The organism is Sphingobacterium sp. (assembly GCF_039596235.1).
Classification (GTDB): Bacteria; Bacteroidota; Bacteroidia; order Sphingobacteriales; family Sphingobacteriaceae; genus Sphingobacterium.
The window spans coordinates 173,015-230,685 of the sequence record NZ_JBCNKE010000011.1 but is presented as its reverse complement, the minus strand read 5'-3'; the positions used below and the strand labels follow the sequence as shown (position 1 = coordinate 230,685).

Below are 57,671 nucleotides of genomic sequence, written 5' to 3'. Positions count from 1 at the left end.
ATCTCATCTCTGCTCAATGGCGTAAACATAATAACTTCGTCGATACGATTCAGAAACTCTGGACGTATAGACTGTTTGAGCAGGTCAAATACTTCAGTACGGGTCCTTGCAATGATCTCCTCTTTATTATCATCATCCAAACGGCTAAAATTCTCCTGAATAATATGCGATCCCGTATTGGAGGTCATGATAATGATGGTGTTCTTAAAGTTGACTGTACGTCCTTTGTTGTCGGTAAGGTGACCATCATCCAGTACCTGTAGCAAAATATTAAATACATCGGGATGCGCTTTTTCGATTTCATCCAGTAATACAACCGAATATGGATGTCTGCGTACAGCTTCTGTAAGCTGCCCCCCTTCGTCATAACCCACATATCCTGGAGGCGCGCCGATCAAACGGGATACGGCATGTCTTTCCTGATATTCGGACATATCAATACGCACCATGGACTGTTCGTCATCGAATAAAAATTCAGCCAGGGCTTTTGCGAGCTCAGTTTTTCCAACACCGGTTGTACCAAGGAAAATGAAGGAACCTATTGGGCGTTTTGCATCATTCAATCCAGCCCTTGAACGCCGAATTGCATCAGAGATCGCTTCAATGGCCTCATTTTGACCCGCCACCCGTTTGTGAAGTTCTTCTTCCAGGTTCAACAGTTTTTCCCGTTCAGACTGAATCATCTTGCTCACTGGTATTCCTGTCCATTTGGCAACAACATCAGCGATATCTTCGGATGTGACCTCTTCCTTGAGCATACGTTTGCTGTCTTGTTTTTCTGCTAGTTCAGCTTTGAGCTTTTCTACTTTTTCCTGTGCTTCTTTGATTCGTCCGTAACGCAATTCGGCTACTTTGCCATAATCACCGGAGCGTTCGGCCTGTTCGGCTTCAAGCTTATAGTTTTCAATATTTTCAATTTCTTGGTTTACATTGTCCACTAAACTTTTTTCCGCTTGCCAGGAAGCTCTTAAGTTGTCGCGTTCTGCGGATAAGTTGGCAATGCTTTCTGAAAGTTCCTGTACCTTTTTGTCATCATTTTCACGTTTCAGTGCCTCGCGTTCAATCTCCAATTGCATAATACGACGTTCCAATTCATCTACGGCTTCTGGAACAGAATCCATCTCCAGCCGTAATTTGGATGCAGCTTCGTCAATTAAGTCAATAGCTTTATCCGGTAGAAAACGGTCGGCGATATAACGTTGCGATAATTCCACCGCTGCGATGATAGACTCATCTAGGATACGTACTTTATGATGTGTTTCATATCGTTCTTTCAGTCCCCGCAGAATGGAAATTGCATCCTGTGTGTCTGGTTCTTCGACCATTACCTTTTGGAATCTGCGTTCCAGCGCTTTGTCTTTTTCAAAGTATTTTTGGTATTCATTGAGTGTGGTCGCACCGATGGCACGTAGTTCACCTCTTGCAAGGGCAGGTTTCAGGATATTTGCGGCATCCATGGCGCCTTCACCGCCTCCAGCACCAACTAAGGTGTGGATCTCATCAATAAAGAGGATAATCTCACCATTGGAATCTGTGACTTCCTTGACAACAGCTTTCAAACGTTCCTCAAATTCACCTTTATATTTAGCTCCAGCAACCAGGGCTCCCATGTCCAGTGAAAATACAATCTTGGTTTTGAGGTTTTCGGGCGCATCACCTTTGATAATCCGATAGGCAATTCCCTCCGCAATAGCAGTCTTACCAACACCCGGTTCACCCACAAGTATGGGGTTGTTTTTGGTACGGCGTGAGAGAATCTGCATGACGCGCCTGATCTCCTCATCACGACCGATTACAGGGTCTAATTTACCAGATTCTGCATATTCATTTAAGTTACGCGCATATTTTCCAAGCGCGTTGTAAGTTGCTTCCGCATTTTGGTCGGTGACACGGCTATTGCCCCGTAATTCTTTAATGGCTGTCTTTAGATCTTTTTCCGTTACCCCTTGTGACTTTAATAAGGAGGATGTTTTGTCTGATGTTGCCAATATTCCCAATAGGAGATGCTCGACAGATACAAATTCGTCGTTAAATTCTTTGAGATATCCCTGTGCTTTTTGCAAGGCGTTATTTGCATCGCTGCTCAGATAGATGTTACTTCCGCTTACTTTGGGGAAGCTTTCGATTTGTTTGTCAAGCTCTGTACCAAGGTAGGAGATGTTGACGTTCAATTTCTTTAATAGGTGACTGACAACATTTTCATCTACAGTAAGTAATGCTTTTAGTATATGTGCTGTTTCGATGGCCTGTTGCTGATTTCCAGCGGCTATCTCCGAAGCTTTTTGTATTGCCTCTTGGGCCTTGATTGTGTAATTGTTAAAGTTCATTCTGTATCGCTTAATTAAAGTTTTGTTGATATGTATGGATATAACAATTGAAATGCCATTCGGGTTTTGTGCGGTATTTCGGAAAAAATGGCATTAATATTTATTGAATCATGACAAATTTTCATTATTTAAAAATAATACGGTTGATTTTTAAATAATTGGCCTAAAAGCAGGTAAAAATTATTGTGCGGGGCTTGCATTTTTGATTTAGGCTTTCGATATTTGCAGCATCTTAAAACGGAGGTCGTTTGAAGATTGAAAAGAAGTAAAAGCCTCTTTAGCTCAGCTGGTAGAGCAACTGACTTGTAATCAGTAGGTCATTGGTTCGATCCCGATAAGAGGCTCTTTATTGAGCGATACTCATTAAACTTCTTTAAAAAGCCTCTTTAGCTCAGCTGGTAGAGCAACTGACTTGTAATCAGTAGGTCATTGGTTCGATCCCGATAAGAGGCTCTTTTGAGCGATACTCATTAAAATTCATTTAGAAAGCCTCTTTAGCTCAGCTGGTAGAGCAACTGACTTGTAATCAGTAGGTCATTGGTTCGATCCCGATAAGAGGCTCAAAAAAATCCCCAGGAATTTCCTGGGGATTTTTTGTTTTTAGTCTAAGTTTAGCTTTGCGGCTTGTGCTATTTTCTTTGGTATATCGGTATTATCCATTTTCTGATTGAACAACTCAGCACCAGCACCAATGGCGTAAACAGGAGCATAGGCAGCTGAATGGTTGTTGGAAGCCCAGGCAATAGAGCCCATACGGTTCAGTATAGCGATAGTTAAAGCAGCGATTTTATCATCACTCGCATACAAACTTTTTGCGGTCTCATTCTGATGATCGACGAAACTCCTTTGGTAGGCTTCTTTTAGCGATTTGTCATCCGCCGCATTGACTTTTACCTGATCATATAAACCTGTGTTTGTCGAAAGCAGGTTTTTCAGGTCATCCCAAGAGGCGTTTGCTTTGTTTTTGCGGAGGTTGCCGATTTCATTTGAAAGCGCTGCATGTGATAATTTTTGGTTGGCCAGCAACTTTGTTCTTAAAGTAGAACTGCCATTACCGATGCCCAGTCCGCCAGTTTCATGATCTGCAGTGACGACAATGAGGGTTTCTTTGGGGTGTTTCTTATAGAATTCATAGACAAGTTCTGCGGCTGAATTAAAGTCCAATACTTCCTGAATTGTTGTGGCCGCATCGTTAGCATGGCAGGCCCAATCTATTTTTCCGCCTTCAATCATCAAAAAAAAGCCGTTTTTATTGTTTTGTCCCAGAGATTGGATCGCTGCAGCGGTAATATCTGCGAGTTTCAGATCGGATGGTTTTTGGTCTATGGCATATTTTAATGCATCCGTAGCAGTTCCATCTGTATTCATCAGGATAATTTTGTCAGATTTACCAGAATGTTGCGTATAGGCTTCTTTTCCCTTTATAATTTTATAGCCTGCTTTTTCAAATAGTGGAAAAAGGGAAGGCGCTGGTTGTTTATCGAAAGTTGTTTCGGGTTTTAGGAAATTGGATCCGCCAAAGAAGTCAAAATTGGAGCTGATGATTTCTTTTCCGATTTCGTAGTACATGTCGCGGTCAGGCTGATGGGCATAAAACGATGCGGGGGTAGCATGATCTATGCTCACACTTGTGATGATACCGACTTTCTTTCCTTTTTCTTTGGCTGCATAAGCGATACTTTTGTGCGGTACGGTTCCGGTGCTGTCCATTCCGATAACACCATTCTTTGTCTTTTTGCCTACGGCAAGTGCTGTACCGCCGGCGCCAGAATCGGTGACACCGTTAGATTGGGAGTTGGTGGAGGCAAAACCTACGTAGGGAAATTGCGTGAAAACCAAAGGTACTGTGCTGTTTTTTTGTTGGAGTTCCGCACGGTGTATTTCGGTCAGATTGACTTGATTAAGTCCCATTCCGTCACCGATCAGATAAAAGATGTACTTCGCTTGTTGGCTAAAAGCTGGAAATACGTAAATAAAAGCAAAGAGGAAAAGGAATAAAAAGCGTTTTTTCATTAGTGTGATAAATAAAATAAATGACGGCAAATTAATAAGCCCGGATTAGTTTATTGTTAATTCAGTGTTATGAATACTTTTCATGTTACTGTTGGTCGGCAGTTTCTGAAAGCTGTTTGATATCTTCTACTGAAATGATATTAATGCGTTCTTTGCGGGTATGAATGGACTGTATCATCGCCTTGGCGACCGTAGTAACAGGAAGTGCTTCATAGGTCTTAAAAAGACCGATACGATTAAAAGCGCGTAATGCGTTTATACCGATCTTTTCACCCAAGCGATCCGTATGGGGACGGATCAAGCCTCCTGGCTGTACAATAATAAGTTGCCCGAAATCTAGCGCTTTAACATGTTGCTCCAGGCTTCCTTTCATTCGATTGTAGAAGATCTTCGATTCAACATTTGCGTTGACTGCTGAAAGTAATACAAAACAAGGGATTTCATTTTTCTTAGCAAACGCTGCAAATTGCAGATTGAGGTCATGATCCACTTTCCATTGGGCATCTTTACTACCGGCATCTTTACGTGTAGTACCCAGGCAAGAAAAAGCAACCTCGCCGCGAATTTCCTGTTCGAATTCCTGTAATCTGTCGAAGTCTACAATGATCTGCTTTAATTTGGGATGTTCCTCAAACGCCTTTCGGCGCAAGAGGAGAACGACCTCGGTGAAATCGGATGATTTTAATAACTCCTGAACAAGTACTTTTCCAGTTGCACCAGAACCACCTATTAAAACTGCTCTCATGTCATTTATTTTTTTGTTTACAGCAAAAACCTATGGCGCATCCCTGATAATCAGGATGGCAATAGGGGATTGATAAATAGAGTTTTTACCTTAGTGTCTCTAATCTTTGTAATTTGGTTTTCCGGGAGTAAAACGTACAATAGACTGATCCAGGCGTAGGGTCTCTGCCACGGTAATTAGATCTTCCTCGACAATGAAATTTTGATCAATGGAGGTTTTTATTGTTGTAAAATCTTCCTGATCGGCGTCCTGAAAATAGAGTAAGGATTGGATGGTCGATACAGCCACAAGTTCAAGTAATTCATCTTCGCCTTCATAACCCACATAGAAGAAATCTGCCATAATTATATAATTTGGTTTTATACGAATATACTTTATTTAATCCTAAAATCAGTGATTTCAACGTGAAAACTTATCAGGGAAAGGTTGTTTTTCTATAAAATGTTGAATTTAAATTTTCTTATGCGGACACTTATTTCCCTCGTAAAAATGCCTTATATTTGAGGGAATCGTTATTAAATAAGTATTAACAATAAGATCATATAAAGATGGATAAAGAGCAGATACAAAATTGGTTGGATAGTGGGTACGATATATTGCACCATGGTAGGCCGGTTAAAGTTGAGGGCAATCTATGGGATTATATCGATGGATTGGGAAGCTATGAAAACGTGTTTGTATTGCGGGAACTGATTTATTGGACCGAGGAGGAGCTGGCAAATATCGGAAAACAATAGCGCGATCGTGAATCCCCTGTTGCCTATTGGAGATTCAAGACCGATCGTATTTGCTATTGCGTTGTTAAAGAATAATATTGCGTTTAAAGGCACATCCCAACTCGATCAGTGAATCGGTCTTTGCAATGCCTGGAATGCTATCGATTTTTTCATAGAGCAACTGGCGCATATGTTCGTGGTTCCGGGCAATAATTTTGACATATAAGGTGTAGTTCCCAGTGATGTAATAACATTCGGTGACTTCAGGGATCTTTTTCAATTCCGAAATGATGCGACTTGAATCATGATCTTTTTCCAGACTCAGGCCCGTAAAAGCCCCCCAATCATAACCTAATCTTTTTTCATCCAATACAGGTTTTATACCTGTTAATATCCCTTGCTCCATGAGACGATTGATACGTTGATGGATCATGGTATTGGATACGCCTAATGCCGTTGCGATAGCAGAATATGCCATTCGGCCATCCGCATCCAGGTATTTTAAAATTTTAAGGTCAAATTCGTCTATGCCGTTCATTGTTATGTAGGTTTAAAAGTTAATTTTAATATTTTAATGCTAATTTAGTGTTAAATTCCATTATTTTATCTTAAAAATAGTAAAAATTGTATATTTGTTATTATTTGAAATAAAATCCAAATTATGAGTATGGTATCTAAACAAGGAAACGGAGCGGCATTTATTGCCAAGGAAGAGAAATATGGAGCACACAATTATCATCCCTTGCCAGTCGTGTTGGAGCGGGCAGAAGGAGTGATGGTATGGGATGTTGATGGTAAATCTTATTTTGATTTCCTTTCAGCATATTCAGCAGTCAATCAGGGACATTGTCACCCACGTATTATTGCTGCCTTGACCGATCAAGCTCAAAAGTTGACGTTGACTTCGCGTGCTTTCTATAATAACAAACTTGGTGACTTTGAGGAAATGATCTGCAAGCTATTCGGCTTCGATAAGGCTTTGGTTATGAATTCAGGAGTAGAAGCTGTTGAAACAGCAATGAAGATTTGCCGTAAATGGGCCTATCAAGTCAAAGGTATTGCAGCGAATCAAGCTAAAATAGTTTTTGCCAAAGATAATTTTCATGGACGTACCATTTCGGTGATATCCGCTTCAAATGATACAACAGCAACCAACGATTTCGGCCCTTTTGTGGATGGAATTGCATTGGTACCCTACAATGATATCGAAGCATTGGAACGTTTGTTCAAACAGGATAAAAATATCGGCGGTTTTATTGTTGAGCCGATTCAGGGGGAAGCGGGAATTGTTGTCCCGGATGCAGACTATTTGAAACGTGTACGTCAGTTGTGTACAGCCTATAATGTGCTCTTTATTGCAGATGAAATTCAGACAGGTATCGCAAGAACCGGAAGCATGTTGGCTTCTTATGCCATTGATGATGTGAACAGTGCAAGTAAACCGGATGTATTGATATTGGGTAAGGCGCTATCCGGTGGTGTTTTACCTGTCTCAGCGGTATTGGCAGACGATGCTATTATGTTATGTATCAAACCGGGGGAGCATGGCTCTACCTACGGTGGTAATCCACTGGCTTGTGCAGTAGCAATGGAGGCGCTACAGGTTATACTGGATGAAGATCTGATCAATAATGCCCGTAAAATGGGGGATCTATTTTTGGAGGGACTGCGAAAGATAGCGGCTAAATCGGATATGATCACCGAAGTCAGGGGGAAAGGTTTATTGACTGCCATTGTGATCAATGCTAGTGAAGAAAGTGATTTGGCTTGGAATATTTGCTTGAGATTTAAAGAAAATGGTCTTTTGGCCAAACCTACTCATGGCAACAAGATTCGCTTAGCGCCACCTTTGGTCATTACAGAAAGTCAGATTGACAGTTGTCTGGAGATAATCGAACGATCGTTGACTAATATGATTGAATCATGAAGAAAATGATTGAATTGATCAAAAACAGATCCGATATTGGTGCCGGTACAAGAGGTTCCGACTTAGGCATAGATGCGATCGAGATTGCTGCGATTAACAAAGGAAGCCAGTATTTCATTAATTATCCCTTTGTGGATGTGCCTACACGAAATAGCTCCATTTATCAAAATGACAACCATCCTTTTGGTAAACATATCCAACAGATCTACGAACAATGTAAGCAGGTGGCCTCCACTGTGGAGGATAGCCTTTCGGCGGGTAATTTTCCTTTGGTATTTTCTGGCGATCATTCCTCAGCGATGGGAACGATCAGTGGCATAAAATCGGCTTATCCGGATAAAAAACTGGGTGTGATTTGGGTTGATGCACATGCAGATATTCATTCACCCTATACGACACCTTCGGGCAATATGCATGGTATGCCTTTGGCAGCTATGTTGAATGAAGATAATCTGACTTGTAAAATTAATGAAATCGATCAGTCCACGCTGGAATTTTGGAATAAACTGAAGCGCATTGCTGGTCCGGCCGAAAAAATACAACCAACGAGTTTAATTTATTTTGGAGTTAGAGATACCGAGAAACCTGAGGATCTTTTGATTGAGCGTTTGGGAATAAAAAATTATCGGGTCGAAGAAATTCGCCAACGGGGCATTGGGGACTGTGTAACCGAAGCATTGCTCGGTTTGCAGAACTGTGATATGATTTATATCTCTTTTGACGTGGATAGCATGGATAGCGAATTGATTTCAGATGGTACCGGAACGCCTGTTCCCAAGGGCTTTATGCCAAAGGAAATCGTCCTTATATTGGAAGAAATTATACGATCTGGAAAAGTAAGCTGTTTGGAAATCGTCGAAGTAAACCCTTTGTTGGACAATAAAGGAAATAAGATGGCGGAAGTTGCGTTTGATATTTTGGAACGCATAACACCACTGATCGAACTCAAATCTGCTGGTAATCTGTAGCACTATTTTGATTTATTTAGTGACTGATTGTTTGTAATTTCTTTGGCTTAAACCAGCTTTTTCTGAATAGATTGACGACATTTTAAATACAAGAAAAAGAAACGCAGCTGCATACTTTGTATTAAATATGCTAAATCAATAGACACTGAGGGGTGTCCGATATGAGGATCGGATACCCCTTAATTTTTTGCTTTTTGGGATAAAATCTCTTATAACTTATTTTCAATAGCTCAATTTTCAATCAGTATGCTTTTTTGGATAGTTTTTTCGTACATGGTAGGGGCTTCATTGAACCAACATGCCCCCAACAAGGCATATTGAAGGCTAATTGTTTGGTTTTTCGTTGGTGATTCTTTGCTTAAATAGCAAACAAATAGCAAACAAATAGCAAACAAATAGCAAACAAATAGCAAACAAATAGCAAAGAAAGGGCACGCAAACGGCAAACAAACACCAAAGAAACGGCAAAGAAATAGCAATGAATAAGCAAAGAAAAGATGCTTTAACTCAATGCGAGTTCCTAATCTTATATTAAGTTTCATCTGATTTAATATTCTCTTAACATGTTAACTCTTAATTTTACACAGCGATTATTTACTGCAAATGAGGATTTCTTACACGACTATATTTTTGATCAGCTTTTTGGCATTATTGTTTTTTCCACAGCTGACTGTTGCACAAGCCGATTCATTTAAAGAGATCCGGATATTAAGTCAAAATTATCCGGATTCAGCGATCGTCCAGGTAAAAAAACGGTATGCAAAGGCTGTCAATGACCATGATCTGCTGCTACAGGGAAATTGTCTACAGGCCATCGGTTGGTTATGTGTAAATCAAGGACATTACGCTCAAGCACAGGACTATTATTTCCAGGCAGATCGAATTTATACGCAGCTTGAGGCAAAACAAGCACTGGGATCCAACTGGAGCGATATTGGCGAACTCAATATTTTCAACAAGCAACATCAATTGGCGAAGGAATACTTTAACAAGGCTCTACACACATTCAAAGCTGAAAATAATCGTAATGGTGAAGCATCTGTGCTAGGGAATATAGGCCATCTTTTTGAAAAAGAGGGGCACTATGATTCGGCATTTGTTTATCAAAATCAGGCTTTAATGATCTATCGCGAACAGGCAAACCATAACGGTGAAGCTAAGATCCATGAAAATTTGGGTAGCATCTATGAAGATCTGGGGAAATATGATAGTGCGTATGCTCATTTTGCAAAAGCCAAGGATTTATATCAGGAAACACAGGATAACTATGGAAAGATCGTGGTGATCAATAATATGGGGGATATTTTTAGGAAAACTAATAAATATCCTGAAAGTATCCAATTGACCCAACTGGCTTTTCGCTTGGCGGAAAGTCTTGGGGATATCTATCAAATGGCGTCAACAACAAAAGATCTCAGTAAAACATATGCGCTATATGGACAGCTGGATAGCGCGTATTTCTATGCTGAGCGAAGTCGCAAACTGGTACTGGAGCTTTACAGTGTAGATGGGGCACGGCACACGGCTTTCTTTCAGGCGCTATATGATATGAACCAAAAAACAGAGGAAATAGAAAAATTACAGACAAACAAACGGATAAATTCAATTTTGCTATTCGGAACGATTGTGGTACTGATCCTGTTGAGTGTACTTTCATACGTACTTTATAGTCGGCAGAAAATAAGGATCAAAACCCAGATTGCCGAATCGCGAAAGCAGGAAGTGGAGCGTGAACTAGCCGAAATAGCACTCAAAAATCAGTTGTTGGAAGATAAGCAGCTCAAACAGGAGTTAACGCTGAAGGAAAGAGAACTCACATCCCATACACTCAACCTTATCCGCAGTAATCAATTTCTGGAAGAACTTCGAGACGAATTGAAAGTCCTGGTCAAAGACGATCGACGGGATCAAAAGAAGCCTATGCAACGGCTGGTACAACAGATCAGTGAACATATCACGCAAGGCATCCATTGGAAAGAGTTTATGGGGACATTTGAACGCGTACATCATAGTTTCTTTGAAAAACTGATCAAGCTATTTCCTGATCTGACCGCCGCCGACATGCGCCTGATCGCATTGCTAAAAATTAATCTCAACAATATAGACATCGCGATCCTGTTGGGGATATCACAAGATAGCCTTCGGGTGGCCCGGCATCGGTTAAGGAAAAAACTAAAATTGGAACAGGGCGAGGATCTCGCAGGATATTTGATACGTATTTCATAATTTTTTAACACAAGGGTAACCTAACTTTAATGGCGTTTATTTCATTGTTAATAAGCTTTCTTTCAGTTGGTTGTGGTTTTGTGTTTCCCTTGTGTATAGTACAGGTTTTGGCTTGTTTCTTTCTTGTAACGCCAAATATTTTGTGAATCTGCCAGTGGTTTTCATATTTGCGGCAACAATCAGAGATTCATAATAATCTATTAAAAATGAAAAACGTTTTAACGGTATTGCTTGCTTCCAGTATTTCGATCAGCGCCGCTTATGCGACCAAGATCAAGGGAAAAGTACTGGACGCACAAACAGGGGAAGCCATTGTCGGTGCTACCGTCTTGCTCGAACAAAGTGGCTTGTCGACAAAGACACAATTGGATGGTTCATTCGAATTCAAGGGACTGGCTGCAGGTACAGCTAAAATTCATATTCGCCATGTGGCCTATGGCGAATTGATCAGCGAAATTGAAATTGAAAAAGAAAATACGCCTCATTTTACTTTTCAGCTTACTTCGAGTGAACAGACCCTAATGGAGGTGACTGTCAAAGGCAGACGTAATGGCGGTGATGATGATCCAAGTGCCCGGCGATTAGAAAAGAATGCCTCACAAATTATGAATGTGGTATCGGCAAGGTCGATTGAGGTCTCTCCAGATATTACAGTAGCAAATGTTGTGCAACGTGTGTCGGGTGTTTCAATAGAACGTAATTCAAATGGCGAAGGACAGTACGCTATTTTAAGGGGAATGGACAAACGTTATAATACGACATTGGTTAATGGAGTGAAAGTTCCCAGCCCAGACAATAAATACCGCTATGTGCCCTTGGATCTATTTCCTTCGGATATGTTGGAACGATTGGAAATATACAAATCCTTGACGCCAAATATGGAGGCTGATGCCATTGGTGGTATTGTGAATATGGTAATGAAATCCGCGCCACGTAAATTATTATTTCAGGCAAACTTCGCTTCGGGATATAGTCAACGGTATTTTAATCGGGATTTTGGTAGTTTCTCTTCGGCGGGGACTCCGTCAAAATCTCCTTATGAACTGTATGGAAAAAATTATAACGCGACTTCTGCTGATTTTGATAAAGGGACATTGGATTATACATCTAAAAAGCCAACACCAGATTTTATTGGCAATATTACGATCGGCAATCGGTATTTAGATGATAAGTTGGGTTTTGTCGTAGGAGCGAGCTATCAAAATCTGCATCGGGGCAGCCATTCTATTTTTTACAAATCTGCTGTCGTAGATATCAATCCCAATGCCGTCATTACTGAACAGAGTGATCGGCAATATGACGAACAACAACAACGCTTGGGATTACATAATAAAATTGATTATCGATTCAACCCAAACCATCGGTTGAGTTTTTATCAAATGTATGTGAATTTAAATAACCTCCAATTGCGTGATGCAGTCAATACCATTTACAATGGACAATACGATCCCAGCATTGGTAAGTCAGAGCTGACTTATGTGACCCGTAGCAGAAAAACACAACAACAGATCTACAATGGCAATCTTCAGGGCGATCATCAATTTTTGGATAAGCGGTTGAATTTTCGTTGGTCGGGTGTGTTTTCCTCCGCCCTTAATGAATTGCCACAAAATACAACGATTAGCTTAGATGGAGTAGAAGAAAATTTTATACGCAGACGCACTTCTCTGGTAAACAAATCACCTGTGACCTATCGTTGGGAACGTAATACTGATGAAGATCGGGCAGGTTATTGGGATCTTGCTTACAAAGTTCCGATGTCAGAAAACAAACTGGAGATTTCCACAGGTGGTTTATATCGAGATAAGCAACGGAGCAGTTTCTACAACAATTATAATCTTTCGCCTATTTCTGATGAGGCGAAGTATAAATATGGAGTTGATTTTCAGAAATATACGGATCTAAAGTTGACCGTCAGTAATGCAACAGGTGCAGTGGCCAATGCATTGACGTACAATGCTGATGAAAAAACGACGGCAGTGTATGGTATGTTCAATTATGAGAACGATAAATTTCAAATGATCGGTGGTATACGTATGGAGCATACGAATCAGGGATATACATTACTGTTTCCTGCTGGCGAGAAAAGGCCGGAAGGATCCCAGATATATACCGAATGGTTGCCGAGTTTAACAATTAAATACCATTTGGACAAAAAGCAACAACTTCATGCAGCTTATTATCGAGCTTTAAATCGTCCCGGTTTTTATGAACTTGTTCCATCGAGTGTCGTAAATGAGGAGTTTATGGAGAAAGGGAATCCCGATTTAAAGCATGCATTGGCGGATAATTTTGACCTACGCTACGAATTATTCCCCGAAGCTTCTTCACAATTTCTGGTGGGTATGTTTTATAAAAAGATAAAAAATCCGATTGAATACACGTTTCAACCTGATGAGGTCCGCAGACAGGATGTATATTACATGCCCGGTAATTTTGGTACAGCTAAAAACTTCGGTTTAGAGGTTGATTACATCAAGTATATTCAAAAATTTGGTGTTAAAGCAAATTATACTTACACACATTCGCGCATCACCACAACGAAGATGTCCCGTAAGACCAACGAAGTTACCCAGGATCCTGATCCGATCTTCTTAGATCAAACCCGTCCTCTTTATGGGCAGGCAGCCCATATAGCCAATTTATCCCTACTGTATAAAGACACTAATAAGGGATGGGAAGGACAGCTTGCAGGATCTTATACGGGATCTCGCATCAACACAGTTTCCCAGTTTTTGAATAATGATTTATGGCAAAAGGGATTTATCCAGCTTGATGCTTCTGTGGAAAAGAAATTCAACGGGGGATGGGCAATCTTCGCCAAAGCGAATAATATCTTAAATACACCAATGGAACTCTATGTGAAGGGGACGAATCCTGAAAATGATAAGATTATGGAGAAATTGGCGCAAGGCGGCAATACACTTATTCGTAAGGACGTATATGGTCAGAATTATGTGCTGGGTCTACGCTATAGTCTGAATAAATAAGTTAGTGAGCATAAATTAAACAAATCGAGCGCATGCTCATCATAAAATATACTGATGAAAAATAACATTATTTTATTGTTGATATCACTTTCTGTTGCATTGTTTGGCAGCTGTGAAAAGGCGAATATTGATGTGGATACTTCTGATGCCAATGGTACTGCCATCGGTGAAGTTTCCGGCGTTTGGAGTAAGGGGAGTATCCAGCATATTAAAGGCGATATTATTATTCCCGAAGGAAAATCACTGACTATTGAAGAGGGAGTGACTGTACTAATGGACTCTGTTGGTAAAGCTGAAATTGTGGTATTGGGCAATCTCTACTCTTTAGGTACAGCTGAAAATCCCGTGAAATTTACCGTAGAAGATAAATACAAATCCAATACCAATGAATTTGGAAAACTTTGGGGCGGTATTTTAGCGGCACCTAGTTGTCAGGAGTTAGTTTTGGACCATACCATTATCGAATATGGGGGAGCGGTAACTTCAGATGCATCAATGTCTGTAAAAATGGGATTGTATAAAAAGGCGGCGGGTGAAGCACTACCAGCATTATGGTTTTCCAATATCGATGGGAAGTTGATCGTTCAAAATAGTACAATCAGCCATTTTCATGAAGATTGTACCTATATCGAAGGCGGCAGGATTATCTTTGCCAATAATCGTTTCTTCTCGAATGGTGTGACAGGAGGGGAAGCCATGAACTTTAAATCAGGTTGCCTCGCTGATGTCGCCTACAATCTGGTCTACAGTGTTAATACCAATGCCTTAAAGCTGTCCAATTCAGGAGACCGGATACCACAGGCCCATATCATCGTTTATAACAATACCATGCTGAATACGGGCTGGCGCCGGCCGACTGCAAAAGGTGGTTCGGTTTGGTTAGAGGCCTCTGTGAAAGCGGAAGTTTACAATAATCTGTTCGCCAATACGCGATTTGGCGTAAAACGCGATCCCAAAAAGCCAGAAGATAAGCGCTCGTTGTCAAGCAACAATTGGTATTATGGCTATGACCAATTGACAGTGGATCAATTTCAGGTAGGAAAGAATGATATCGTTGAAGGTACTAATGATATCAGGGGCAAATTGGCAGGAGAGAACAACCCCAAATTTGTGAACTATCCATTAGAAACTCCCGGTGATAACTATGCGTTTAATGCAGTTTGGGATTTCCACCTACAAGGGAATTCTCCCGCTTTGAAAGCTGGTACGTTAGCATTCAAACCACATTTTATAGACGGATTGACACTATCCAATGGATTATCCTACAGTTCTCCGAAACCCGCCATGTATGTCGGTGCTTTTGGTGCCAAATTTTAACAAACCCAACATGAAAAAAACTTTAAAAACAATACTATTTTTTGGCTTGACAGCATCGACATTACTGCAAGTCTCGTGTAATAACCCAAAAACAAATACGCTTTCAACGGACTCTGTTAAACCTGTTTTTGTCACCGAATCGGTGCGTTATGATTCCGATGATCCGGCGATTTGGATCAATAAAACTGAGCCAGGAAAGAGTCTAGTTATTGCAACAGATAAAGATGCGGATGGTGCTTTATTTGTATACGATTTGCAAGGTAAAATCATCAAAGACAAGGTGGTTCCAAACTTAAAGCGGCCCAATAATGTGGATGTCGCTTACGGTTTAATCCTTGGCGGAAAGCCAGTCGATATTGCGGTGACAACAGAGCGGATGACGCATAAGTTGCGCGTATTCTCGCTGCCAGATATGAAACCCATCGATCAGGGGGGACTGGATATGTTTGAAGGGGAGAGCCAACCCGAATTCAGAGATCTGATGGGAATAGCACTTTATACCTCACCGAAAGGGGAAATTTATGCCATTGTAGGACGTAAAAATGGACCCAAAGAGGGTTACTTGGGCCAATATCTTTTGACGGATAACGGTACCGGTGCTGTGAATGCTACTTTGGTCCGTAAGTTTGGGTCATTTAGTGGAAAGAAAGAAATTGAAGCTATCGCGGTAGACAATGAACTTGGTTATATCTACTATTCGGATGAACAGGTGGGCGTGAAGCAGTATTATGCGGATCCCAAAAAGGGAAATCAGCAGTTGGCCTTGTTTGCAACAGCAGGTTTCAAAGAAGATCATGAGGGGATTTCTATTTACAAACTGACGGATAGTACCGGTTATATTTTGGTGTCCGATCAGGGAGCTAACCGCTTTCAGATTTTTAGCCGAGAAGGTACAAAGACAAATCCATTTGAACATGTCCATTTGAGAACTGTACCAGTAATGGCCACGCAAAGTGATGGCTCAGATGTCGTGTCTTCGTACCTAAATGATACATTTAAGCACGGTTTATTTGTTGCCATGAGTGATGACAAGACTTTTCATTATTACCGTTGGGAAGATATTGCGGGGCAGCAATTGAAAAAGAAATAGTGTAGGGAAGACTGGCAATAGCTGAAGCAACAGCTGTATTACAATCTTACAGCTGTTGCCTTTGTTAGGAAAATGCCTACGGCTGTTATTTTTTGATGATTCCGGATTTCCGCTGCAAGTACAGCAAAAGTGAAGCCTTATCCATCTTGTTTAAAATGTCTTATAGCTAGTTGTACTAGCTGATTCTCGGGAATAAACCGGGATCTTAAACCAAAATGTCGAACCTTCGCCTAGCGTGCTGTCCACACCAATTTTTCCCTGATGTTTTTGGATAATTTCTCGACAGATAAATAGTCCGATTCCGAATCCAGATGCATAATTATCCGTTGAGTCGTTGACACGAAAGAATTTATTAAAAATCTGCTTTTGGTGCTTATCACTGATCCCTTTTCCCTGGTCGCTGACTTTTACAATGAAATTGTCATTATCCACTAAGACGTTCATGATAATGGTTGAATTGTTTGGAGCGTATTTAATTGCGTTGTCGATAAAATTAATGATAACCTGTTCGATCTTATCGCGATCAGCGATAATTTCCTGTTTGGACTGTGTCGCTCCAGTATAATGGATAAAATGCTTGACAGGTTTTAAGGAATAGATGTTCCGGATATAATCGATTAGCGCATGGATGCGAAATGTATTTTTGTGCAGCACTAATTTCCCCTCATTGAGCTGAGATACATTCAGGAATCCTTCGATCAACGCACGCATACGTGTAGCCTGCTCATTCGACTGATGGAGATATTGTAGCCGTTTTTCCGAACTGAGTGACTGCTCTCTTGCAAGTAAAAGTTGTATATAGGCAATCAGCGAAGTCAACGGGGTCTTCAATTCATGACTTGCGATACTGATAAAGTCCAGTTTTTTTCTTTCCTGTTCTTTCTCGTTGGTAGTATCAAATATTGCTCCGTATATAATCTGTCGATTTGAGTCGATCGATAGTTGTCCACCCCCAACAGACCGAAGCCATTTTGTTTTGCCTGTTTTTTTATCTTCGATTTCACATTGACAATCAAATGGGGATTGTTTGGTTACGACCTCCTTAAAGATATGCCGGACCTTGTCCCGGTACTGGGGCAGGATCTGCGTGAAGAAATCAATTTCCTGTATCTCTCGATCCTGATCAAATCCAAAAAGCTCGCGGCATTGGTCATTAAGTTCCATTTTCCTGGATTCAAGATCAAGGGAGAAGATTCCTATTCCTGCAGCCTCCACAATCATTCTAAATTCTTGATCTTTCTTTGCAATTAGATTATTGATCGCCTCCATTTTTTCCCGTTCTAGACGCTGTTGGGTAATGTCCAGGGATGTTCCGGCAAACCATTCGGGTTGCTGGTCTTGGTCAAAATACATTCTCCCTTTACAATGTAACCAGCGTAATTTTTGATCTTCGGCGCCAATGGTACGAAACTGGACATCATAAATACCTTTATTCTGATAGCTCAATGATTTTTTGACTTCTTGATCTATCCTGTTCCGGTCTTCAGGATGTATATAACGTAAAACCTCGTTATAAGGAACAGTCTCCCCTTTAGAAAATCCAAAAAGTTCACGTGTACGCTCATCCCAGTGAACAATGTAACTCTTGCAGTCTAGATTCCATGTACCCATTTCGGCAGATTGCAATGCGAAATGATAATGCTCTTCACTTTCGATGATTTTTTTTAGTGCAGCTTTTAGCTTTTGGTTTAGATTTTTAGTTTCCTTTTCTGGTAAGGGGTATTTATTTAAGCTGGTGACCGCATGAATATTTCCTGCCAGACTGTATTTTGGAATCAATAAATCTTCAAGTAGCTTTTGTTCAATAGTATTCTTTTCATCTGGCAGTGCTGTGACCGGAAAATCATGGGGAATCATGGTAATTTCGTGATATATGCCATAGGTTTCTCCTACCGTATTGACAAGTGGCTGGTATTTTATGTTGCAGGTATACATCCCGGACTGTCCTTGCGGATCACGCTTAATGGCTACATTTTCCTCGAGCAGACTTTTCTGTTTATACCATACCTCTTTTAATTTAGACATATTAACACCGAGACCGTCCTGTAGAACATAATCTTCCAGGCGTTGTCCAAAGACGGTTTTGTCACAATTCCACAGTTTGAGCATTTTTGCACTGGCATAGGATATATGAAATTCTGGGCTGTCGTAAATGGCACAGGCTCCCGATGCGGCGCTGAGTATGGTTAAAATATCTTTGTCGGAACGGATCATAAAGTTTCAAAAAAATAAAATGCTGTTTAGTTTAAAACAAATATTGTTCCCTTTCTAATTCCTTTGGATACTTTCCATAGCATTTAGCACCATTGACTGCCTAATTCCGCGATAAGTTCCAAAGGAATGTCTTTATAAAATCATTTAAATGAATAGATTTTTGTACCTTTATTCAGCTTGTGCCGGCTTTGGACAGCTGATGGAGTGAAGTGGGAGGTACAATTGGTTGCTGGATATTTTCGATATAAAAATGCAACTGTACTCCATAGGGATATACTATTCAGCTAAAAGAAGAAATATAATTTTTATTAAATACAGCAAATGATGAGTAAGGTTAAGATACTATTGGTTGAAGATCATATGGTTGTACGTAATGGTATTAAATTGTTATTGGAATCTCAGGCGGATTTTGTTGTCATTGGAGAGGCTTCTGATGGCAATGAAGCGTTACAGCTACTGAGCAATGGACTGTCGCCCGATATTATCTTAACGGATATCAGTATGGATCATATGGACGGCATGGAATTGCTGCGGGTAATCAAAGTAAAGTATCCGTCGATTAAGGTTGTCATCCTTTCGATGTTGAATCAGATTCATTATGTAGTAGAGGGGTTTGAGCAAGGTCTTTCAGGCTATCTGCTTAAAAATGTGGGTTATAACGAACTTCTTTTTGGTCTTAACCATGTAGCTAATGGTGGTAGATATATGAGCGAGGAAATCAGTATGGCGCTGCTTGATCATGTGGTTTCTGGTCAAAATTACACAGATTTATCAAATCATCAACAACCGGCCTTTGACATCAGTGAACGCGAAATGGAGGTGTTGAAATTGATTGCGGACGGTTTTACGAATGTGGAAATTGCCGACAAAATCTTTTTGAGCAAACGCACAATAGAGGGACATCGACAAAGTTTGATCGAAAAAATGAATGTAAAAAATACGGCTGAACTTGTTAAGGTTGCCTTCCAGTCCGGTATTTTAAAATAAGTTGTTTCATGTAATCTTTACTGCTTTTTTTGCTGTATCAGCATTTGTTGTTCTTTTTCCTGTTGTTGATGATAAGTAAGGTAGATCCGATCAGGATGAAAGGGATACTAAGCAGTTGTCCCATATTAATCAACATTGAATTTTCAAAATCTTCCTGATTGAGTTTTAGAAATTCATCCAAAAATCGAAAAGAAAACAATAGGATCAATAATAAGGCAAAGCAGCTACCTGTGCTGCTTTTAACGATTGGTTTTGTCCAGAGATAATGTAGTAAAAAAAATAGCATGATGCAAAATAATGCTTCATACAATTGTGCCGGGTGCCGCGGAATCTGATCAATAGTTGTGAAGATAAAAGCCCAGGGTAGGTTTGTCTTGGTGCCGATCATTTCCGAGTTCATCAGGTTACCTATGCGGATACAAGCTCCGGCGATAGGCACCACCAGCGCAATTCGATCTGCAACCCAAAGGAAGGGAAGCTTCTGTTTTTTTGTAAATAAAAATATGCCGAGTAAAATACCAATTCCACCGCCATGGCTGGCCAGACCGCCCTCCCATATAGCGAATATCTTTGGGGGATTGCTGAGATAATAAGATGGATCATAAAATAGGACATGTCCTAAACGCGCACCTATAATTGTACCCAGGACAATATAGATGCTTAATTGATCCAAAAATTCGATGGGCCGGCCTTCTTTTTTAAATATTGTCCATAGCATCTTGTAACATAGGACAATTCCCAGTAGCCAAAATATGCCGTACCAACGGATAGGATGATTGATGATCGGTACAGTAAAGATGTCACTATTGACGTCCCAGTTGATGAAATTCAATGTTAAGCTGCTGGTCATTATGCGCTAAAATATGTAATGTGTCCGATAAGTATAGGTGAACGTCCATTTGTTACATTAAATCATCAAAATAAATTCAGTAGCTTCACCTTTAACTCAGAAATTAGCGCATTCCGCACGAATATTAATCCTATCGATATCATTGTTAAGTAGCCAAAATTATCTTCTTTAGATCCGGTAAATTTGTTTGTCAATAAAACAGTATGGCAAAATTATTTTATACACAACCTAATTTAAAAGATGATGAACCAGCTGTTGGAGGATGATTTGAAAGTAGTATGTTCCTATAAATATTTCCATGAATCATCATACTTAAATATCAGGAAAGTTAAATATTTTTGAATTTAGGGCTATTGTTTTGTTGGGAATATTCCGATATTCGGTTACTTATTGATATAGCCCTCATGAACAGGATTATTTTGCGTGTTAAAGCTTCGGTTTTAGGATGCTACTATCATTATTTAAACCCGCTGGAGCTGTATAAATGTTTTTAGAAGAGAACAAATGTAAATTGATAAATCATGTTGATGAGCATATATAAAACTGGAGTATTTCGCTGTCTTATAGTAATTTTACTGCTCTTCCAGCTATTTTCCTGCCATCAAAATGAGAGTCAAGATTCGAATAAAAATACCATAGTAACGAATGATTCACTTGAGCTGAGTTATGAAAATGTGCTATTGACCTATCTTTCGACACAGGATTTCAGGAGTGCAGCTCTTGTGAAAAAGAAAAGAAATGAATTATTGAAAGATGGCTATTTTGAACATTCTCCTTACAGTTCAATTCTGTTGGCCTATGAATATCTGTTGGATGACAATATAGATTCCATCGAAATCACCTTAAGAAATCTGGAAGGGCAAAAATTATCTCCAGATGTGACCGTTTTAAAAGATTACCTGGGGATCCGGGCCAATTTCAGCTTTAATGAAGTAACCAGCGGGACGATGGTGGCACAGATTATTGATGCAAAAGAGTATGCCCTAGAACAGAAAAGTGTATTCACCTTTCTATTCTATAATCTATTGGCCAATGCGGAATACCGACAGGCAAACTACAGAGAGGCGCTGAAAGATGTTGAGTCCTGGTACCATTATCATCCCAATAAATCCAATGCACATGTTTCTCAAGCTTATCAGGAAATGAAATTTATGCAATATATGGCCCTGCATGATTTTGAGAAATTAAAAGGTACCTTGGATAGTTGTAGACATTATGCGAATGAAACGAAAGACTCATCCATTATCATGCGTATGTATGACTTACAATCGCAGTATTATTTTAGTATCAATAATAACTCAAAAGCGGTAGAAGCCTCCAAAAAGTATTTCAATTATTTACGGGCGACGAATACCTTGAATGCTTATGTATATGCGAATTTAGGCAAGAATTTTTTGAACAATAATCAGGTAGATTCGGCTATATTTTATTTTAATGCCGGTCTACGGTTTATCAAAAAGAATAAGATCAAGCATAATAAAATGTTTTATTATAAAAATCTGCAGCTAGCTTATGCATTAAAAGGAGATTATGAACGGGCATATTTTGCATTGGATTCAACCTTTCAAGATTATAAACGGAGTACCCAGCGGATCGAAGCCGAGAAAATCAACGATATCAATACAAAATACCAAACGGAGAAAAAGGATCAGGCGATTATGCTATTAAGAACGACAAATGCATTCAATCATAAGATATTGGTGCAACAACGCTGGATATTTGTAATCCTGTTGGCCCTGGTATTCAGTATCGCATTTTTTATCTATTTCAGAAACAAACAGAAATTACTTCAAAACATCAATCAACGTATTCTCGCAGAGAATAAACAGCTTATTTTAGAACAAAAAACAAGACAAAATCAACTGAATCCGCATTTTATATATAATGCAATTGCCAATTTACAGGGATTGATCAGCAGTGAACAAAAAGCGAAGGCCAATCAATACCTGCTTTTATTGTCACGTCAGATCCGTGATATTCTTGAACTGAATAGGGAAGAATATATTTCATTGGATCAGGAAATTAAATCGTTAAATAATTACATACTTTTACAGCAGATGCGTTATCAGGACGTTTTTGATTTTCAGATTGAGACGGATGATCTGGACCTGGATGATGTCATGATTCCACCGATGATCATACAGCCATTTGTGGAAAACGCCATTGAACATGCATTTAAGAATTTACCTTATAGGGGGCAACTTGAGATTTCTTTCCGACAAGATCAAAATCAATTGCATGTTAGCATCTGTGATAATGGTTGGGGGATGCAGGTGCACAAAGAACAGGTTCCGCATAAAACCTCCTTATCGCAACTCATTACAAAGGAACGTTTGGAGCTTTTGTTTGCGGATGCTGAACCAGCAGCCCGGATTGAAATAAAACCAAATTACAACGATGATCAGCGTGGTTATAAAGTCGAAATTTATATTCCACTAGTTTTATATTTTAACTAAAAAATCAATATTATGAAAGTTTATATTCTTGAAGATGAGTATAATATATACTTGTATATAAAGTCACTCCTGGATAGTATTCCCTATGTTCAAATCGTGGGCTATAGTCCTTCCATTGCTCAGGCCGAGCGGGAGCTTCTGGCATCGAATCCCGATCTGATTCTGGCTGACATTCAACTGAAAGATGGTTCGAGCTTATCCTTTCTCTCTGAACTTAAATTGGATATCAATACGATTTTTATTACAGCATTCAATCAATATGCCATTGAAGCCCTTAATATTGGGGCCATTGCTTATTTGCTTAAACCTTTAGTTCCAGAGCAATTTATAGAAGCGATCGAAAAATGTTATAAAAAGAATACAGAATATCGGTTCAATAGCATGCAGCTAAATATGGCGGAGAACTATCTGAAGGCTCCGAATAAACCTAAAAAAATAGCTCTGCGTACCTTTGAATATACACAGATTGTGAATATTGATGATGTGCTTTATTGTCATGGGGATAAGGGATATACGACATTTTATATCAAGGATAACAAGCCAATGATGGTTTCTAAAGTATTGAAACACTTCGAAACCATGCTGCCCGAGACAGAGTTTATCCGCTGTCACCAATCTTATCTGATCAATGCAAACTATATTAAAAAATATTTTAAGGATGGTCAATTGGAGATGTCAGATGGCAAAATGATTCCTGTAGCAACGAGAAAGAAGGATGTTATTCAGCAATTTTTGAATGATTTCTAATGAAAATGTATAATTCTTCGGAATAAAGAAGCATACTATCCTTATTTATAAATCCCATAAAACTAAAAAATATAGCACTTCTATTTTTATACTAAATATTTTAGTATTAAATTTGCTTAAACTTAAGACGGAGGTGGCTATGTTATTAACAGAAAAAAAAGCTTTAATCAACCAATTGAAAAAAGACCTGTTGGTATGGCAGGGAGTACCGCAAAAGTCGGCTGAGGTACTTCCGATGGGCCTTGGCCCATTGGAAGAGGCTTTCCCTAATGGTATTTTTCCAAGGGGGGTAATTCACGAATTTGTTAGTTTTGATCGGGTAGGAGGAGCTGTGTCCTGTGGTTTTATTAGTGGTTTGTTGGGCAAGATGATGCGGAATGGTGGGATTTGTATCTGGATAAGTTGCTTTCATACCCTATTTCCCTCTGCCCTAAAATCGTTTGGTGTTGTTCCTGAACATGTCATTTTTGTCCGTATGGGTCGGGAAAAGGACGTTTTATGGGCGATGGAAGAGGCTCTGAAATGTGAAGGGATAACAGCTGTACTGGCGGAGATACATCAGTTCGATTTTGTACAGTCGCGGCGTTTACAGTTGGCCGTGGAGAAAAGTGGAGTGACAGGTTTTATTCTGCAACATAATCCAAAGCTATTAGGCGCCACCGCCTGTGCTGCACGATGGCAGATCAGTTCACGGCCAAGTCTATTGGACGATGGGTTGCCAGGAATTGGCTATCCAAGTTGGGATATAACCTTGTTGAAAGTCCGGAACGGAAATCCGGGGCGATGGCAAATGACATGGACTACCGACGGCTTTGAGCCTGTTGCTAAAACAAGACAAGAGGCTGCAGGCTGGGCAGAATTTTATCCTAACCAGGGATTGGCATGAAAAAGCGATTTGCATCCCTGTGGTTCCGCCATCTAAAAACAGATTGGATGGCTGTTGGGCATCCCCAGCTCAGGGGAATACCTTTTGTATTGGCGATTCCTAACCATGGAAAGTTGACCGTCAATGCCAGTAATCATTTGGCTGAACAGGAAGGAATATATCCCGGTTTGGCCATTGCGGATGCAAAAGCATTTTTACCCTCCTTAAAAGTGATCCATGAACGTCCCGGATTAACGGAAAAATTGCTCCACAATATTGCTCATTGGTGTATCCGGTATACACCTGTTGTCGCAATAGACCCACCAGAAGGAATTATTTTGGATATCAGTGGTTGTGCCCACCTTTGGGGTGGAGAAGAATCTTATGTCCGGCATATCGTCTCCAGGTTTAAGCAGCATGGATACGATGTGCAGATGAGTATTGCAGATACGATTGGGGCAGCTTGGGCAATCGCTCGTTTTGGTAAGGAAAACAATATTGTAAAGCCGAATATGCAGTTTGATGCCTTATTGACTTTACCTGCCCGGGCACTTCGCCTGGAAACTTCTGTGCTGGAACGGTTGCAAAGCCTTGGTTTAAAAATAATTGGAAATTTTGCGACCATGCCACGCACTGCGCTTCGCAGACGTTTTGGAAATCATTTGCTTCTCCGCTTAGATCAGGCTATCGGAGAAGAAGATGAATTTATTGTTTCCATAAAGCCACTCATTCCCTATGAAGAACGTTTGCCCTGTCTGGAACCGATACGCACAGCCGAAGGTATTGAGCTTGCCCTGCAGCAGCTTTTAGAAGCAATCTGTAAACGCTTGATCGGTGAAGGTAAAGGTGTACGGGAGGCTGTATTACAATGTCATCGGGTGGACGGGAAAATAGAGCAGATCAGCATCGGAACCAATCGGGCGACAGCAAACCTACAGCATTTATTTCAGTTATTTGCCCTAAAAATCGCACAGATAGAACCTGCATTGGGGATTGAACTGTTTATCTTGGAAATCCCTAAAGTAGAGGAGGCAGATCCTGTTCAGGAGAATTTATGGGGCAATCGCATGGGGTTAGATAATCCCAAGGTCACCGAATTATTGGATCGTCTGAAAAGCAGGGATCCTGCCTGCGATATTTCCCGTTATCTTCCCGCAGCACATTATTGGCCTGAGCGGTCCATGAAAACTGCTGATTCAGTCCAGGAAATAGCCACTGTTGACTGGCAAATTGAAAGACCCCGGCCCACACGTTTGTTGCGCATACCTGAACCTATTCTGGTTACAGCGCCTATTCCCGATTATCCACCACTGTTATTTCGTTACAAAGGGGAAGTTTATACCATTAAAAAGGCGGATGGGCCGGAGCGTATCGAACGGGAGTGGTGGATAGATAATGGTGAACATCGTGATTATTATGCTGTTGAGGATGAAAAAGGCCAACGATTTTGGCTTTACCGTTCAGGTCATTACGACGACAGCTTGTCCAATCAATGGTTTTTACATGGTTTTTTTGCATAATAATGGGGTATTGTGAATTACAGGTAACGAGCAATTTTAGTTTTTTGGAAGGGGCTTCCCATCCAGAAGAACTGATGGAACGTGCAGCACAACTGGGATACCGCAAAATCGCGGTTACTGACCGGAATAGTTTTGCGGGTATTGTGCGCGCGCATACTACCGCGAAGAAGTTCGGAATTACACTTATTCCAGCTTGTCGCCTAGACTTACAGGATGGCCCAAGTTTATTGGCTTATCCAACCGATAAAGAAGCTTATGGACGCCTGTCATCCTTATTGACGGTCGGTAATCTGCGCGCTGAGAAAGGAAAATGCGAGCTCTATCGGTCGGATGTCTTTCAGTATAAGGAAGGAATCAAATTTATCATTTGTCCACCCTCTCGACTGACGGCTAAATTTGAACTGGAAGCAGATTTTCTCGCTTTTGTGGCGGAATATAAACAGCAACTGGGCGCGGCGCTATATTTGGGCATCAAACGATTATATCGCGGCGATGATGCAAAACTTCTGTTCCGTATACAACAATTGGGCGACAACCTTGCTATTCCTCTTGTGGCTTTGGGGGATGTATATTATCATGTACCCGAACGGCGGGAACTACAGGATGTTTTAACCTGCATTCGGGAGAAATGTACCATTCAGCATGCAGGATTTAAATTGTATCCAAATGCCGAACGCTATCTGAAACCCATCGCGGAGATGGAGCGTCTGTTTAGGTCTTATCCTGATGCCATCGCCAGGACAATGGAAATAGCTACAGCATGCAGCTTCTCCCTGGATGATCTAAAATATGTTTATCCAGATGAACTGTCTTCGAATGGACGTACCGCGCAGGAAGAACTGGTCTATTTGACATGGAAAGGGGCGAAAGATAGGTTTGGTGATCAGATCCCGGAGGCTATTCGGGACACCATCCAGATGGAGCTTGATTTTATCGAACGGAAAAACTACGCTTCTTATTTTCTGACCGTTTATGATTATGTACGTTTTGCAAAAGAAAGGGGCATTTTATGTCAAGGACGTGGTTCGGCGGCCAACTCGACGATTTGTTATTGCCTAGGCATTACCTCGGTCAATCCTGCTGAATTCCGATTGCTCTTTGCAAGGTTTATGTCCGATGCGCGGGATGAACCACCCGACATCGATGTCGATTTTGAACACGAACGCCGCGAAGAGGTGATCCAGTACATCTATGAGAAATATGGTCGCAACCGCGCGGCTATTGTAGCGACGGTAACGCAGGTACGTGCCAAAGGTGCTGTACGTGATGTGGGGAAAGCCATGGGACTATCCATGGATACTGTCGGCCGTCTGGCTGGCGTGGTCAGCAGCCATTGGGATGATTATATTGACCTGGAGCGCCTGAGGGAACAGGGTTTTAATCCCGACGATCCGCATTTGCGCAAGGTACTTGAATTGACGCACCAGTATATCGGTTTTCCAAGGCAACTGGGGCAACATACCGGTGGTTTTGTTATTACACAGGGCAATCTGCATGAACTCTGTCCCTTGGTAAATGCCCGCATGGATAACCGAACTAATTTGGAGTGGAACAAAGATGATCTGGAAGCGTTGGGTTTCCTGAAAGTAGATGTACTGGCACTGGGGATGCTGACCTGTATCCGGAAGGCTTTTGATCTTGCCAAAAGACATTATGGGTTGGAGCTGACTTTGGCTGATATTGGCGCTGACCATGACCCAAAGGTATATGATATGATCTGTCATGCCGATACCCTGGGGGTATTTCAGATTGAGAGCCGGGCGCAGATGTCTATGTTGCCACGACTAAGGCCGAGGGAATTTTATGACCTGGTTATTGAGGTAGCCATTGTACGTCCGGGGCCTATACAGGGGGATATGGTGCATCCGTACCTGCGGCGGCGTAATAAGGAAGAGGCTGTGGACTATCCTAAGGAAGAAATTAAGGCGATTTTAAAAAAAACCTTGGGTGTTCCGCTGTTTCAGGAACAGGCCATGGAGATTGCGATCGTTGCGGCCGGATTCACACCTGCCGAGGCAGATGAACTGCGCCGTAGTATGGCGACCTTTAAAGCAAAAGGGCAGGTGTCGGTGTTCAAGCAAAAGATGATCGACGGTATGATGAAGAAAGATTATACAGCCGAGTTTGCTGAACGGGTTTTTCGACAGCTGGAAGGGTTCGGTAGTTATGGTTTTCCGGAAAGTCATGCAGCTTCTTTTGCACTGCTGGTCTATGTCTCTTCCTGGATTAAATGCCATTATCCCGATATTTTTGCAGCGTCTTTGCTCAATAGTCAGCCTATGGGATTCTATCAGCCTGCGCAGATCGTTATTGATGCGGAGCGCCATGGGGTGAAAATTCTCCCCATAGATATCAATCATTCCTTTTGGGATAATACGCTGGAAGGTGAAATGGGGAGCCAGCATGCCCTACGCTTGGGGTTACGTCAGATTAAGGGATTTTCGGAAGAAGAAGCGTTGTTGTTGACCTCGAAGCGACAACATGGATATTCGACTATTACAAGGATGGTGGAAGTTGGTTTGTCGATGTCTGGACTGGAGCGGCTGGCTGAGGCTGATGCTTTCCGTTCATTAGGATTCGATCGGCGGAGGGCACTGTGGGAAATCACTGCCTTAGGAGATCGTTCCATTGGATTATTTGAAGGAAAACCTTCTCCACAAAGCATAGAAGGGCAGATTGAGCTACCTTTGTTGCGTCCCAGCCAACATGTCGTAGCTGATTATGCAAGAACCGGGCTATCCATCAAAGCACATCCTGTCAGTTTTCTGCGCGATAAACTGGATCTGCTTCACGTTGTTCCAACTGAAAAATTAAACCTGATCAAAAATAACATGCCTGTCAAAGTATGTGGATTGATTACAGTACGGCAGCGTCCGGGTACCTCCAAAGGTGTGCTATTTGTGACTATTGAAGATGATACTGGCTTTGCAAATGTGGTTATCTGGAGTAAGATATTCGAAAAATACCGAAAGGAGATCCTTCGGGCTAAATTATTTATGGTAGCCGGAAAAGTACAGGTGGAGGGAGAGGTAATCCATATCATCGCCGAAAGGTGTTTTGATATGTCAGGCTTATTAAAAAATCTGGCAGAAGAGGATGAGCCGGTGAATGATGTTTTTTATAAAGGAAGAAATTTTCATTGATCTTCCATTTATTAATCTCATTTTTAAGTATCGTAAAGAGGTACGATAGCTAGGGTCAATTAAAGGAACATAAAGCTAGATGAACAAAACTATTCTCGTTAACAAAATCGAAATCGATAAAGGTATAATTATAGATTTAATTAAACAGAACAATTACGATGACGCTATTAAACTGATCGCCAATCGCGCAAATGTAAAATTGAAAACGGCCCACGATATTGTTCAAATGTTCGAAGATGGACATATTGATCTTTTTGATGGTAAAGACCTGTTTCTAGTTGATTACGACGAAGTTCCGCTCAGCGATCCCGCTCAGCGTCAAGAGTCTGTCCCTTCCTCTTTTTTGGAAGTAGAAAAAGACAAAAGCAAGGGTGGAAGGAGCAAAAAAGGCTTAATAATAGGTCTATCTGCACTTGTGGTAGGTTTTGTTTTTTTACGCTATATTGTTGGTTTTAATCATATTGAACATCATTTATTGGAAATGGGACAGCTGTTTGGTAAAAATCATGATGGGGCGGCAGCATTAGGCGCTGACACAGCAGCACGAGGAGCTTCTTTAGAACCTGGTGTTAGCCGAGTGGCTGATGCGGAGGATTTTCGGCCTGTAGATACCAATCTTCTTACTCCAGAATTTAAATCAGCAGAAAGGGAGAAGATTAAAAATGCGCAATTTGACAAACTGATACCGGCGAGGAAGTCTCCCACAGATGAAGATGCACAATTGGCTTTAATTTACCTTACAAATAGGCGGTTGACAGATGTGATCATTCAGCAAAAATTAAATATCAAAGTCGGTAAATGTTATGAAAACCCCAATAAACAGGGCAACAACTACTGTGTAAGTTGCATGATATTACTCTATAATCGGCAAAAGAAACATTGGCAGGAAGCTCCTGACGGGGAGAATTTCCTTGACAATGCTTATGACTTTTATCTTCCCGAAGGTGGAGATACATGGGAGGCTAAGTCTTTAAGTATGCACATTCCATATGACTACACACTGTTTAAAAAATACGAACCAAAAGATTAATTCAATATTTCATTGGCATTCTTTATACTCACAGTCATACTGCTTGCTGTTAAGCGTTAATAAAGTTCCCCTTCGGTTTCCGAATTGTCGGTAAGCAGACAATGCAACAGGCCACTAAGATAAGTAACAGCATAGATACCGTAGTTGCATAACCATAAGCAGCAGTGACGTTATTCAGCTGGAAGAAGGTGTTTCCTTTTGCATGTAGGAAAAGTCCAACAACACAAGCAATACCGAGACAGATAGATAGCTGCTGTATCGTGAGATAGATGGCGGATCCAACCCCGATTAGTTCCTTGTTGACATCTTTTAATGCAAGCGTCATCAGAGAGGGGAGCACACTGCCACATCCAAGGCCATAAAAGAAAAAGAGCAGATGAAGCTGATCGCTTATTTCTTCATTTACTGTATTGAAAATAAGTAAATGAAGAAATAAGCCTATAACCATTATTGTCAATCCGGTGATGACAACGGCTTTGCCATGGCGCTGAATCAACCTGCTCACCATCAGACTGGCAACAACGTAGCCTATACCCTGATAAACGAATGCAATACCTGTCATTGTTGCGGTATAACTTTTGTGGTTCTGTAAATAATTGGAATTAATAATAAAATAGGCATCTTGCACCATATAGTAGGCCAGTGCAGCTATTAGCCCGAGGTTGAAGATCTTGCTGCGAAAGAGTGAAAAATTAAAAAGTGCCTGTTGTCCTTTTTGGAAGCGTTGCTGCTGCTTTTTTAGGAACAACAGGGCTAAGATGAGGGCAGTCCCCAACAGCAGGATACACCAGATCGGCCAATGCAGCTCAGGTCCCATGATCAAGGGGTATATCGTACCTATCATGAGTATGAACAAACTTAGCATCGGTACAAATGAGATGGTGGATTTGGGCTTTGCCTGATCGCTGGGGACATAACGATAAGCAGCAATGCAGGCAAGTACACCAATAGGAATATTAATGAGGAAAATAAGGCGCCAGCTTTCCTGTATCCACGATTGATCCGGAAGCAGACCACCGAGCAGCTGGCCGATAACAGAAGCAACACCCGCAATACTGCCATATATCCCCAAGGCCATTGATCGTTTTGCCGCATCTTCAAAAAGTAAGGTAATTAATGCGATACCCTGTGGCACCATCATACCTGAACTTATTCCCTGAAGTAATCTGCCTAATAATAAGAAATAGATATTGGTTGACAGTCCACATAATACCGAAGCAAAAGTAAAACCGGCCATCCCCAGTAGGTATAATTTCTTTTTGCCATAATAATCTCCGGCATTGCCCGCATTGATCAGCAGGCTAGCATAGCCAATAATATATAGAATAATAATCCATTGCGTTGCACTATTGCTCAGATCCAAGGCATGCTGTATGGTCGGCAAAGATACATTGATAATGAATAGATCGATGACAAACAAAAAGATGCCGATGGATAGGATAGAAATATGAAGCAAATCTTTAATTTGGAAGCGCATATAGAAAGTTTTTGATAATTTTATAGTCAAAAGTAGTTTGGAAATTTTTTATGATCAAGTAGTTATAAATGATGTACTTAGTATGGTTTTATGAACTAATGGTCAATATGAGGTGATTATGGACGAAAAAAAAAGTGATTTTTTTGGCAGTTGCTGCGATGTCAATGGTATTTTCAAGATTATAGGCGGAAAATGGAAGGTTTTACTGATCAAAGCCATTGCAAAGGAATGTCCTAAGCGATTTGGGGAATTGCGAAGGGAAATGGATGATATGGCACAGACAACATTAACCGTACAATTGCGTGAACTGGAGCGTGATGGTATTCTGTGCCGACAGATTTATGCAGAATCGCCACCACGTGTTGAATATAAACTGAGTGAAATAGGCAAGACTTTGTTGCCGATTATCGAGCAATTGGATGAATGGTGGTTAAGCTATAAGCAAGAATTAAGAAATCAATAGCAAATCAAATGCTGTTGAAAGATCAAGGTTTTGCTTCTTCTTTTTTTGTGCTTCCCAATAAAACAATTGTCAGAATAATACATGCAGTGCCCATCCAGTCAGTAAAGGCAAATGGGGTGTTAAGCCATAATACCGCCAGTAATGCCGCTGATAAAGGTTCAGCGGAAGCGAGAAGACTGGTTTTTTGACCGCCAATTAATTTGACTGCAGTGAGATACGCGTAAAAAGGGACGAGGGTTCCAAAAATAACGATAAACGATGTATAGGTATAGGTCTGCATATCCCAAACACCGGCAACATCCCAAGGAGCCCTGACAAAACAAAATGCAATTCCGCCAATGAGCATACCCCAGCCAATGACAACTGTTGACTTATACTTATTGAGGAGATGAACAGGTTGTAAGGTATAAAAGGCCAGTGTTACTGCAGACACTAATCCAAAGAATAAGGCGATTCCAGAGATTGAAAGTGTGCCCATTTTGCCATGGGTAACCAGTAAAAATGTACCTAAAACTGCGAGTAAAATGGCCAGACATGTTTTTCCATTGGGAAATTTTCGCTCTTTCAACGCAATATAGATCGCGATCATAACTGGGCCAGTGTATTGCATCACCGTTGCTGTAGCAGCATTGGAATAGTTGATCGCAGCAAAATAGGAATATTGAACAGCAAGGACACCAACAATACTAAACAGGAGCAGTTCAATGGCATCTTTACGGTTGCTCCAAATGGACCACAAGTCCCTGCTGTTATTTGCCCCTGCTAAAATGAGGAGGACAGCACCCGTTACCAACATTCTAATGGTAATCAGCCACTCGACATTTACGCCTCGTTGTTGAAAAAGAAATTGACCAAAAGTACCGGAGACACCCCAAAGTATGGCTGCGCTAACAGCCAATATAAAGCCCTTTAAAACTTTATTGTCCTCTGTATTATTCATGTTAAAATTATTGATCTATGGATGTACTGCTATACAATCACCTCATTGTCGGTTACGCCGGTGGTCAGTATATCTGCAATACTTTTTAATGTTCGTTGAGAAATTTGGGTGAGTGCTTCTGTTGTAAAAAAAGCCTGATGTGCTGTTACTAAAACGTTTGGAAAACTCATTAATAACTGGATGGTGTCATCTTCTATGATTGTTGTGGATAGATCCTTAAAAAACAGTTTCTCTTCCTGTTCATAGACATCAATTCCCAATAATCCGATTTTATGCTCTTTCAATGCATTAATGGCATCATTTGTATGGATAAGATTGCCTCGGCTTGTATTAATAATGGTCACACCAGCCTTCATTTTTGCCAGTGATTCTTTATTGATGAGGTAATGATTATCTGCTGTAAGCGGACAATGTAAGGAGATTATATCTGATTCCTTAAATAATTGATCAAGACTGGTGTATCGAACCCCGGCACTGGCTAGATCCTGGTCAGGATATAAATCGTAGGCGATCACCTCTGCTCCAAATCCTAGGGCAATACGGATAAATGCTTTTCCAATTTTTCCGGTTCCAATAACACCAATCTTTTTTTGATGGATATTGAAGCCTAACAAGCCGTTTAAGGCAAAGTTTTGTTCGCGGACACGATTATAGGCTTTGTGGGTTTTCCTATTGAGTGTCAATAACATGGCCATCGTATGTTCAGCAACAGCTTCCGGGGAATAGGCTGGAACGCGACAGACCTGAATACCAAATTCTTTTGCAGCTTCCAGATCAACGTTATTGAAACCCGCACATCGCAAAGCAATCAGCTTTATACCTTTCTGTGCAAGGACTTCGATTACCTGCCGGTTTAATTTATCATTGACAAAAACGCAGACAACTTTCTCGTTTTCAATTGTATTGACAATATGAGGGCCAAGGTGGGTTTCATAAAAATTGAACTGAAAACCATAATGTTCATTTTCCCGTTCAAAAAAGACTTTATCGTAGGGTTTTGTCGAAAAGAAAGCTATTTTCATAAAATTGTTTTTCCTATGTAAATATACATTATTAATTTTTTATCCGGTTTTAATATTATCGCATCAGTTCCGTTAGATTGATAGCCATAAATGAATAAAGAAACTACCGGTATCTATCCAAGAAATTGAAAATTTAAATATTAGTAAAGCGGATTAACTAATATCTTTAAATTTGCAATAAAGTCAGTTTTTTGTCATTTTGTAAAATAAGCCGTGTAAAAGTAGGGTTTTAAACCGTTTAAAACGTTTTGTAGTGCTTATACTACAAGCTGTTTTCATTTTTTTCTTGAGCTTTGTTTCACTATGAAAAACTAATTGTACTATTATGTGGAACGAAAAGAAAAGAATTCTTATTATCGAAGATAATGAGATTCTATTAAGTACCATGCAATTTGTCCTTCTACGAGAAGGCTATGACTTGTTGCTTGCTAAATCAGGGAAAGAAGCACTAGCGCTTGTTTCCGATGAGACGATTGATTTAGTGATTACAGATCTGGCTTTACCCTTTGCCAATGGGTATGAAATCATCGACCGTATTCGGAAAAGTAGCATTAACAATGGAGTTCCTGTAATCATTATTTCAGGCTATCGAGATGACAACAGTATTGTCGAGGGTTTTGAGGTTGGGGCAAATGATTACATTAAGAAACCTATATCACCTTCTGAACTTATTTCCCGCGTCCGTTTAAGAATAGGTCATGCTTAGCATACTTAACGATATCATCCATGTTGTCCGTACTTTCTTTGAAGGCAGGGGATGGCCACTATTGGTTACTGTGGCGCTGATATTGAGCGTATTATTCTGGACATGTTGCCTTATCGGAATCACAATATTTTACTATCGAGACTATCGGTATCGGATTTGTTATTCACGAATTTATCCAATTTTAAGGGATTTTATCTATGAACAGGTTCTGGTGGAAAACAATGTTAGTCATTTTCCAATAGACAAGTTAGGACTGAATTTAGAGAAGAGATTGGAGGTTAAAGTTGTACGCAATATTTTACATGAATTTATAAGGACGATTGGCGGGGAAAAAGGGCGCAGTATGCGGAATTTATTTAACGAACTGGGGTATGATAAAGAGGCGCAATATGAAATCAGGCATGAAGCAAAACACATGGTTCCTATGATCCGATCTTTAAATGATTTGGCACTGATGAAAGTTGTAGTACAGGAAAGTGTCTTGGACAAATTGTTAGCAAGCCCAAAGATCGAAATTCGCGTAGCAACTTTTCGATACCTATTACAGGTGCAAGGGAAACAAGCTTTTGACCGGGTGTTTAACCAGCTTGAGGGAATCAATGAATTGCATGCTGTTGATATCTATCAAACTGTAGTGCTGACAGATTATTTTGGAACGTATTCTTTCTCGCAATGGTTGGATGAATCCAAAACATTTGCGGTAAACAAACTCTTAATGGATCTGATGGTATATTATCAGGAGCTGGAGCCTGGTCAATTATGGAAATTAATTGTAGCGAATAAAGATATGAATACAGTTATAAAAGCTGTTAACTCATTGGGAAAATTGCTTGCGAGGGAGAGCGAGCAGCAACTACGCGATTTATATGATCAGCATCAGAGTCTACATCTCCGAATTGAAATCCTAAAGGCCATTGGTCGACTGGGACAAGGCAAGTCGCTTGATTTTTTAGCTAATATTTTTGAGAATTCAGAACTGCCAATCAAACTGCGTAAACATGCGTATCGATCTTTAATCACTCAAAAACCTTATAGTACAATGTATTTGCGAAGAATAAATGACAAAGCGGATGCGACGAACACTAAGCTTATACGCTATATAACGAATCCGATGGTTCATTATATTTAATTGTTCTATTGACCATTAAAGAAGCTTATTATGAAAGATTTTATTTCATCTATAGAATATCTGTTTGGCTGCTATTGTCTCCTGCTTTTGATTGTGTACGTTTTGTTGTTCCGAATGTCCTCGATTTCAATCCGAAAAAATTTACGCACGCGAAATTCAAGACTGGTGCAAACCCTGATGGAATCGGAAATTGCTCCTGGCGTGAGTATTGTTGCACCAGCTTATAATGAGTCAGTTACGATCGTCAATAATGTGCGTTCGTTGATGACACTTTTTTACTCGCGATACGAGGTTGTCATCGTGAACGATGGTAGCAAGGATGACACTTTGGAAAAATTAATTCGTGAATTTGACCTCTTAAAGATAGATTTCCTGGTAGATTATTTAGTTCCTTGTCAGGAGATCAAAGCTATTTATAAGTCAAGGGATATTTCCCATAAAAGATTAACGGTTATTGATAAAATCAATGGGGGGAGTAAGGCTGATGCCGTTAACGCGGGCATAAATGTCGCTTCTTTTCCATACATCTTAAATACAGACGTTGATTGCGTGCTTGCCAATGATACACTAGTTCAGTTGATGGAGGCTGTATTGGATTCAAAGGAACGTGTTATAGCGGTTGGTGCAACATTAAGGATGTCTAACTCAAGTTATGTAGATGCGGGCATGCTCGTCGAAGTTGCTTTGCCCAAAGCTATTCTCGCACGATTCCAGGAAATGGAGTATATACGATCTTATCTGCTCGGTAAAATGGGCTGGAATTATCTCAATTGTATTCCCAATGTATCTGGAGGCCTTGGATTATTTGATAAAGAGATCCTTATTGCTGCAGGTGGTTATGACTCACATTCATTAGGAGAGGATATGGAAATGGTGACAAGAATGTGTATGGTTATGTGCGAAAATCATCAAAAATATACGATTAAATATATCCCCCAAACTTTATGCTGGACGGAAGGTCCTGATAGTCTAAAAATGCTAACACGTCAGCGCATTCGCTGGGCACGTGGATTAATGCAGATAATGCGGACCCATCGCAAAGCTTTCTTTAATCCAAAATATAGACAGTTTGGCCTGATTGTATTTCCCTATAATGCCATTTTCGAATTTTTCGCTCCCATAATGGAGATTTTGGGCATTGTTTTTTACATCTATCTTATTGCAACAAATGGAATCAATTGGCCTATGGCCATATTACTATTGATATTTGTATATATGTTTTCCGTATTCTTAACCAGTTTTTCGATTTTATTGGATAATTATGTTTATAAGTATTATAAAAGGCGACAAGACATTATTCGTTTATGCCTGACCGCATTTATAGAACCTTTTGTATACCATCCTATTATTGTGTATAGTTCAATGAAAGGCTATATACAAGAGTTGTTCGGCAAGAAGCATGCCTGGGGCGATATGAAGCGTAAAGGAACGCTAGCCCCTGAACCGTCAATTGGGACAAAAAAATAGAAAAATGAACAAGTTATTATATATCCTCTTTTTTTTCCAGTTATCTTGGATAGCACCTCTTGAGGCGCAGGTAATTTGGAATAATAAAAAACATGATGTGGACAGTTTGGTTCCCCAGGCCGTACGTTACCTACGTGAAGGCAAGCTGGATCAGTCTATTATGTTGAGCCGTACAGTACTCGCAACCTATCCAGATTATACCGACTTTACTTATATCCTAGGATTGAGCTATCAAAAAATGGGAAAGTTTGACTGGGCTATTCCGAATTTTGAATCAGTATTAGCCAAGGATGCGAATTACAAGGATAGTTATTTGCCGCTAGCATTATCATACGAGCGCGTGGGCGATTGGTTTCGTGCTAAACAGGTATGGCAGCGTGCTTTGCAGCGTTTTCCGAAAGATACAGCAATTACAGAGGCCTATCGGGAATTTAAAGCCAGGGAGACTCTTTATATAAGTAGCTATCAGATGGATGATTGGTACAAAAAAGGACGTGAAAGTATCGCTAGTGGGGATACTAGCAAAGTTTTCTCGTATGCGGATAGTATGGAAAATTTAACTTCGAACGACAATCGTTCCTTGTATTTACGCTCCGCCGCCTTTATGTTAAATAAGGAATATAATAAAGCTAAATCTACTTATGAATTATTGAGGAGCAGAGGGGATAGCAGTGTATTTGTTCGTGAGCAGCTGTCAAATATTGCTGCAGCAAACAAAGATTATGTTTTGGCTTTGGACTATATCGAACCGCTTCGAAGGCAATTCCCTGACCATACCGATTACGGACGGCTATCCAGGGTATACCGGGAAAATTTGCCTTATCATTTCTATCTTGGTCTAAATCATATGCAGAGTGCACAAGACAGACCCAATGGTCATTTTTTTATTTCAGGACTAGAATATGGCCAACGCCTCAATAAAAAGGATGTCCTTATCGGTCAGTTTAATTACGGAAACAGACGCGGTGATAAAGGTTACCAGGCGGGATTGGATGCCTGGATAAATTATGGACCAAGCCTTTACGCTTATCACCACATTGCCTGGGCCGATGGCGCAGTGTTTCCCACCTGGAGGGCAGCTTATAGTATTTATCGTGAAGCAGGCAGCTGGCTTTTTGATGTTGGTGGACGCTATGTCAGGTCAGCGGATCATATCAACAACTATGGGATGGTAGCTTCCGCTGGCCGATATATCGGTCCAACTTTCATTTATTTAAGGGGATTTTTATTGCATGACGCGAAACGGTGGAATCAAGCGTATTCATTGAGCCTAAGACATTATTATAACTCTGAGAAACCGGATTCGTATGTGACGATAATTGGGAATATCGGAACCTCGCCTGATGATCCGTCCCGTTATCAATTCTTGAATAACAGTTATGGTTTTTTGTCCAGGTCAATTAATGCAGGTTGGCAGCATCGTATAGATAGCTGGGGATTTACGCTGATGGGTGGATGGAGCTATTATAAGGTGGCTGAAGGCACATTTATGAATCAGTATGATCTGAATCTTTCCCTGAAGAAATATTTTTAAAATGTGGAAGTATATGTTAAGCTTGCTTTTTTGTGCATCAGTAGCCTATGGAAAAGAGCGAATTCAATTGGTAAAAGATGGTGTAGCCCAATATGTTATTTGTGCTGATCAGCAAAATGCCTTCTTGTCGCATGCTGCTGCAGTGATTAATAATTATACAGAACAGAGTACGGGTACAAGCTTTGATTTTAAGGCTTCTGATCAAAGTAAACCTGCAATCATATTGGAGCAGGTCGCTATCAACAGCGTATATCCCGAAGACAGCTATTCCATACAGTTTAGCCAAAATAATTTGTACATTAAAGGCAGTGGCCGCGGGGTAATTTATGCTGCTTATCGCTATGTACGGGAAATCCTTGGTGGTCGCAAATGGTATGCTGGAAAAGAAAATACCAGTATACCTAAGCTGCAAACAGTGTCGGTAGATGCTGACTTCCATCTTTTTGCTAAACCGCGTTTTACATATCGAGAAATATATTTCCCGGTGGAACTGGATCAGTCGTATCTCGATTGGTATGGTTTACATAATCTTGAAGAAAAATGGGGCGATTGGGGGCATACCTTTAATAAAATCCTACCACCCGATAAATTTTTTAAAACACATCCGGAATATTACTCCCTATATCACGGCCGTCGTCAACCCACTCAGCTTTGTCTTTCTAATGAAGCTGTTTTCGAACATACAGTCTACTATTTTAAAGAAAAAATGCGTGAAAATCCCTCAGCGACCTATTGGTCGATTGCCGCAAATGATGATTTAGGGAGCTGTACATGTGACCGATGCCAAGCTGTAGATAAGCTTGAAGGGGGGGCGCAAGGCTCCTTGATACGTTTCGTAAATAAGGTAGCTGCAGTATTTCCAGACAAGAAGTTTACCACATTGGCATATTTGGAGACCGCAAATGCACCGGCTCATCTCCGGGTCGCAGATAATATAACTGTAATATTGAGCAACATTGATGCTTTCCGTCAATATGATCTAGCGAATGAGCCATCAGCAGCAGTTTTTCGTAAACAATTGCGAGATTGGAAAGCCAAATCTGCACATGTTTTTGTCTGGGATTACCTAACTCAATTTACCAATTATCTGGCACCTTTTCCTATTGAAGGAACATTGCAAAATAATCTGACCTATTTAGAACATGCAGGAGCAGAAGGTCTTTTTCTTCAAGGTGGCGGCGCAAGTTATACCGATATGGCTGAGCTTAATGCCTACCTCTTGGCTCATTTGGTCTGGGATGCTAATATTTCTGCTGATATGCTTATAAAGGAATTTGTACAAGGATATTATGGGAAAGCTGGTCTTCTGGTATATGAATATCTTCAAGCAAGGCGAAAAGCACTACCCCCAGCTGCATCTGCACTTTCTATTTATGGCAATCCGATTGACAATAGAGGAGATTTTCTAAGCCCGGCTGCGATGGACCATTATAGTAACCTGCTGGCGAAAGCCGAGGCGCTGGTAGAAGGCGACACGCTGCTGGAACAACGCATTCGACGGATAGGACTTAGTCTAGATTATACTTACTTGCAGCAAGCTAGATTTTATGGCCCCCGTCAACATGGAATATTTGAGGAGATCGACGGGCAATGGGTAGTTAGGCCGCTTGTCAGACGGAAAGTACAACAATTTGTTGAAGATGCTAAAAAATTAGGTGTTTTGGAGCTTTCCGAAGGCGGGGCAACCCCAGACCAATATCAAGATGAATGGGAAGATATATTTGCAGCTGGACTGCGCCTGAATAAAGCGTCAGCTGCGCAAATAAAGATGCGGAATCCTTTCGACCCTTCATTTCCGGCAAATGGTATAAAAACATTGACTGATAGTGTATCAGGATATTCGGATTATAGCTATAACTGGTTACTATGGACCGGAGAATCGATGGATATTACTTTTGAGTTTAAGGAGAGCAGTAAGATCGGTGTTGTTGAGCTTAATTTTTTACAAGATCCGCGACATTGGATTTTTCCGCCTGAAGAAGTTCGTATTAGCACCTCGGTTGATGGGCAACATGAGCAAGAGGTGCTACTGCAGCGAACGGAAACATTGGACGAAGATTATACCGTACAAAAAATCAAATTTAGTACAGCGATAGAAAAGGATGTGAAGGTTGTACATATTGTGGCAAAACCATTCCAGTATCTCCCCGAATGGCGCTATCATCCCAGACGAAAAGTCTCGATGGCTTGTGATGAAATATGGATAGAATAAAATTGTTGAAGTTTGTTTTACGTGTGGATATTGTTCTACAATAATTTTTTCGTTATTCTTCTTTTATATAGAAAATGAGTAAATTAGAGTTAACTAAGTTATAAACAGATTCATATGGAAATTAAAACTTCTTCAAAGTTTGTTGCCGAACTAATTGGAACATTTGGTTTGGTACTGTTTGGTTGTGGCGCAGCTGCTATTGCTGGCGCTAATACCATGGGTGGACTTTCGGGGCTAGGCCTTTTGGGCATTGCGGTAGCATTTGGTCTATCGGTTGTGGTCTTCGCCTATGCTATTGGCGGCATCTCAGGCTGTCATATTAATCCAGCCGTGACAGTAGGGGTACTATTGGCTGGAAGAATCTCTGCTAAGGATGCCATCGTCTATATCATTGCGCAATTTATTGGTGCACTTTTGGGCGCATTTGTGTTGCAACAGATTTTAGGTGGTCAATTAGCTGGTTTTACCGCTGGCGAATGGGCTTACGGATCTAATGGATGGGGGAAAGGTTATCAAAATGAATATGGTACAGCTTCCGCTTTCCTTATTGAAGCAGTTTTAACTTTTCTCTTCCTTTTTGTCATCTTGGCTACAACATCAAAGGTTGGAAACGGTACAATGGCAGGCTTAGCAATCGGATTTACACTGCTTCTGATCCACTTAGTGGCCATCCCGGTGACGGGGACTTCGGTTAATCCCGCCCGTTCCTTTGGTCCTGCAATCCTCGCTGGAGGAAATGCATTAGCACAATTGTGGTTATTTATCGTAGCTCCATTAGTTGGTGCAGCAGTCGCCGCCGGGGTTTGGAAAGCCGTAGAACCAAAAGATTAATTGATTGGAATAAAATTGTAGCGCGCAAGGAAATAACGTATTCTTGCGCGCTTTGTTTATATAGCGCATATCACCATCAAATGATCGTCTTATTTGCTTACGCTTCCTGTAAATCTCTGATAAAAGCCGTCACTTTTTCCTCATCCGTTGCCCATGAGGTGATAAGTCGGATAGCGGCATAATCAGTATTAATATGTTTCCAAATATAGAATTGATAATTCGCACTCAGACGTTCAATAACCTTTTTTGGTAAAATAGGGAATACCTGATTTGTGTTGGATTCTGTCAGAAAAGTATAACCTTTCTCCCGGACTGCCGATGCAATACGCATGGCTAGGGAATTTGCCCGTCGCGCCAGATCAAAATAGAGATTATCTTTAAATAGTTCCAGAAATTGAATCGAAAGGATACGTCCTTTTGCCAACATCGCACCTTTTTGTTTGATGGCATAGTCAAAATCTGTCGCCAATTCAGGTTTATTAAAGACAATGGCTTCTCCTAAAAGTGCACCATTTTTGGTGCCACCGATATAAAAAACATCGGTACACTGGCTAATAGATTCAAGTGTCAAATCGTTATTTTCAGCAGCAAGCGCATGTCCCAATCGGGCACCATCCAAGTACAGCAGCAACTGATGGGATTGACAAAACTCAAAGAGCGCCTTGAGTTCAGCATGCGTGTAAATTGTGCCAATTTCTGTTGAATTTGAAATATAAACTATTCTTGGTTTCACCACATGGGGAGCCAGCGCATATTCGGACAGGAGGTTAGCGATATCTTCAGGTCTTAATTTTCCGTCCACCGTTTCAGTAGTAATGACTTTATGTCCCGTGGCTTCTATTGCACCAGTTTCATTTGCTGCAATGTGTCCAGTTTTTGCACTTATTACCGCCTCGTGGACACGAAGGAGGAATGAAATAACCAGTAAGTTCGTTTGGGTGCCCCCTGATACGAAATGTATTGTTGCGGCTTGATTATTCAATTTTTCTATTAAAACTGCTTTGGCCTCTTGTGCATACTCATCTTCTCCGTATCCTGCTTGCTGTAGCAGGTTGGTTTCAATAAGTTTATCCAAAATGCGGGGATGGGCTCCCTCAGAATAGTCATTTTTAAAGTTGTACATAATAAGTAATTTAGCTCAGCTATCCTTCTAATTAACCAATGCCAATTGCTGCTCTTCCAGTCTTTCACAACTGGATTTTGATTAGAAAAGCGAATTGCTGTCAGCGTTATCAAAAGTATAAATACCTTCTTACTTTTTCCTGTTTTTGAACAAAAAAACATGTTGAATCATTAATTACCTTGTCTTTCGTTAATTATACTAAGGTGTTCCTAAACCAAAGCCACATATCAATATCGTATGACAAACGGCTTTAGTTAAAGTATGCAGCTATTTGAAACTTCATTTTACATCCAAACAAATTGCATAATTACAAAATATTACCGTCAGGGGTGTTGAAATCCATCGTTATAGGCTGCGGTAGAAATTAGAGATTGATACGGACTTGTCATTAAGCGATTATCTGAATGCGATTTGAGAAAATTTACCTGTTGGTTATATAAGGCTTAATCACTACATTAGGTAGCGACAACAACCAATCAAAATATGAAAAGATTTTTTTTTATTGTCAGCATATTGTCCGCGTTTTGCATGGGCTATGCTTTTAATGCAGTGAAGAATAATAAGGTAGAACCAGCAATCAAAAGGGTAACAGGTATTGGGGGGATTTTTTTTAAGTCCAAGGATCCCCAAAAAATGCGCGCTTGGTATGCTGCTCATTTGGGCTTGAATACAAATGAATATGGGGCGGTATTTGAATGGTATCAGGGTGCGGACAGCACTAAAAAAGGTTTTACCCAATGGAGCCCCTTTAATCACAAAACCGCCTATTTTCAACCTTCCGAAAAAGATTTTATGATCAACTTTCGTGTCGAAAACCTCGAATACTTAATTGCTGAATTGAAAAAAGAAGGGGTAAATGTTCTCGATGAAATAGAGACATTTGGCTATGGAAAATTCGCTCATATCATGGATATTGAAGGGAATAAAATCGAACTATGGCAACCCGATGATGTTGAATATGAAAATCTTGGAAAAAGTATGGGTGCGAAAACGACAAAGTAAAAAATGCTTTCTATAGACAATTGGAATCTTTTCTATCTTCTCTTGGATCGATGAAAAGATCGGTCCAAGAGAAAAGCGATAATAGATCCAATGATGTAGGCGATCAGGTCGGACCAGAGAAAGCCTTGACCAAAGATCAATCGTAGTAGTGTATGGCTTCTAATACTGATCAATAATGGATATTGTACCAACTGTAAAAACTCAATTGCAAAGCAAAATACCAGTGAACTTAGCAAGCAAAAGCTGAGGGATCGCTGAAAAAAAATAAACCGACATAACCAATAGGTCATCACAGCATATAAACCATCGCCCCAAGATAAAGGGATACCTGTAATTTTCCGCGATAATAATCCTAAGACTATTGTTGCGCCCATTAAAATCAGGTAGTGAACTCTCTTTAATGTTATCATCGTGATTATGCTTAAATGTTATCATCGTGATTATGCTTATCAAATAAAGTTGGTAGGTTAGTCTTTTTGAACAAACTGCTCCAATATTTTATTCAGTGCGGTGATGTCATCTTTATTGCTCGGATATTGATTTATATTTCTGACACTGTGATTTTGATCATTGGTCAGGCCTAGTGCATTTTGCTGTACAAAACCGTTTGTCATAACTAAGCCACTCGTGATACAACTTGCAATATATGGCGCGTGATCTGCAAGAGTTGGAATAGTTGCCAAATATTTTGCTATAAATGATTGGGTGTCTTGTGCCTGTGCTGCCGAAATACCCAACATTGGCAGAAGTAACAAAAACATAAGAGAGTATTTGCCAAAAGAATTTAGTTCTTCTAAGGTCAGAAACCAGGCTTCAAAATGACCACTTAGATTACCGATATAGCAATCATTGAGAAAGAAAACAATTGCATTTGTACGGAATTGAATATGAATGGACAATTGTTCTGTCAGATCTTCAGCAATATAGCGAAGTACTTCATCAGCTGCATTAGGAGGGAAGAAAAGTTGTTTCCAATTGGCCAAATCTTCCGCATCAATTTGCAGAACACCTTCAAGTGCTTCATCAATATTTAATTCGTTTTCAGTGTCATAGCCGCGGAACCAGCATAAATAATAATACCAAAAGAATACGTTTCCCTCAAGTTCCTTTACTGAAATGCGTTTATCCATATTATACAATTAGATGAATGGCTAAATATAAAAAGAAGTTTATAGAGAACGACGATAAGGGCGAAAAAGCTCTTACAAAAAACGGAGTTAGTAGATTATATATACTGTAGTGGATTTTCCTTGCGGCTGTTCTTTAACGATTTTTGACAGTATTTTAATGACTATTTTATATTTTAGGTCAATAATTTGATTTATGGCAAAAATATTATTTTTCCTATGTGTTTTTTTTAGTTGCAACGCTCTATTCGCTCAGATCCGTATCGTTGATAGTTTAAGTGGCGAACCTGTACCTTTAGTGAATATTTATGCTGAAGATGGAACATTATTAGGTGTAGCAAACGCAAAAGGGGAGTTCATTATGGATTCGCTCAGACAGCATGCAAATGGAAAAATCATATTCCAGCATATTGCTTACAACAATTATGAGGAATCGAGTTCGGAGTTGTTCAAGGAAAAGCTGATCAAATTGAACCCACGTAGCATTCAAATAAATGAGATCGCCATCGCAGATAAGAGTCAGTATGATTATCTGATTTTGAAAGGGTATTTTAGGAATACCACATTTTTCAATAAGCGAACGCGCTATTTCTACGACGGAATTATTGAATATTATATTCCATTGAAAAACAAAAATGGGAAGGTCTATCACCGGATTTTGGATTACCGTATTTTTGAGGACTCTATTGCTACCCAGTATTATAGAGAGGTGATGGGAGACTTTTGGCAATGGAAGCCACATGTGATGCGCATGAAGGCGCAGTCGGTGGCCAATGATCTTCCGTCAAAATTTGTGCTAGTTAAGGATAAGGGGCGGAAAATCATTCGTATAGGAAATTTGAATACCGGATATATCCAAAAAACAGCCCGTGGTGATGTTCAGGTATATTTTGATGTTATTCCACCCAATAGCCAAAAAGAAGTAAGCTTCTTTAAGATCAAAGGGCAGCAATATACCGGCGTAACCATGGAAAATTATTCGCCGACAAATCTCGATCAACCTGAACAAGCCAAGTTGGTCAGCAGGGTGGTCATGAATGTCGGCGCTATTAAGAGAGGTCGTAAATCGGAATTTGTCCCTTTTGATTTTTTGAGCGAGTTCTATACACAGGAACGTCGATTCTTGACGAAAGAAGAATTCAAGGACGTAAAGAAGGAGCTTACTTCAGGTCTTTGGCTCGAATTGAAAAGCCGATATACAACTAAATTTTGGTTAGATAATACTAAATTCGGCATTCCTCCGATGAATCCTTTTATTGAGAGAAAATTCGGCAAAGAACTGCTGGAACTAAAGTAAGTTGGGATGCTGTGCTCTTGCCAAAAACAGGATTACCTATTTCTAACGATAACAGTTTCGTTGTTGTTATTATAACGCAAATGTGCTAGAAGATCCAGCTTTTTCAAGCTTTCTGACAAATCTTTTTGGATTTTTCGGTATCGCCTCTTAGTAATACTTAGTTCAAGCGCTGTAGAAAGCGTTTTCAAACGATTGCCGTCTTCGTCCAATGGATAGATAAAAAAATAACGTGACCGACCCGTATATTTTGTTGAAAATGTTCGATGGGTAAAGGTGTCATAGGTTGGGCCTACGACAAACTCATGATCTATATAGTGAAACGATTGGGGCTGTTGAAAGTTTTGGTGGAGTTCGAGCCGATCTGCATAGATGATTAATCTGGTTCCAAATCTTTCGTAAAGGCAATAGCAAAAATAGAGAAAAGAAAATAAAGCAAAGCCTATAAAAACCAGGGAAAAATCCCTTTCCACAAATATGAAATAGCAAAGACCTACCCAGATGATGAGTGGGGAAATCATATAAAATGTCCATTGATTATTGGGATAGTATACCGTCATATAATATTTTTATGCTATTAAAGGCCTTGGCGTTATTTGAATTACTTAAGGGATGTTAATCTGCTTCAGTTTTAAAGCTTCCTTGTGTAAGACATAGTCTCAATAGGATTGCCAAAGATCTTCCTGCTACCTTTCTCTTGGGTGAAGGATCTGTGCTGAGCGATTTCAGCAGCGATCCCATAAATGATTTGCATATCCTGTTGGGGGTGGATCGTTATGATTAACTGTCCTTGCTGATCGAAGATCTGCAGCTGATTAACCAATGCATGGTTTATCTTCATGTTATAAATATCGTCTAGAGGGATGTCCTGATCCGGTTTCTTCTTTTGTTTGATCAGCATATGCTGAGAATCGATATATACTTCTATTTTGGGGTTAATTAGCTGCAGGATTATAACAAATGGGCCAATAACAATGATTGCGACCAAGAAGCCCAGCAATTTCGCTGAGCCAAAGTTATTGACAGCATCGGCCATCCCATTGATGCCACCGTAGATAAGGCTGAAAATAATAAAAACAATAATCAAATAGCTGAATCCAAAGATTAAGCCTTTTTTAACATTGTGTGATTTAAACTGAAAAATCTTCATAAGTCAAATGTTAATTACTTATCTTCTATCTAATATTCATTAATTGGATAAATATAAATATCTTTATTCAATTAATGATCTAGAAGTGATTAAGAAAGTAATCCTTATTTTAAAGCGCTGAGACTTGAGAAATAGTATTAAAATCGAACGAAAAAAATTAGGTAAAAAGGGAGATTATGCCACTTTGGTTTTGTTTGGCCTTATTTTTTTGTTAGGCTTTCTTTCCATTTTTTGGGATTTGAAATTAGGTATAGTTTCTGTGGTCGGTGTGATTATTACCTATTTTCTGAATCGAAAAATAGACCTCATCTTGTATCTAAAATGGTTTTCCATTGCTTTAGTTCTTTTGGCACTGCTCGCATCCTGGATATTAGAGCTGTCTTTTTGGATGTTTATCCTTCAATTTCTGGCATTAAGTTGTATTCATGCTGTGATAGCTTTAATAGCCGCTATTCAGAATGATCATACGGATATTATTTTTTCAATGAATGCGGATAAGTTTTCTTGTCTCTGTCCTGGAGATGATTATAAAGGGTACGCTCTTAATCCAATGGGGTATTTAAAGCATTTTAAAACAAAGGATATTGATAGTATTCAGCAAGACAGACATGGGTTGCTTATTGTTGTAAAAGGGGAGAGTTTGCGACCACGGGAATTAACAGCATCTGAAATAACACAAATTTTAGCCTACTTCAAAGCCGAGGAGTTTAACCTGGTCGAGGTTATTCCTACTCGTTACATTCATCAGGCTGAGACTGAATTAGCATGGGTGAAAATTCTGGTCTTTGGGGTTCCATGTATGTTAGCTGGTCTTTCGGTTTACTTCCTAGGCGATAACGGACGAAATGCAGTCGTCAGTATGATCAGTATTTTACTGGCCATTCTATTAGTTCCCTTGTTGTTGAAACTGGTCAATAGACGGAAACACCGTCCGGAAAATAAGTAAGATCTATTTTAAGAAATTAGCATACCAGTGACCTGAGGATTTTATAATACGTTGCTGGTTTTGAAAATCTACATACACCAACCCAAATCGTGGCCGATATCCTTCTGCCCATTCAAAATTGTCTAAAAAAGTCCAGACAAAGTAGCCTTTCACATTTACGCCTTCTTCTTTTGCCTGATAGACATGTTGTATGGCTTCCTGCAGATAGTTCAATCTTTTGGGATCATGTACCTGTCCATGCTCAATTTGATCCTTAAAAGCAGCACCATTTTCGGTGACAATCAGAGGCGGCATATTGGGGTAGCTGCTGAATTTTTTCAGCATTTGATAAATGGAACTGGGATATACTTCCCAGTTCATTTCGGTCATTTCAACTTTACGTTCCTTCGCCGTCACGATTTTTGCCTGAAGATAGGGGACAAACATTGCGTAACGGATTATCTCCCGGGTATAATTTTGAATACCAATAAAATCCATATCAAACTTTAAATCGTTCTCATCACCTGGTTTGATGTATTTTTCAATTCGATTGAGAATTTTGATTTCCTGTGTTGGGTAGCCCATACCCAATAGTGGCTCGATGAACAACCTATTGAGTAATACATCGGCTTTTTTTGCCGCAATCACATCTTTTTCTCTTGCTGTGAATGGTTCTACATGGGAGCAGGAAAAAGTGGTACCCACCTGGCTGTCCGGTTGTAAAGATTTTATGATCCTAGCGCCATGGGCTTGTGCTAGTGCAGCATGGTGAACTGCTGCAAGAAAATTGCCCAAGCCTTTTCTTTCCGGGGCATGTACACCAAAGAAGTATCCTGCGGCCGTAAATACAGTCGGCTCGTTGAGCACCATCCAGTTTTTTACCCGATCTCCATAACGGGCAACACAGGTGGATACAAATTCACCAAACCAATCCTTGACATCACGGTTGACCCAGCCCCCCTTTTTTTCCAGCGCGTGGGGGAGATCCCAGTGATATAGGGTAACCCAAGGTTTGATCCCCAATTCCAGTGAGAGGTCGATCAGACGATCGTAAAAGTCCATACCTGAATGATTGGTCTGTCCAATACCATTCGGCAAGATACGACTCCAAGATAGGGAAAAACGATAGTTTGGAATGTGCATAGCTTGCATTAATGCAAGGTCTTGTCTGTAGCGGTTGTAGAAATCACAGGCATGATCGCCATGTTGATTCTGGAATATACGGTTTCTTTTCTTTACAAAGATATCCCATATAGAAGGGCCTTTGCCATGTTGATCATGTGCTCCTTCGATTTGATAAGCGGCGGTAGATACTCCCCAAATAAAATCTTTGCCAAAGGCATCTTTGGTTAAATGCATTTATTGAAATATAGCTGTCGGATGTGTCATCCGACCTGAACATGAATTAATTTTTGTGGAATCTTAATGGTGAATAGAACGAACTGAACCGACCTAAAAAGATTCTAAATATAATCCGTTGGAAAAAATAGTTGATCGTTTTCATAATTGATACATTAACCTGTTGACTGCATTAACTATCCTATTATAAAGGAACGAAACTGATATTAACTGGATATGAATTATTTATTAAATATATAAAAAAATATCTACTAACCATTTTGTGATAACTAGCAATCAAATTGTGCGGTACCAATAAGCGGATATCTGCAGTGGATGGAATGATGATTGTTCTCGATTCTTCTTAACCATGTGGATTGGAGAGAGGTCAACATTGAATTCGGTATTATTTATTTTTTTTAACGATTATGGAATCCATTTATTTACTGCATCCTTTCAGAAAAAAAATGCTCATATTTAGTAGATATTTAGCGTCATATTATATGAAAAGATACATTTGGTTATTGTTGACATGTCTCCCGATCTGGGGATTTTCGCAGGAGCTTAAGCCAGGCAAGGTGGAGCCAAAGTGGGATGAGGTCGAAAGGCTGATTGCAATTAAGAACTTCACACAGACATTGCCCATATTGGCAGATATTAAAGCCGAAGCTCGGCGCACTGGAAACCAGGCCGAATGGGTACGTGCATTTTTAGCGGAAGGGAAAGTGCTGGAGGTAAACCAATCTGAAGATTCCGCTTTTTTGCGTATCCAGAAACATTTTGAAGACAATATTCGGGTTGCCGAAAAGCTGGATAAATCGGTTCTCCAAAACTTTTATGCACTTTATTTATTTTCAAATATCAACCGATATGCAAGTAAAAGCCAGAACAAATTTGTAGCAAAAGATGCAAAAGGTAAAATCGGTATGATCGATTCTATTTTTTGTCTATCAATTTCGGACGTAAACAGTTTAAGTGCGGAACCTATAGCGCGCTGGAAGGGGCTGTTTGTCGAAACACGAAATATGAGCCTGAATCCCACTCTTTACCATTTTTTAGGTTATCAATATCTGGATTTTTTAAATACATTAAAAGCTACTAATGCGGCTGATAAGGATAAACTTAAAAAGCAATTGTTGGCAATCAGCACCAAGAATGATTATCTAGATGCAAGCAGCTATATCATGTCTTATGATTGGAAATGGAATAATATCGAAGAGCAGGAAGGCGACTACCTGGAGCATATAAAAACCTATAAAAGTGACTACAACGCATTTTTACTGTATCGGTTGGCGGCAAGTTTGAACGACATCGGGAAAAAGACAAAGGCAATTACATATCTTGAACAAGCGTTAAAAGAATATCCAAAATCGCCCTGGATTTCGAATGTAGATAATTTGACGAAGGAAATAAAAAAGGCTCTCATCCAACTAAATCATAAGAGAACGACGCCGACGGATGAATATACTCCTTTACAGGTTAACCACACGAACGTGGATACGTTATATATCAGGGTTTATAATACTAGTCCTACGCCTAAGTCTGCAAAGGACTTTAAGGTAAAATATGATTCTGCAAGTTATCAGACTACAGTAAATGCGGCATTGGTCTACGAGGAACAGGTGGCATTGAAAGCCTTTAAGGATTATACGACGCACAATACTATTTATAAAATTAATCCCCTTAACGCTGGTACCTACACGATTTTGATCGGTAATAATAAATCATTTCAAGATAATGGTCAGGATCGGGATGTGGCTGTTTCTCAGCTGATTGTTTCTGATGCATTTTTGTCTGGAAGTATAAATATAAAACCTCAAAATGAATTTGTCTATACGGGTTTGCTATTGAACCGGAAAACGGGCGCTCCCTACGCAAATGAAATGGTGGAACTTTATCAATTGAGAAATAAAGCCCTGCCTAAACTGATCACGCAATTAAAGACCAATGCTGCGGGCGAGTTCAATTACAAATCTACCTATTCTCCCAAAAATGCTGCCTATTTACATAATCAGATGCTGTTGCTTCATGGGGAAAAAAAGATGATTCCTTTGGATCAGCAACAAAATAATGTTTATTATGAAGATCGTATGAGGTCTGTAGAGGAGAGCAATAAAAGAACAAATATGCGTGCGCTCAGCTTGACGGATAGAGCCATCTACCGTCCTGGGCAAAAAGTCTATTTTAAGACTATTCTTTACGATGATCATGTACAACAGGGCAAAGTCCTGGAAAAGCAAAATGTGAAAATCTATCTTCAGGATGCCAATCGTCAGAAGATTGACTCGATCGGTTTGACAACCAATCTTTTTGGGTCTGTCCATTCGAGTTTCCAATTGCCATCAAAGGCATTGAACGGAAATTATAATCTATTGGTTTTTCACGAATCTAAACAGCTTGATCAGCAATATTTTCAGGTTGAAGAATATAAACGTCCAACATTTGAAGTAACTTTTGAGTCAAACAAGTTCACCTATACTTCGAAAGATACAGCGGTGTTCGTTGGCAAGGCGGAGAGCCTTTCGGGTGTTTCGCTAATTGGCGCGGTAGTGAAGTATAAAGTTTCGTTTTATAATGCCAAGGAAGGAAAGGATATCGTTTATAGTGATTCTACCACAACCGTGGATGCCAAGGGAAACTTTACGATACGGGTATCATTGATGGGTCGTCAGTTTTCCGGATTGAAAGATTATGTATTGGTCTACCAGGCTGAGGTAACCAATCAGACAGGGGAGATGCAGATGGCTTCTGGAAGTTATACCTATTCGTCCCGTCCATGGCAGCTCCAGATTCAGGTACCGAATCTGATGGAAGAGAAAAAATGGCGGGATGTTACCATTTTAAAGCAGAATCAAAATGGTTTTCCACTGAAATTCAACGGAAAGGTCAACATTTATAAATTGGAACAGGCAAGCCTCCCGCTGACAGATGAATATCGGGGAAGTTTCGCAAGGGCGGAGTACCACCTGCTTTCAAAAGATCTTTATAGCAAGTATTTTCCGCTTTATTTCGATCCGGCTTCGCTCGAAAAAGAAGAGAAAAAAATTAAAATTGCTAGCTATGATTTTGATAACGCAGATACAAGCAAGATCATACTGGATTCATTACAGTTTGATTGGGGACGATATCAGATCGAAGCCATCAGTATACAGGAAGGGGATACGGTGCGCGCTATTAGCTACACTAGTCTATATCGGTCGAGAGATAAGAAACTAAGCGACCAGCAGTTTTTCTCCTACCAGTTGGATAAAGTCAAATACAAAATTGGCGATCAGGTTACTATCAATATGCAGACGGATGTTAAAAATGCCAGAAAACTACTACTGTTTCGTGAGCGGGCTTCGCAGAAATTAGAGACAAAGGTATTAAGCTGGAATGATGGTCGTATTGCCTATCAATTTGTGCTGACAGAGCAGGATGTCGTGGGGCAACTGCAGCTGAATGCATTATTTTTGGTTGATAATAAGATGACGCTATCCCATATTGTTGTTCCTATTGCACAACAAAATAAGGAACTAACAATCCAAACCAAGACATTTAGGGATAAAATAACACCCGGTCAAAAAGAAAAATGGAGTTTTACGGTAAAACAAGAGGATAAACCAATCGCGACCGAGGTATTGGCGACAATGTATGATGCATCTTTGGACGCATTCGCTAGCCACGCTTTAGGTTCTTTTCAATTTCGTTATCCGTATTATCCAAGATCAAATAACTACTATATTGTAAACGCTTTTCAACAGCAAACCTATTCAGGTAACATTTTTACTTCGAATTTCTATGGAGCTTATGCAGATAATCGGCGCGATGAAATTTACAACTATGAACTATTGTCAGCCCGCCGGGGCTTCATTGGAAATTCCCTGGAACAGGATGCCACATACGAGGAGTTGATCGACGAGCAAGCTTATAGGATGACATCGGTCATGTATGATGAATTACGGGATCCGAGTCTCTTTCGTGAGGTACTCCAGACACGTGTGAGAGGGGTGTCTACGGTGGCAAAGCAGTCAAGTCCTTTACCGGCTTCGGCAATTATGTATGAGCCGAAAGTTGAGGGGGATGCAGCAAACGCCGAATATATGGTGGTAAATGAGGAAGTAGCTCAGTTTGGAATGGGCAGTGGTCGGCCAGCTGATGGAGGGGTGGACTTACCAGCGGATAAACAGCTACAACATATTAAAGCTCGAACTAATCTACAGGAAACTGCTTTCTTCTATCCCAATTTGTATACGGATGAAGCAGGGAATATCAGTTTTGAATTTGATAGTCCCGAAGCATTGACGAAGTGGAAATTGCTGCTTTTCGCGCATGATCAGCATCTGGCATCAGCTAGCGGGACCTATTTTACACAAACCCAAAAGCAGTTGATGTTGCGTCCGAATATTCCACGCTATTTTAGAACGAATGACCAGCTAACGATCAAAGCACAAATTCAAAACCTGAGCAAAGAGCCTATTCAGGGGAATGCAAAAATAGAGCTTATCGATCCACGAAATAATCAAGTGATTTCAGCTGCTTTCCAGATCGATTCAGTACTAAAAAACTTTAGTGTCGAGCCATCCAATAACAGCACAGTGGAATGGTCTTTAACAATTCCAGCAGAATATCCGACGATACAGATTCGTATCGTTGCAGCTGGAGGCGAGTTTTCCGATGGTGAGATTATTGAAATCCCCATACTGCCAAATAAGATACTGATTGGTGATTCAGAGAAGATTGTCCTAAAAGGTGGAGAATCCAAAAATTTCGCGGTAAAGGGAAGTACGAAGGACAATCTCATGGGGAGAATCCAGGTACAAAGCAATCCCATTTTAGAAATACTCTCCGCACTGGACTATCTGAAAAATTACCCTTACGAATGCAACGAACAGTTGAGCAGTAAGTGGTTTGGTCTCAAGATGGCTCAATATATCCAGTTGCATTATCCAGCAGTGGCAGCCTACTTCAAGAAATTGAATGTCGATGTAACAAAAGGCCGATTGGAAGAGAATAGTGGTTTGAATGAGTTCAAAATGGAAGAAATGCCCTGGCTACGTGACATACAGGGTGATGCCGAACGATTGAAGAAAATTGCTACGTTCTTTGGAACAGATATACAAGCGGAAATCAATGCTGTTGAACAAAAAATACGAAATAATCAATCCTCAGATGGTTCATTTTCATGGTTTGATGGGGGAGAGCCCAATACTGAAATTAGTATCCGTATGCTGGAAATCATTGGAAAGGTGCTCTATTTGGACAAAACCTTGGTCAATAGTGATATCCGTGCAATGGCCTCAAAACTTACCCAATATCTTGACCGGGATCCTGTTATATTTTCGCCCAAGACCAGTGCTGATGTGGGAATAGACTATTTGTATGCACGCAGGTATTGGACTGAATTTAATCCTTTACCAAAGGATTCCCTTCAGATATTGCAACTCAAATTGGTCAGTTCTTCGTTAAGTAGCGCTGGTCGTAGCGCGGGGTTGGCTGCAAAAACATTGATTGTGAGTCAGATCTTCGGTCAGGGCAAGCAGAGCACGGAGATCAAGAATAGACTTGATCAGGAAGCGATTGTCGATCTACAAAAAGGAATGTACTGGAAAAGTAACGAAAATCAATACAATAAGATCAGTTTACAATCTTATCTGGTGGAAGCTTACAAAATAAACAATCCAGCTAAGCTAGATCAAGTCACCCAATGGATCTATTATAATAAACAGGTCAATCATTGGTATAATACCTGGATGACTGTAGATGCAATATACGCACTGTTACAGGCCAACAACCCAAAAGACTTTGTTATTGAAAATACGGTACAGATCTCGATTAACAACAAAAAGGCCGAATTGAGCAATACTGTTTTGGGCGAAGTCAGTAAGCAGTTCGATAAAGTTGATTTGCAGACCGATCTCGATATTCAAGTTCAAAATCATAACGAAAGAACGGTTTATGGAGCTGTGGTTCACCAGTATTTTGCTGATCTTGATCAGATAAAATCAAGTACAAATGCACTTTCGGTTCAGAAAGTATATCTAGTGGAACGAAAAGGACAATGGATAGAATCCAAGGAGGCCAAATTGGGGGAACGTATCAAAGTTAGGATTACGGTAATCAATGATGAGCCAATGCAATTCATTCATCTGAAAGATAGCCGTCCAGCGGGTGTAGAACCGGTGTATAGTCCTTCTGGATATCAATGGCGGAAGAACTATTATTTCAGCTCGAAAGATGCTTCGACAAATTATTTTATGGATCGCTTGCCTAAGGGAAGATCCATTTATGAGTATGAGGTTAAAGCGAATAACCTGGGGACTTTTAATTCCGGAATTACAACAATAGAATCTATGTATGATCCTGCTGTTAACGCAAGAAGTGCGAATATAGTATTGACTATTGTACCTTAATTGTTAAAAAAAGAACCTAATAAAAAGGCTACTATTGGAAATTTCCAATAGTAGCCTTTTTATTAGGTAATATACCCTGTAACTACACTCATTGGATGCTTTAGTTTGATTTTAATACAAAGGACGAATGAGGAGCTAGAAGATCGATGTTGGCCTGATTTGCATGGCTTGTTTTGAAATTTAAAAATATAGATTACTTTTGTTTAGAATTTGTCTAAATAAAATTTTCAATAGATTTAACACCATTACATTTTTTATGAAAAGATCGATACTATTTATCGTCTCAATCCTGCTGTTTTTCACAGCATTTGGCCAGAAGGCCGATCGTATATCCGGTAAGATCATGATAGACCAGTCTGTTGTTGCCAAGGATGCCATAGTCCGACTATTAAATACGTCCTATCAGGGGCGGACAAACGCTGCTGGAGAATTTTATTTAGATCATGTCCCTCCGGGTGGTTATATTCTACAAGTCAGTCTAAATGATATTGAGTTATTGCGGGAAAATATTCAGGTCGACAGCCAGACCACGGTTATTCCAACAATTTACGGAATTAAAAACAATTACTATCTGGATGGGGTAACCGTATATGGTTACCGACGCAATAAATTTCTGGAACGTGATAGTTCAAAAGTTGCAAAGGTGCAGTTGGGCTATATGGAAAATCCACAGTCCTATTCCAATGTCAACAAAGAATTAATGAAAGAGCAGTTGACCACAGATTTGTCGGAGGCTGTTAAAAACGTTGTGGGAATGGTGAAAGTGCAGGGAAGCCCAGGCCGTGGGTCAGATGGTGCTATTTATTACAATCTGCGCGGATTCCCAACGAAAATAGGCTTGGTGGATGGCCTCCCTGCAAATACGAATGGTGAAATTGATCCTGCGGATGTCGAACGTATCGAGGTCATAAAGGGTCCTTCGGGTACTTTGTATGGTGGAGCAGCGACCTCTTTCGGTGGATTGGTCAACCTCGTCACGAAGAAACCTAAGGATTACTATGGCGGCCAAGTATCTTATTTATTTGGCAGCTATAACTTAAATCGCCTGACAGCCGATGTATTCGGCCCTATTACCAGCAACCGTAAGACGCTGTTTCGTTTAAATACAGCCTATCAGTACCAAAACGGTTTCCGTGATTCGGAATTTAGAAAATCATTTTTTGTTGCGCCAACATTTAACTATGAGGTCAATGATCGGCTAAGGTTTAATCTGGGAGCACAGCTATACAATTACGAAGGCACCAATACCCCAATAATCTTTCTCACGCGCACACGCCAATTTATTGCGAAGAGACCTGAAGACCTTGGATTTGACTGGAGTAGATCCTATTCGAATAATGATATTACGCTGAAAGCCCCGTCCATCAATATCAAAGGTGAGGTAAATTATAAAATTTCAGATAATTGG

At 40.2% G+C, this 57,671-nt stretch carries 41 protein-coding genes and 3 tRNA genes (2 of these 44 running past the window's edge); 29 read left to right on the top strand and 15 right to left on the bottom strand.

Features of this window, described 5'->3' with window-relative positions:
- Positions 1-2,327: the 5' portion of an ATP-dependent chaperone ClpB gene (gene clpB, locus ABDW32_RS21330; RefSeq protein WP_343565857.1), read on the bottom strand. Its footprint begins 274 nt before the window's first position; only the first 2,327 of its 2,601 coding nucleotides appear in the window; the start codon lies at positions 2,325-2,327; the stop codon falls past the left edge of the window.
- Between the two features lie 271 nt (positions 2,328-2,598).
- Here clpB and ABDW32_RS21325 point away from each other — a divergent pair.
- The 3 genes from ABDW32_RS21325 (at position 2,599) to ABDW32_RS21315 (ending at position 2,888) form a co-directional block, all read left to right on the top strand.
- Positions 2,599-2,671, top strand: a tRNA-Thr gene (locus ABDW32_RS21325).
- 36 nt (positions 2,672-2,707) lie between these two features.
- Positions 2,708-2,780: transfer RNA gene (locus ABDW32_RS21320), tRNA-Thr, on the top strand.
- A gap of 35 nt (positions 2,781-2,815) precedes the next feature.
- Positions 2,816-2,888, top strand: a tRNA-Thr gene (locus ABDW32_RS21315).
- Between the two features lie 39 nt (positions 2,889-2,927).
- On the opposite strand, the gene ABDW32_RS21310 is transcribed toward ABDW32_RS21315, so the two are convergent.
- From ABDW32_RS21310 to ABDW32_RS21300, 3 genes are all read right to left on the bottom strand, one after another.
- Complete coding sequence (locus tag ABDW32_RS21310; RefSeq protein ID WP_343565856.1) at positions 2,928-4,340, bottom strand: alkaline phosphatase; 1,413 nt, start codon at positions 4,338-4,340, stop codon at positions 2,928-2,930.
- A gap of 85 nt (positions 4,341-4,425) precedes the next feature.
- Positions 4,426-5,085 carry an NAD(P)H-binding protein gene (locus ABDW32_RS21305; protein WP_343565855.1) on the bottom strand — a complete coding sequence of 220 codons (660 nt, stop codon included), beginning with the start codon at positions 5,083-5,085 and terminating at the stop codon, positions 4,426-4,428.
- Between the two features lie 99 nt (positions 5,086-5,184).
- Positions 5,185-5,427, bottom strand: coding sequence for a hypothetical protein (locus tag ABDW32_RS21300; protein WP_077434188.1), 243 nt, complete (start codon positions 5,425-5,427; stop codon positions 5,185-5,187).
- A gap of 206 nt (positions 5,428-5,633) precedes the next feature.
- Between ABDW32_RS21300 and ABDW32_RS21295 the strand changes: the two genes are divergently transcribed.
- Positions 5,634-5,822 carry a hypothetical protein gene (locus tag ABDW32_RS21295; RefSeq protein ID WP_077434186.1) on the top strand — a complete coding sequence of 63 codons (189 nt, stop codon included), beginning with the start codon at positions 5,634-5,636 and terminating at the stop codon, positions 5,820-5,822.
- Positions 5,823-5,886: 64 nt separating this feature from the next.
- On the opposite strand, the gene ABDW32_RS21290 is transcribed toward ABDW32_RS21295, so the two are convergent.
- Positions 5,887-6,339 carry an Lrp/AsnC ligand binding domain-containing protein gene (locus ABDW32_RS21290; RefSeq protein WP_343565854.1) on the bottom strand — a complete coding sequence of 151 codons (453 nt, stop codon included), beginning with the start codon at positions 6,337-6,339 and terminating at the stop codon, positions 5,887-5,889.
- 123 nt (positions 6,340-6,462) lie between these two features.
- Between ABDW32_RS21290 and rocD the strand changes: the two genes are divergently transcribed.
- The 6 genes from rocD (at position 6,463) to ABDW32_RS21260 (ending at position 16,319) form a co-directional block, all read left to right on the top strand.
- Positions 6,463-7,728: an ornithine--oxo-acid transaminase gene (rocD, locus tag ABDW32_RS21285; protein ID WP_343565853.1), complete on the top strand. Its 1,266-nt coding sequence runs from the start codon at positions 6,463-6,465 to the stop codon at positions 7,726-7,728.
- Positions 7,725-8,696, top strand: coding sequence for an arginase (gene rocF, locus ABDW32_RS21280; RefSeq protein WP_343565852.1), 972 nt, complete (start codon positions 7,725-7,727; stop codon positions 8,694-8,696). Before rocD ends, rocF begins: the two co-directional genes overlap by 4 nt.
- 603 nt (positions 8,697-9,299) lie before the next feature.
- Positions 9,300-10,922, top strand: coding sequence for a tetratricopeptide repeat protein (locus tag ABDW32_RS21275; RefSeq protein ID WP_343565851.1), 1,623 nt, complete (start codon positions 9,300-9,302; stop codon positions 10,920-10,922).
- A 206-nt stretch (positions 10,923-11,128) separates the two neighbouring features.
- The gene (locus tag ABDW32_RS21270) at positions 11,129-13,912 is read left to right on the top strand and encodes a TonB-dependent receptor (RefSeq protein WP_343565850.1); all 2,784 of its coding nucleotides are present in this window, start codon (positions 11,129-11,131) and stop codon (positions 13,910-13,912) included.
- A gap of 54 nt (positions 13,913-13,966) precedes the next feature.
- Positions 13,967-15,229: a right-handed parallel beta-helix repeat-containing protein gene (locus tag ABDW32_RS21265; protein ID WP_343565849.1), complete on the top strand. Its 1,263-nt coding sequence runs from the start codon at positions 13,967-13,969 to the stop codon at positions 15,227-15,229.
- A 10-nt stretch (positions 15,230-15,239) separates the two neighbouring features.
- Positions 15,240-16,319 (top strand): phytase, encoded by a 1,080-nt coding sequence (locus ABDW32_RS21260; protein ID WP_343565848.1) that lies wholly within the window; start codon positions 15,240-15,242, stop codon positions 16,317-16,319.
- Between the two features lie 150 nt (positions 16,320-16,469).
- Here ABDW32_RS21260 and ABDW32_RS21255 read toward each other — a convergent pair whose 3' ends face one another.
- A complete protein-coding gene (locus tag ABDW32_RS21255) occupies positions 16,470-18,533 on the bottom strand; it encodes an ATP-binding protein (protein WP_343565847.1) in 2,064 nt (687 codons plus the stop codon).
- A 321-nt stretch (positions 18,534-18,854) separates the two neighbouring features.
- Between ABDW32_RS21255 and ABDW32_RS21250 the strand changes: the two genes are divergently transcribed.
- Positions 18,855-19,520 (top strand): response regulator transcription factor, encoded by a 666-nt coding sequence (locus ABDW32_RS21250; RefSeq protein WP_343565846.1) that lies wholly within the window; start codon positions 18,855-18,857, stop codon positions 19,518-19,520.
- Positions 19,521-19,557: 37 nt separating this feature from the next.
- Here the strand turns inward: ABDW32_RS21250 and lgt are convergent, their stop codons facing one another.
- Entirely contained in the window at positions 19,558-20,370 is an 813-nt protein-coding gene (gene lgt / locus ABDW32_RS21245; protein ID WP_343565845.1) for a prolipoprotein diacylglyceryl transferase, read from the bottom strand.
- 527 nt (positions 20,371-20,897) lie between these two features.
- On the opposite strand from lgt, the gene ABDW32_RS21240 reads away from it, so the two are divergent.
- The 6 genes from ABDW32_RS21240 (at position 20,898) to ABDW32_RS21215 (ending at position 30,131) form a co-directional block, all read left to right on the top strand.
- Positions 20,898-22,826 (top strand): histidine kinase, encoded by a 1,929-nt coding sequence (locus tag ABDW32_RS21240; RefSeq protein ID WP_343565844.1) that lies wholly within the window; start codon positions 20,898-20,900, stop codon positions 22,824-22,826.
- 12 nt (positions 22,827-22,838) lie between these two features.
- On the top strand, positions 22,839-23,573 hold the full coding sequence (locus ABDW32_RS21235; RefSeq protein WP_343565843.1) for a LytTR family DNA-binding domain-containing protein: 735 nt from the start codon (positions 22,839-22,841) through the stop codon (positions 23,571-23,573).
- Between the two features lie 139 nt (positions 23,574-23,712).
- A complete protein-coding gene (locus ABDW32_RS21230; protein ID WP_343565842.1) occupies positions 23,713-24,459 on the top strand; it encodes an Error-prone repair protein ImuA in 747 nt (248 codons plus the stop codon).
- Positions 24,456-25,958: a DNA polymerase Y family protein gene (locus tag ABDW32_RS21225; RefSeq protein ID WP_343565841.1), complete on the top strand. Its 1,503-nt coding sequence runs from the start codon at positions 24,456-24,458 to the stop codon at positions 25,956-25,958. Before ABDW32_RS21230 ends, ABDW32_RS21225 begins: the two co-directional genes overlap by 4 nt.
- A 2-nt stretch (positions 25,959-25,960) precedes the next feature.
- A complete protein-coding gene (locus ABDW32_RS21220) occupies positions 25,961-29,101 on the top strand; it encodes an error-prone DNA polymerase (RefSeq protein WP_343565840.1) in 3,141 nt (1,046 codons plus the stop codon).
- A 79-nt stretch (positions 29,102-29,180) separates the two neighbouring features.
- The gene (locus tag ABDW32_RS21215; RefSeq protein ID WP_343565839.1) at positions 29,181-30,131 is read left to right on the top strand and encodes a hypothetical protein; all 951 of its coding nucleotides are present in this window, start codon (positions 29,181-29,183) and stop codon (positions 30,129-30,131) included.
- A gap of 49 nt (positions 30,132-30,180) precedes the next feature.
- On the opposite strand, the gene ABDW32_RS21210 is transcribed toward ABDW32_RS21215, so the two are convergent.
- A complete protein-coding gene (locus ABDW32_RS21210; protein ID WP_343565838.1) occupies positions 30,181-31,608 on the bottom strand; it encodes an MFS transporter in 1,428 nt (475 codons plus the stop codon).
- Positions 31,609-31,726: 118 nt separating this feature from the next.
- On the opposite strand from ABDW32_RS21210, the gene ABDW32_RS21205 reads away from it, so the two are divergent.
- Positions 31,727-32,071: a helix-turn-helix domain-containing protein gene (locus ABDW32_RS21205; protein ID WP_343565837.1), complete on the top strand. Its 345-nt coding sequence runs from the start codon at positions 31,727-31,729 to the stop codon at positions 32,069-32,071.
- A gap of 22 nt (positions 32,072-32,093) precedes the next feature.
- Here the strand turns inward: ABDW32_RS21205 and ABDW32_RS21200 are convergent, their stop codons facing one another.
- On the bottom strand, positions 32,094-33,011 hold the full coding sequence (locus ABDW32_RS21200) for a DMT family transporter (RefSeq protein ID WP_343565836.1): 918 nt from the start codon (positions 33,009-33,011) through the stop codon (positions 32,094-32,096).
- A gap of 29 nt (positions 33,012-33,040) precedes the next feature.
- Positions 33,041-34,033 (bottom strand): 2-hydroxyacid dehydrogenase, encoded by a 993-nt coding sequence (locus ABDW32_RS21195; protein WP_343565835.1) that lies wholly within the window; start codon positions 34,031-34,033, stop codon positions 33,041-33,043.
- 325 nt (positions 34,034-34,358) lie between these two features.
- On the opposite strand from ABDW32_RS21195, the gene ABDW32_RS21190 reads away from it, so the two are divergent.
- The 6 genes from ABDW32_RS21190 (at position 34,359) to ABDW32_RS21165 (ending at position 41,912) form a co-directional block, all read left to right on the top strand.
- Entirely contained in the window at positions 34,359-34,739 is a 381-nt protein-coding gene (locus tag ABDW32_RS21190; RefSeq protein ID WP_343565834.1) for a response regulator transcription factor, read from the top strand.
- Positions 34,732-35,868, top strand: coding sequence for a HEAT repeat domain-containing protein (locus ABDW32_RS21185; RefSeq protein ID WP_343565833.1), 1,137 nt, complete (start codon positions 34,732-34,734; stop codon positions 35,866-35,868). The genes ABDW32_RS21190 and ABDW32_RS21185 overlap by 8 nt, the downstream gene beginning before the upstream one ends.
- A 30-nt stretch (positions 35,869-35,898) precedes the next feature.
- Positions 35,899-37,335, top strand: a complete 1,437-nt coding sequence (locus ABDW32_RS21180; protein WP_343565832.1) for a glycosyltransferase family 2 protein — start codon at positions 35,899-35,901, stop codon at positions 37,333-37,335.
- 4 nt (positions 37,336-37,339) lie between these two features.
- Positions 37,340-38,869, top strand: coding sequence for a YaiO family outer membrane beta-barrel protein (locus ABDW32_RS21175; RefSeq protein ID WP_343565831.1), 1,530 nt, complete (start codon positions 37,340-37,342; stop codon positions 38,867-38,869).
- Positions 38,870-38,882: 13 nt separating this feature from the next.
- Complete coding sequence (locus ABDW32_RS21170; protein WP_343565829.1) at positions 38,883-41,081, top strand: DUF4838 domain-containing protein; 2,199 nt, start codon at positions 38,883-38,885, stop codon at positions 41,079-41,081.
- A 114-nt stretch (positions 41,082-41,195) separates the two neighbouring features.
- Positions 41,196-41,912 carry an MIP family channel protein gene (locus tag ABDW32_RS21165; RefSeq protein WP_343565828.1) on the top strand — a complete coding sequence of 239 codons (717 nt, stop codon included), beginning with the start codon at positions 41,196-41,198 and terminating at the stop codon, positions 41,910-41,912.
- 97 nt (positions 41,913-42,009) lie between these two features.
- Here the strand turns inward: ABDW32_RS21165 and ABDW32_RS21160 are convergent, their stop codons facing one another.
- Entirely contained in the window at positions 42,010-43,035 is a 1,026-nt protein-coding gene (locus tag ABDW32_RS21160) for an aminotransferase class I/II-fold pyridoxal phosphate-dependent enzyme (protein ID WP_343565827.1), read from the bottom strand.
- 483 nt (positions 43,036-43,518) lie between these two features.
- On the opposite strand from ABDW32_RS21160, the gene ABDW32_RS21155 reads away from it, so the two are divergent.
- Positions 43,519-44,037: a VOC family protein gene (locus ABDW32_RS21155; RefSeq protein WP_343565826.1), complete on the top strand. Its 519-nt coding sequence runs from the start codon at positions 43,519-43,521 to the stop codon at positions 44,035-44,037.
- A gap of 467 nt (positions 44,038-44,504) precedes the next feature.
- On the opposite strand, the gene ABDW32_RS21150 is transcribed toward ABDW32_RS21155, so the two are convergent.
- Complete coding sequence (locus ABDW32_RS21150) at positions 44,505-45,167, bottom strand: Imm19 family immunity protein (RefSeq protein ID WP_343565825.1); 663 nt, start codon at positions 45,165-45,167, stop codon at positions 44,505-44,507.
- A 193-nt stretch (positions 45,168-45,360) separates the two neighbouring features.
- On the opposite strand from ABDW32_RS21150, the gene ABDW32_RS21145 reads away from it, so the two are divergent.
- Positions 45,361-46,461, top strand: coding sequence for a hypothetical protein (locus ABDW32_RS21145; protein WP_343565824.1), 1,101 nt, complete (start codon positions 45,361-45,363; stop codon positions 46,459-46,461).
- 32 nt (positions 46,462-46,493) lie between these two features.
- Here ABDW32_RS21145 and ABDW32_RS21140 read toward each other — a convergent pair whose 3' ends face one another.
- Positions 46,494-47,018, bottom strand: coding sequence for a hypothetical protein (locus ABDW32_RS21140; RefSeq protein ID WP_343565823.1), 525 nt, complete (start codon positions 47,016-47,018; stop codon positions 46,494-46,496).
- Positions 47,019-47,089: 71 nt separating this feature from the next.
- Complete coding sequence (locus tag ABDW32_RS21135) at positions 47,090-47,608, bottom strand: hypothetical protein (protein WP_343565822.1); 519 nt, start codon at positions 47,606-47,608, stop codon at positions 47,090-47,092.
- 124 nt (positions 47,609-47,732) lie between these two features.
- On the opposite strand from ABDW32_RS21135, the gene ABDW32_RS21130 reads away from it, so the two are divergent.
- On the top strand, positions 47,733-48,554 hold the full coding sequence (locus ABDW32_RS21130; protein WP_343565821.1) for a hypothetical protein: 822 nt from the start codon (positions 47,733-47,735) through the stop codon (positions 48,552-48,554).
- 3 nt (positions 48,555-48,557) lie between these two features.
- On the opposite strand, the gene ABDW32_RS21125 is transcribed toward ABDW32_RS21130, so the two are convergent.
- Complete coding sequence (locus ABDW32_RS21125) at positions 48,558-49,892, bottom strand: GH1 family beta-glucosidase (protein ID WP_343565820.1); 1,335 nt, start codon at positions 49,890-49,892, stop codon at positions 48,558-48,560.
- Between the two features lie 482 nt (positions 49,893-50,374).
- On the opposite strand from ABDW32_RS21125, the gene ABDW32_RS21120 reads away from it, so the two are divergent.
- The gene (locus ABDW32_RS21120) at positions 50,375-56,263 is read left to right on the top strand and encodes an MG2 domain-containing protein (protein ID WP_343565819.1); all 5,889 of its coding nucleotides are present in this window, start codon (positions 50,375-50,377) and stop codon (positions 56,261-56,263) included.
- A gap of 256 nt (positions 56,264-56,519) precedes the next feature.
- A protein-coding gene (locus ABDW32_RS21115) for a TonB-dependent receptor (RefSeq protein ID WP_343565818.1) crosses the window boundary here: on the top strand, positions 56,520-57,671 show its 5' portion. 1,242 nt of this gene lie beyond the right edge of the window; 1,152 of the gene's 2,394 nt are visible here — the first part of the coding sequence; the start codon lies at positions 56,520-56,522; its stop codon lies beyond the right edge, outside the window.

What these genes read in the sequence shown, in the direction of transcription:
- ABDW32_RS21310 (WP_343565856.1), bottom strand. Translation starts at nt 4,340, where the DNA reads ATGAAAAAACGCTTTTTATTCCTTTTCCTCTTTGCTTTTATTTACGTA.
- ABDW32_RS21305 (WP_343565855.1), bottom strand. Translation starts at nt 5,085, where the DNA reads ATGAGAGCAGTTTTAATAGGTGGTTCTGGTGCAACTGGAAAAGTACTT.
- ABDW32_RS21300 (WP_077434188.1), bottom strand. Translation starts at nt 5,427, where the DNA reads ATGGCAGATTTCTTCTATGTGGGTTATGAAGGCGAAGATGAATTACTT.
- ABDW32_RS21295 (WP_077434186.1), top strand. Translation starts at nt 5,634, where the DNA reads ATGGATAAAGAGCAGATACAAAATTGGTTGGATAGTGGGTACGATATA.
- ABDW32_RS21290 (WP_343565854.1), bottom strand. Translation starts at nt 6,339, where the DNA reads ATGAACGGCATAGACGAATTTGACCTTAAAATTTTAAAATACCTGGAT.
- rocD (WP_343565853.1), top strand. Translation starts at nt 6,463, where the DNA reads ATGAGTATGGTATCTAAACAAGGAAACGGAGCGGCATTTATTGCCAAG.
- rocF (WP_343565852.1), top strand. Translation starts at nt 7,725, where the DNA reads ATGAAGAAAATGATTGAATTGATCAAAAACAGATCCGATATTGGTGCC.
- ABDW32_RS21275 (WP_343565851.1), top strand. Translation starts at nt 9,300, where the DNA reads ATGAGGATTTCTTACACGACTATATTTTTGATCAGCTTTTTGGCATTA.
- ABDW32_RS21270 (WP_343565850.1), top strand. Translation starts at nt 11,129, where the DNA reads ATGAAAAACGTTTTAACGGTATTGCTTGCTTCCAGTATTTCGATCAGC.
- ABDW32_RS21265 (WP_343565849.1), top strand. Translation starts at nt 13,967, where the DNA reads ATGAAAAATAACATTATTTTATTGTTGATATCACTTTCTGTTGCATTG.
- ABDW32_RS21260 (WP_343565848.1), top strand. Translation starts at nt 15,240, where the DNA reads ATGAAAAAAACTTTAAAAACAATACTATTTTTTGGCTTGACAGCATCG.
- ABDW32_RS21255 (WP_343565847.1), bottom strand. Translation starts at nt 18,533, where the DNA reads ATGATCCGTTCCGACAAAGATATTTTAACCATACTCAGCGCCGCATCG.
- ABDW32_RS21250 (WP_343565846.1), top strand. Translation starts at nt 18,855, where the DNA reads ATGATGAGTAAGGTTAAGATACTATTGGTTGAAGATCATATGGTTGTA.
- lgt (WP_343565845.1), bottom strand. Translation starts at nt 20,370, where the DNA reads ATGACCAGCAGCTTAACATTGAATTTCATCAACTGGGACGTCAATAGT.
- ABDW32_RS21240 (WP_343565844.1), top strand. Translation starts at nt 20,898, where the DNA reads ATGAGCATATATAAAACTGGAGTATTTCGCTGTCTTATAGTAATTTTA.
- ABDW32_RS21235 (WP_343565843.1), top strand. Translation starts at nt 22,839, where the DNA reads ATGAAAGTTTATATTCTTGAAGATGAGTATAATATATACTTGTATATA.
- ABDW32_RS21230 (WP_343565842.1), top strand. Translation starts at nt 23,713, where the DNA reads ATGTTATTAACAGAAAAAAAAGCTTTAATCAACCAATTGAAAAAAGAC.
- ABDW32_RS21225 (WP_343565841.1), top strand. Translation starts at nt 24,456, where the DNA reads ATGAAAAAGCGATTTGCATCCCTGTGGTTCCGCCATCTAAAAACAGAT.
- ABDW32_RS21220 (WP_343565840.1), top strand. Translation starts at nt 25,961, where the DNA reads ATGGGGTATTGTGAATTACAGGTAACGAGCAATTTTAGTTTTTTGGAA.
- ABDW32_RS21215 (WP_343565839.1), top strand. Translation starts at nt 29,181, where the DNA reads ATGAACAAAACTATTCTCGTTAACAAAATCGAAATCGATAAAGGTATA.
- ABDW32_RS21210 (WP_343565838.1), bottom strand. Translation starts at nt 31,608, where the DNA reads ATGCGCTTCCAAATTAAAGATTTGCTTCATATTTCTATCCTATCCATC.
- ABDW32_RS21205 (WP_343565837.1), top strand. Translation starts at nt 31,727, where the DNA reads ATGGACGAAAAAAAAAGTGATTTTTTTGGCAGTTGCTGCGATGTCAAT.
- ABDW32_RS21200 (WP_343565836.1), bottom strand. Translation starts at nt 33,011, where the DNA reads ATGAATAATACAGAGGACAATAAAGTTTTAAAGGGCTTTATATTGGCT.
- ABDW32_RS21195 (WP_343565835.1), bottom strand. Translation starts at nt 34,033, where the DNA reads ATGAAAATAGCTTTCTTTTCGACAAAACCCTACGATAAAGTCTTTTTT.
- ABDW32_RS21190 (WP_343565834.1), top strand. Translation starts at nt 34,359, where the DNA reads ATGTGGAACGAAAAGAAAAGAATTCTTATTATCGAAGATAATGAGATT.
- ABDW32_RS21185 (WP_343565833.1), top strand. Translation starts at nt 34,732, where the DNA reads ATGCTTAGCATACTTAACGATATCATCCATGTTGTCCGTACTTTCTTT.
- ABDW32_RS21180 (WP_343565832.1), top strand. Translation starts at nt 35,899, where the DNA reads ATGAAAGATTTTATTTCATCTATAGAATATCTGTTTGGCTGCTATTGT.
- ABDW32_RS21175 (WP_343565831.1), top strand. Translation starts at nt 37,340, where the DNA reads ATGAACAAGTTATTATATATCCTCTTTTTTTTCCAGTTATCTTGGATA.
- ABDW32_RS21170 (WP_343565829.1), top strand. Translation starts at nt 38,883, where the DNA reads ATGTTAAGCTTGCTTTTTTGTGCATCAGTAGCCTATGGAAAAGAGCGA.
- ABDW32_RS21165 (WP_343565828.1), top strand. Translation starts at nt 41,196, where the DNA reads ATGGAAATTAAAACTTCTTCAAAGTTTGTTGCCGAACTAATTGGAACA.
- ABDW32_RS21160 (WP_343565827.1), bottom strand. Translation starts at nt 43,035, where the DNA reads ATGTACAACTTTAAAAATGACTATTCTGAGGGAGCCCATCCCCGCATT.
- ABDW32_RS21155 (WP_343565826.1), top strand. Translation starts at nt 43,519, where the DNA reads ATGAAAAGATTTTTTTTTATTGTCAGCATATTGTCCGCGTTTTGCATG.
- ABDW32_RS21150 (WP_343565825.1), bottom strand. Translation starts at nt 45,167, where the DNA reads ATGGATAAACGCATTTCAGTAAAGGAACTTGAGGGAAACGTATTCTTT.
- ABDW32_RS21145 (WP_343565824.1), top strand. Translation starts at nt 45,361, where the DNA reads ATGGCAAAAATATTATTTTTCCTATGTGTTTTTTTTAGTTGCAACGCT.
- ABDW32_RS21140 (WP_343565823.1), bottom strand. Translation starts at nt 47,018, where the DNA reads ATGACGGTATACTATCCCAATAATCAATGGACATTTTATATGATTTCC.
- ABDW32_RS21135 (WP_343565822.1), bottom strand. Translation starts at nt 47,608, where the DNA reads ATGAAGATTTTTCAGTTTAAATCACACAATGTTAAAAAAGGCTTAATC.
- ABDW32_RS21125 (WP_343565820.1), bottom strand. Translation starts at nt 49,892, where the DNA reads ATGCATTTAACCAAAGATGCCTTTGGCAAAGATTTTATTTGGGGAGTA.
- ABDW32_RS21120 (WP_343565819.1), top strand. Translation starts at nt 50,375, where the DNA reads ATGAAAAGATACATTTGGTTATTGTTGACATGTCTCCCGATCTGGGGA.